Source organism: Clostridium arbusti SL206 (assembly GCF_000246895.1).
In the GTDB taxonomy this organism is placed as follows: Bacteria; Bacillota; Clostridia; order Clostridiales; family Clostridiaceae; genus Clostridium_I; species Clostridium_I arbusti.
The window spans coordinates 1-57,671 of sequence record NZ_BAEV01000003.1; the positions used below are offsets into that span (position 1 = coordinate 1).

Consider the following 57,671-nt stretch of genomic DNA (forward strand, 5'->3'; position numbering starts at 1 on the left):
ACACGTAGTATACCTATGGTGGAACAAACTATTAAATCTTGAAACCTCAATAGATGCCACTAATTTAATAGAAAATTTACTTACTTATGTTAGTAAGTATCTTCTAAATAAAACTAATAAATACTCTATAATTGCTGAACAAATTAAAAAATATATTAAAAAAGATTATTTAAATAGTATAAGCATAAATAGTATTGCGGATAATCTTAGTTATACTCCAAATTATATAAGCTATGTTTTTAAACAAAATTTTGGACAAAATATTTCTGACTATATTATGGAATTAAAAATATCAAAAGCAAAAGAACTGCTTATGGATATAAACAATAAAATATATAACATATCTGAAATCCTAGGTTTCAGTAATACTTCCTATTTTTGCAGTGTATTTAAAAAACATACTTCATTAACTCCTAAAGAATATAGAGCAAAGAATATACTTAAAGATATATAGTTATTATCACCAATTCAGATATAAAAAAATTAGTCTCAGCATACATACTTGAAATACTGAGACTAATTTTTATTCATAATTAATGAATTCTACTTAAAGATATTTTATATTTCTATTAAACCTATATTACTAGCATTAATTCTTTGAACCAGTACTTGCTATTCCCTGTATAAATTGTTTCTGGAATATTATAAATAATATAAGCATTGGCCATATAGCTATCATTGAACCAGCCATTAGCTGAGGAAAGTTTGTTGAATATTGACCTTGAAGCGATGCAAGACCTGATGCTAAAGGCATCTTATCTATTGATGTATTTACTATTAAAGGCCACATTAAGTCTTTCCAAGAAAATAATGCAGTAAATATTCCAATTGCAACTAAACCTGACTTTGTTAATGGCAACATTATTTTATAAAATATCTGCCATCTGCTGCATCCATCTAGTACTGCTGCTTCTTCTAATTCAACGGGGATCCCTATAAAAAACTGTCTTAGTAGGAATGTACCAAAAGCACTTACAACTCCAGGTACTACCAATGCTCCTACAGAGTTTAATAAACCGAGTTTTGAAACTATAAGATACTGTGGAATAATGAATATTTGTCCTGGAATCATCATCTGTATAAGTATTATCATAAAGAAAATATTCTTTCCCGGAAACTCTATTCTGGCAAAGGCATAAGCTGCCATAGCACTAAAAAAAACTGAGAATATAATTCTAAAAAGCATCATAAGGAACGTATTTGCATAAAAAGCTGCAAAAGGCAACTGATGCCAAACATCACTATAGTTACTGACGTTAAAAATTTTAGGAATAAGTGTAGGTGGAATCTGTGTTGATTCCGTAAGAGTTTTCAATGAAGTTATTAACATCCATAAAAATGGAAGTAGCATTGCAAAAGCTCCTATTATTAATACAATGTGAACAATAATATTTGATTTTGAGTTATTATTTCCCATAGTTTACACCTCCATAAGATTAATCATAGTGAACCCATTTTTTCTGCAATTTAAGTTGTAATACAGTTACTACCAATATTATTGCCAATAAAAGTGTTACTATAGTTGAACCATATCCTTTGTCATTCATAACAAAAGAATATTTATAGAAAAGATATACCAGCGATTGTGTAGATTGTAATGCTGCATTTGTTCTGTCAACCATCATGAATATCAAATCGAATATCTGAAGTCCTCCGATTATAGATGTAACAACTACAAAGAACATAGTTGGTGATACCAGTGGAAATGTAATGCTGAAGAATCTTCTGATTGGACCTGCACCATCTATTTCAGCTGCTTCATAAAAAGTCTTAGGAATCTCCTGTAAACCTGCAAGTAAAATTATCATATTATATCCCAAAACGCTCCATATCCCAACTATAATTATTGATAAAAGAGAGAGTTTAGGATCAGAAAGCCATCTTGGTCCTTGTATACCTACCAGAGATAATAAATAATTAAACAGTCCATATTCTGAGTTGTAAAGCCATTTCCAAACCATAGCTATAGCAGCTGGAGCTGAAACTACCGGTAGAAAATAAATTACACGATATATAGTTTTCCCCTTAATGTTTGCATTTAAAAGTACAGCAATAACTAAAGAAAGAATAACACCAATCGGAACAGAAACTATAGTATATTTAAGTGTATTCAAGGTCGCCTGCCATACTTCAGGATCATCAAATAATTTTTTATAATTGCTTAATCCACTCCACTGCATCTGACTAAAACCATCTACTGTATTGAAGCTCAAAATAATAGTCTGAATCAGTGGCCATATATTTAAAACAATAAGTCCTATTATTGTAGGTGCTATCATGATATAAGCCCATTTATAGTCCTGAAACTTTCTTGAAGTCTGCTTTTTTTCCGAAACTTTGCCCACAGCTTTCATTTTTACTCCTCCTTCTATCATAACTGATAAGTTTATTAGTATTTTAGTTGTAGTAATTGGTGCAAAATACATCAATTACTACATTAATTAATTATTTCTTTTCTGCAGCTAAGAGATCATTCATCTGTTTAGAAATCTGACTAGTTCCTTGATCTACAGAAAGCTGTCCACTAAATACTCTTGTCATTGTTTCATTTTGAATTGGATACCATTTTGCCTTTGATTCTGAATTAGGGAATACAACACCATATTCAAGCATTTCCGGATATACTTTTACATTGAAATTGCTGAAAGCATTTACCCATGAATCTTCTGTACCCTTATAAGCTGGTATTGCTGCACCTTTTTCTCCGTGAATAGTATTGGCTTCTTTACTTCCTAAGTACTCCAAGAACTTCCATGCTTCTTCTGGATGTTTAGTCTTTGCAGAAACAGAATTTGCTAGTCCATTATAGATAGTTGCTCTTACTTTTCCCTTAGGCATAACGGCTACGTTACAATTTTTTGCAACGTAATCATTTGAGTTGAATTCACTTACCATCCATGACCCAAATAACCCCATAGCAGCTTTTCCTGATTCAAAATATTGAGTAAATGTTGTGTCTGCAATTTGCTGTTGAGTTGGAGAAACTTTATATTTCCTACTTAAATCAACATCCCATTGTATAGCTTCTTTTGTTGCTGGTAAATCGAAACCTGATTTTGTTTTATCTGGTGAAAGTATATATCCTTGATTTTGATAAACAAAATTGTAATATCCTTGTTCGTCATCTGCAGGAGCTACAAATCCATATACTCCCTTTGAAGAATCAGTTAATTTCTGTGCAACCTCTAAAAGTTTATTCCAGTCCCAAGTATCATCTGGATAAGCTATGCCCTTTGCATCAAACATAGCTTTGTTATACCATAATCCTATAGTTCCATAATCTTTTGGCATTGCATAATATTTTCCTTTAACAGTATAAGTATCTACAAGACCTTCTGGAAAATTACTCATTGATGCTTCTTTGCTACTCTTTATTTTATCAGTTATATCCATTAACATATTGCCATTTGCATATTTCAGATATTGATTTGAATGCATCCAAAATACATCTGGCATTGTTCCACTAGAAGCCCCTGCATCTAATTTTGTCCAATACTGATCCCATGGTGTTACCTCTACTTTTACAGTAATATTAGGATTTTTCTTGTGGAAGGCATCTGCTATAGCCTGCATTCCTGCTTGCTGATTTTTATCCCAAATTGAATAAGTAAGCGTTACATTTCCTCCTGAAGAACTACTAGATCCTCCACAGCCTGCAAAAACAGACATCGTTATTACAAGACCCAGTGCAATAGCAGCAATCTTTTTAAATTTTTTTCTCATTTTAAATCCCCTCTCTTATTCAAAATTAATTTAAAATTATAGATATCTTTTACTTAATACTTTTATGAACCCCCTCATAAATTCTAATCATTTAGTGCGTAATTAAAGTAAAGTATAAACATGTTTTACTTATATTTTACTTATGTTTACGTTTACATTATATCAGAAAACGTTTTCCAATTACATATTAAATTTCTACTATTAATTATAACTTTCTACGAAAAATCTGTATGCGTATATATACTAATCCCCTTCATATCAAGTTCTAGTGTAAATAATTCTCTAATAATTAAATATTTTTTCAGTTCATATACAAGTTGCAATATGGGAGGTAAAGCTTTACTAAATGTATATATATAATAAATGTATTTAGTATTATAATTTCTCTCTCAGATTTAGTTATATTTACTAAACATATATGTATAATAAATATTATAATTAATAACTTTTCAATTTTACTTTAAATCATATAGCAAATATGTTAAAATTACTATAAAAAACCTTTTCTTACATTAAATTAGAGTAATACAATTTATATGTTCAAATTTAATCATTATCTACTTGTTGTCAACAATTACACATGAATAGATTTAGGCAATTAAAAATTGAAATTTTATCTCAGTTAATTCTAGTAAAATTTCAGTAATTATCTTTGCTGAAAGCTATATATAGCTTTACTGTTAATTCACCTTACTTAAGATTAAAATATTATTAATGATAAATTATTAAAGGGGCATTGCACTATGATTTACGAAAATACTTTTAAAAACATGAATTCAATTACATTAGAAAATGATGAATTGAAAGTAATTGTTATTCCAGATTTAGGAGGTAAACTTATTTCTCTTTATAATAAATTAACCAAATTTGAATTGTTATTTCAAAATAAAAAAAGTGAATACAAAAAACCAGAATTAAATTCTGATTTTGCTTCTTTTGATGCATCAGGTTTTGATGATGCTTTTCCAACTATAGACTCCTCTAAAGTACAATACCAAGGTAAAGAAGTTTTATATCCAGATCACGGTGAAATATGGAGTTCTTCTTTTGATTATAGATTTATAGATGAATACCTTGAATTAACCTTTTCAAGCTCTATTCTACCCTACACTTATAAAAAACTAATTCACCTTGAAAATAATGTTGTTAAAATAAAATATAACATAGTGAACACAGGTAACTCACCCTTCCCTTGCATTTGGGCCATGCATTGCTTAGTGAATTGCAGTGAAGATGTTGAATTATCATTTCCTAAAGATACAACTGAAATTATAAATGTTCATGAAAGTAGTATACTAGGCAAAAAAAACTCAATACACAAATATCCTGTAACTAAAACTTTAGCTAATAAAGATTATAAATTGAATAGAATTGGTAGTAGTTCTTTAAACAAAACTGAAAAATATTATGTAAACGGTATAATTAACGAAGGTGAGTGTTCTATATATTATCCTAGTAACTCTTCACTCTTTACCATAAATTTTGATAAAAACAAACTGCCCTATCTTGGTTTTTGGGTTACTGAAGGCGGTTTTAGAGGTGATTACAATTGTGCTCTTGAACCTACAAATGGCTTTTATGATGATATAGATACTGCCAAAAGTAACAATAACTTATATTATTTAAAACCAAAAGAGCCACTTAATTTTGAAATTTCACTGGAGTTAAAAAAAGTAGATGAATGAATGAAATATACAAAGTTAGCCCTTATTTAATACATCTTCCACATATTTTTTAAATTCATCATAATATATTATTGTATTATATTATGGTGAATTCATTTTTGTAAATTTGTCTTTTTACAACAAAAAAGCAAAAGCAACCCCTTATGTATTAAGATTTTGCTCTTATTTAATTAATTCCACATAACTGCTATTCTATTAAATACCCAATTTTCTAAAATCACAGATCTAAGATCCAATTCTCTCAAAATGACTTTCTCTATAAGCTTTTGGTGATATTCCCATGGCTTTTTTAAATATTTTTGAAAACCCCAGAGGATCATTATACCCTACAGAACGGGATATATCACTTATTGTAAGTGTAGAATTCTTCATGAGTTCACAAGCCTTGTTCATCCTAAACTGTATCAAATATTGTTGTGGCGAAATTCCTATATTCTCTTTGAAAAAATTACTAAAATAATTTTTATTAAGTCCTATATTTTTTGCCATTTCAGGTACAGTTATATTCCTTGAAAAGTTAGTCTCAATAAAATCCAAAGTTTTTTTAATATATAATTCCTTATAATTGCTATCTATAATTCTGCTGTCAGGAGATTTTTCAATTAATTCAGATAGAAAAATTGACAACAGTCCCTGCAACCTCAATTCTTTTCCATTCTTTAAAACTGATGCTTTTCTCATACCCTCAAAACAATTTTTAACTAAGTCTTCTTCTTCACATTGAAATATTGGATTATCTTCATCTAAATTAGCTAATTTAAGATAATTTTTAGCCTTAATTCCCTTAAAACCAACCCAAGTATATACCCACGGTTCATTTTTATCAGCTTCATAATAAGTGATAGTGTCTGGACATATGAGAAATCCTTGATTTCTTTCTAATCTATATTCTTTATCCTTAACACGAAAAGTACCTTTTCCCTCTAATATAAAATGTATTAAATAATGATCTCTTACTGCCGGGCCAAAAAAATAGGAAGGCTTACATTTTTCCATACCACATTGATACACTATAAGATCAAATCCTTCTTTATTAACTGTTGAAAAGAATGTTATTTCTCTTTTAAATTCCATATAAAAGTCTCCTGTCAATAGAATAAATAAAATTTATATCTTAGATTATACCATATTTATCTTATATTTATCCATTTCATTTATTTATAATAAATTTATAATTATTAGTATAGCAAACGTTTTCTTTTATTTGAATTTAATTATGAACTGAGTAATCCAAATAATTATTCAGTTACATATCATATGGAGGTATTATAAATTATGAGTATTGTTTATGATGAAAATACAAGATCATTTCACCTTAAGGCTGGAAACAGCAGTTATATACTACAAATACATGATGAAAATTATTTAGCTCATCTTTACTGGGGAAGAAAGCTAAAAAAATTTAATACTGAATTGCTATCACTTAAACGAAGAGGATCTTTTTCACCAAATCCTGATCCTAATAATGAATTACTATCACTTGACACATTACCTCAGGAATATCCCTCTTATGGAACTAGTGATTTCAGAGTACCTGCATATTCAGTTCAGCTGGAAAATGGCTCTACTATAACTGATTTAAGATATGATTCTCATAAAATTATAAAAGGCAAGCCAAAGCTTGAGAACCTACCTGCTACCTATGTAGAAAATGATGATGAAGCTGATACTTTAGAAATAGTATTATATGATTCATTAATAGGTCTCAAAGCAATTTTATCTTATACAGCTTATGAAAAATATGATGCTATTACAAGAAATGTACGTTTTATAAATAGCGGTAATACAAAATTAAAGTTACTCAGTGCTTTAAGTACAAGTGTTGATTTTGACAATTGTACTTATGATTTTATGCATCTTCATGGATCTTGGGCAAGAGAAAGACAAATTGAAAGAACTCCTCTTATAAATGGTAATCAATCTGTTGAAAGCAGACGTGGTGCAAGTAGTCATCAACATAACCCATTTATTGCACTTCTAAGTAAGGATGCTACAGAAGAGCATGGTGATGTATATGGTTTCAATTTAGTTTATAGCGGAAATTTTATAGCTCAGGCAGAAGTTGATCAATATAAAACTACCAGAGTATCTATTGGTATAAATCCTTTCGACTTCTCTTGGGTTTTAGAACCTAATGAGACTTTCCAAACTCCAGAAACTGTAATGGTTTATTCCTCAAATGGTATAGGTGAAATGTCCAGAACTTATCATAAACTCTATCGTAGTAGATTATGTAGAGGAAATTTCAGAGATACGACAAGACCTGTTCTTGTTAACAATTGGGAAGCAACTTACTTTGACTTCAATGCAGAAAAAATAGAAAACATTGCTAGCGTTGCTAAAGAACTTGGTATTGAGCTCTTTGTACTGGATGATGGTTGGTTTGGAAAAAGAGACAACGATGATTGTTCCCTAGGAGATTGGATAGCTGATTCAAAAAAACTTCCTGAAGGTTTAGATGATTTAGCAAATAGGATAAATAAATTAGATTTAAAGTTCGGCTTGTGGTTTGAACCTGAAATGGTATCTCCTGACAGTGATTTATATAGGTCTCACCCAGATTGGTGTCTTCATGTACCAGACCGAAGACGTACACAGGCAAGACAACAGCTTATATTAGATCTTTCAAGAGAAGATGTGTGTGAATACATTATAAGATCAGTATCAGACATTTTAAGTACTGTTAATGTAGAATATGTTAAATGGGATATGAACAGAAATATGACAGAAATCGGTTCAGAGTATTTACCTCCTGAAAGACAAAGAGAAACAGCTCACAGATATATCCTTGGACTTTATAAAATTTACGAAAAGCTCACTACAAATTTTCCAAATATACTTTTTGAAGGCTGCTCTGGCGGCGGCGGCCGTTTTGATGCAGGCATACTCTATTATATGCCTCAGATTTGGACTAGTGATGATACAGATGCAGTAGAGAGATTAAAAATTCAGTATGGTACAAGTATAGTTTATCCTATCAGTACTATGGGCTCTCACGTTTCAGCAGTTCCAAATCATCAGGTTCATAGAAACACTCCTCTGAAAATGAGGGGAGATGTAGCTATGTCTGGCAACTTTGGATACGAACTTGATCTTACAAAATTTTCTGAGGAAGAAAAGGAAATTGTAAAAAATCAAGTTGAAGAATATAAATCTCTTAGAGAACTAATCCAATTTGGTGATATGTATAGACTTATAAGTCCTTTTGAAAATGATGAGGCTGCTTGGATGGTTGTTTCAGAGGACAAAACACAAGCTTTCGTTGCATATTTTAGAGTATTAGGGACTCCAAATGAACCTATAAGTAAAATATATTTTAGAGGTTTAGATCCTAATAAAGATTACTCCATTGAAGGAAAAGAAGGTGTTTTTTCTGGAGATGAATTAATGTATGCAGGACTTACTATTCCAGATTTAGAAGGTGACTATCAAAGTATTACTTGGGTATTAAAGAGCACTATTTAATTATAAAAAGACATATAGATTTAATTTACAAAATCTATATGTCTTTTTATTGTCTGGATAACTAATAAGAACTTTAGCGACATCAAAAATACCATCACTTTTCAAGTAATAAAACACAAAAATAGAAATACCCCTAATATGCTCCATCAAACAGCATATCAGGGATATTTCTATTTTCTAGCTACCATTCTGCTATAGTGCCATCATAATTTTTCCACTTAGGATTTGTCCATACTAATCCTTCTAAAGCAATCTTTTCTACAAATTCTTCATCAATTTCTAGTCCAAGTCCTGGCTTTTTAGGTATGTCTACATAGCCATCCTTGTATTGAAATATTTCTTTATTTTTTACGAAATCTAGCAAGTCAAAACCTTTATTGTAGTGTATTCCAAGACTCTGCTCCTGTATAAATACATTAGGAGTACATACATCCATTTGTAGTGTTGCTGCAAGTGCTATTGGTCCATAAGGTGCATGTGGTGCTACTGCTATGTCAAAGGCTTCTGCCATAGCTGCTATCTTCCTTGCCTCAAGTATCCCCCCTGTTAATGCTAAATCGGGCTGAATAATATCTATGACTCCATTCTTGAGAATATTTTTAAATTCCCATCTTGTACATAATCTTTCACCTGTAGCTAAAGGAGTTGACGTATATTTTGCTACTTCTGCAAAAGCCTCCTCATTTTCTGGCAGTACAACTTCTTCAAGAAACATAAGTTTATATGGGTCTAATTCCTTTGCTAAAACCTTTGCCATTGGCTTGTGTACTCTTCCATGAAAATCTACGCCTATGTTAAGATCATAACCTACTTCTTCCCTTATGGATGCAACTCTATCCACTACTGCCTGCACCTTTTTAAAGGAATCTATATAATGTAATTCTTCTGTGGCATTCATTTTTACAGCCTGAAAGCCTCTATTTTTTCTATCAAGAGCTTCTTTAACAACCTCTGCTGGTCTGTCTCCACCTATCCATGAATATACCATTAATCTATCTCTTGCTGCTCCCCCTAGGAATTCATATACAGGCATATTGTAAAATTTACCCTTTATATCCCATAGTGCCATTTCTATTCCTGATATTACAGTCATATTAATTGGCCCGCCTCTAAAGAAAGAACGGTACAATTCCTGCCATAATCTCTCTATCTCAAAAGGATTCTTACCTATAAGATATTCTCCCATTTCTTTAGCTCCAGCTACTACTGTTTCTGTTTTAGTTCCTGAAATCAATTCTCCCCATCCATCAATTCCCTCATCTGTACTTATCTTTATAAATATCCATCTTGGTTTTATTTTGTATACTTTTACTCCTGTTACTTTCATATATATATCCCTCCAGAACTATTATCAATTTAGATACAGCCTATTCTAAAACCGGACTTTTCTCTTCACTTTGTAACACTTTTTGTGCATCTTTTTTCTTCTTGATTACCTCAATATAAAACCATATAGCTACAAATGCTGCAATGAAAATAGGTACTGTTATTACTACATTTCCCGTAAACACTTCAAATACTATAAAACTTACTGTTAAACTTGTTGCTGCAAAAGAAGATATGAGCGCACCACCTGCCATAGATAAATCTATACCTGTAGACTTTGCAAGTTCTGTCATTACTGGCGCAGTCTTAGTTCCTGCTAATAATATTGCACCTGTACATGCTAAGCCCATAATAATATTCTTTATTAAATTACCTCTGGTTAGGGCTACTACCAAAGCTACTCTAAATGGAACTACAGCTAAATCTGCAAAGGGTAGTACTCTGTTACCTGGCAAAACTACTGCTAACGCTATAGTTAGTGGTATTACTATAAGAGATGTAGTTATAACTTCTGTATTTCCAACTACTACAGCTGCATCTAAACCTATTAGGAATTTTCTTCCTTTGAATTTTTCTTTAGTAAATTTCTTTGCTGCTTCAGAGATTGGCATTAAGCCTTCCATAAATAAAGAAGTCATCTTAGGAATAAGCACCATTACCGCTGCCATATTAACAGCTATACCAAGTATTTTAGTTATGTCATACTTTGCAAGTGCGCCTATAACGCCTCCTAGGATAAGTCCCATAATCATTGGTTCTCCAAAGAAACCTAAATACTTTTTAGCATCTTTTATATCAAATTTAACCTTATTTATTCCTGGAATTCTATCTAAAAGCATATTTAATGGTACTGCTATAACTAATGAAGATAAAGCCGATACCGTTGGTAGAGATACTCCCGGAAGTCCAAAGTAATCCTTTACAAGATGTTCCGTCCAATCTGACATTTTAAATGTAATTACTGCCATTGCTACAGTTGCTGACACACCTAGAACAACATTCTTTGTAACAAAATAAGTCATTATTCCAACTATGGCCATATGATGGTAATTCCATATATCAACATCTAATGTATTTGTTTTCTTGAGTATGAGTAAGACTATATTGCTAAGTAATATAACAAATATTAAAATAGCAATTATTGGTGAAGACCAGGTCACTGCTGCTATGGCGCCCCATCCTACATCTAATACATCCAGTTTTATTCCAAAGTTCTTTACCATATCCTGCGCTGCTGGTCCAAGGTTTGTTGCAAGAAGATTTATTACAAGCTTAATTCCTGCGAAACCTATTCCTACTATTAAACCAGACCTAAATGCTTTTGCTGGTTTTACTCTAAATATAAGTCCTATAACAAATATGATCAATGGAAGCATGACAGTAGGCCCTGCATCCAGTAGAACATTAAATACTTTTAATATCATTTATAAACCCCCCCATACTATGAATGTATCTTATTTTAGTGCATTCACAATTTCATCAATGGTTTCTTCTTCTCCAACTCCCGTTAATAACGATATTGCTCCTATTACTGGAACGTTTACAGCCTCACCCTCAAATTTTCCTGTAGTTACTAATAAATCATAATCTGAAACCTTTGATTCTACTTCTAAAAGTTTACACTGAGTTACTGCTATATCTACATGTTGATCTTCACAAGCCTCTTTAATTTTAGTTGCCACCACTGTTGATGTTGCTATTCCATTTCCACATGCTACTAATACTCTTTTCATTTTAAAATCCCCCTTATATTTTTTCATTAATTTTTACTAATTTAATAATATTTCTTATTTTAAAGTTTTATTGCTGAGATTAAAATATTTCTTATTAATTAATTTGCCATAAGATATGGAGTCAATTCATTAATAATTTCTTCATCTGAAGAAGCCTTTACAATTTGTTTTAGTAAATCTGGATTCTGTATAAGTTTAACTATTCTCTGAAGCATTTCAATATGACCATGAGGTTCGCTTAGTGCAAGCATAATTATAATACTTACATTTAGACTTTTATCTGGATCATCCATAGCTCTAAATTTCACTGGATTCTTTAATACTCCCACAGCTAAGCTTGCCTTATTTACTAATTTATGGTCTGCATGAGGTATTGCTATTTTCACATCTACAGAAGGTAGCGCCGTTGGATACTCCTTTTCTCTGTCTAAAATGGCCTTCTCATATCCTTTTTTCACATAACCCTTTTCCAAGAGCTTTGTAGCCAAAAACTTTAAAGCTTCTATATTATCGTTAAACTCTAAATTTTTGAATACTAAATCCTTTGAAAAGTAAACTTCACCACTCATTTTCACACCTTCTAACCTATCTTTTTTTCAAATTCTTTTAAAGATTCTATCAAACCTTCTATATTTTCATTTAATACATCATCTTTATTAAATACACCAGAACCTATTCCTAAAAAATCTGCTCCCTTACTGAAAAATTCCTTTGAATTATCCTTATTAATACCACCCACAGCCATTAGAGGTAATTCCCCTAGTGGTGCTTTAACATCCTTAAAAAATCTACTTCCACATTCTACTGCTGGAAATACCTTAACTATATCTGCCCCATCTTCAAAAGATTTATATATTTCTGTTGGACTCATAGCCCCAGGCACTGTTATTACTGAGTTTTCCTTACAAAGATCTATTATTTCCTTAGATAATAGAACTGGTGAAAGAATAAATTCAGCTCCTGCATTAATTGCTTTTTTTGCATTTTCTAAAGTAGTAACAGTACCAGCTCCTATATGAATTTTATCTCCATATTTTTTATGAAAATCATGAATCATATCTATGGAACCTTCAGTATTCATTGTAATCTCAACTGAATTTATATTACTTTTCAGCAATGCTTTAATAACTGTTTCTGCCTGAGTGTAAGTACATCCTCTTAAGATAATAGTGACTCTTGGAAAGTTTTTTATATTCATTTATTTCACCTCCTTGATTACACTATTATATAGAGCAACTATGATGCCAACTATCTGGTCAATATTGTGGTTTTAAATAAAATATCCATTATTTCTTTTTTATCTTTAGCCGATCTTATTTTTAAAAGTGCCTCATTACTTGATATTATCCTATATAATTGTTCAAAGTAATCCTTTGAATCTTCTTTTAACGCAATCATAAAAATTAAATCCACATTATTTACACCATCCCAATTTATAGGTTTGGCTAATTTAGTAACTGCTATGGTTGGTTTTGTAACAAATTTACTATCACCATGTGGAATGGCTATTCCACCCTTTAAATACGTGGCTCCCAATGCCTCTCTCTTGTATAAACTCAATAAAAAACCATCTTCTACATAATCGGCCTCAACTAACCTCTTAGTCATATTATCTAATAGTTCATCCTTATATTTGTAATCTTCCTGTGGGAAAATAAAATCAGTTGGTATTATATTTGATAGCTTATTTTTTAATATATTTTCCTTATTAATTAACTTTTTTAGAGTACCTAAAGCTGTACCCGTTACTACATTTTCTACAGATATAAAAGGTATACCCTTAATTTCTGGATTTATAGTACCAACTATAGCTAAAATCTCTTTATTTTTATGTATCCTATCTATGATTGAATTAACATTCTCACCATTCATATATCCTAAAGGTATTATTTCAATATCTTTAACACTATCCTCCAAATAATTTTGAATATACTCTTTTACCTTTTCAGCCGAACCTTCCCCTGTTATGCATAAGGTTATTATTGCTTTAGCTTTATTAGTGTCATCTATACTACAGCCCCTACTAATATAATTTTTATTATCTATTTCATCAGCTATACTATCCAGTGTATCTTCAGGTAACAGAGCTCTTCTTACACACTCCAGTACCATCAAAGTATCAACTCTGCCTATTACTCTAGTTGGGATTCCTGTTTTTGCAGTTATTATATCTCCAAAGGTTGTTAGAGAACCCATGTCCACTAATAAAATACACCCCTTGCCCTCATCAACCTTTTTCACAAGTTTTATAGTTTTTTCAAGCATTATATTTGGCGAATCACTGAGTTCCATTTCTAGACCAACAGCATGTTTCACGCCTAATAACCTATTGGCAACCTCCGCCATGCCAGAAGCTACTCTTCCATGAGACAATACTATTATTCCCACTCTACCTTCTTCAATCTTATTTTTATGTTGAAAATGTTTTAGATAGAGGGCAATAAAGGCTATTTCATCTTCTGGAAAATTTATATTAAATTTTTGCTCTACTAATTCAGCGATTTTCTTAGAAACTCTATACTCCTTTTTATACTCTTTTTTAACCATATCTAAATTTGGATTAACTATATTATGTCTGTTTAACAATCTATCATGAGCTGATTTTAGATGAATTGCCAGAGGATATATTACCTTTCTCTGAATTTCAGGTATATTTTCTTTAATTAAACTATAAATATCTTCTATTACCTCCAGTATATCTTCACCAATAATATCAACTAACTCTCTTATATTTGTAGAAGATAAATTTACTGCTGTAGCAAATCTCATGAGTTCATCTTCTACCTGACTGCCTATTATCTTATTAATATCTCTATCACTATGGCCCTCATTTTTTAATTTCTTATAGCTTTCTTCAATAAATAAGTAAATATTATCTGTATTTACATCATTGTATAAATCCTTACGCAATACCTCTATCCCCTTTGAGGAAACTATTATATCCTCATAAGTATATTTCTCTAGTTCATCATCCTTTATATTAGAACTCAATACCTGTTCTTTAACATAATCCGGTACATCCTTAAAGATAACTCTTACATTTTCTTTATTATTAAGAGTTGAATTCAAGAATCCTTTTGCACAGCATACCTGAATATCACTTTTCAGCTGACCTATATTACCAGGACAATCATGTATCATAAAGGATTTTATAACGTCTCTTGACACAAATATATCCTTACCTAACCTTACACTTTCATTTAGAAAGAAATTTTTTATTATTTCAAATCTCTCCTTATAAGATCTATCATTAATAGAAGGTATTTGAATTATCATAGGTATCCTTCTTCTAAAGGTCAAAAGTAAAGAGCCTTCTGGACTTTCAGTAGTTGCTGCAATAATCATTAATTTACTTTCTCTAGTAAGCTCCGTTTCTCCTAGTCTTCTGAATTTACCCCTATCTATTAAGTAAAAAAGTATTTCCTGACCTTCAGAAGGTAGTCTATGAATTTCATCTAGGAATAATATGCCGCCGTCACAAAGTTCTACCATTCCCTTTTTACCATCTCCGGCACCAGTAAAGGCACCTTTTGCATGTCCAAATAACTGCGATAATAATAATTGAGGATTATCTGCATAATCAGCACAGTTAAATACCATAAAAGGTGCATTAGTAGAAAAGTTTTTGGTAGTCTTTGCAAAATTATACATCACCTCAGCCATATAGCTTTTCCCAACTCCTGATGGACCAAGTAGTAATGTATGAAGTCCATTTGGAGGATATAAAATTGCCGCCTTAGCTTGATTTATCTGAAGCTTTAAACTACCATCATTTCCTATAATAGAATTAAATGGGTCATACTCTTTTTCTGTAGTTCCTTTCTCATAGATAACGTTTTCTTTAAGTTCAACTTTATTAGTTTCAACCATATTAATATCACTATCTTCTAAAAGTTTAGCAGCTTCTTTTTTTATTTCAACTGCTGTGTATCTTGATAATTTGTATCCTATATCATTTAAACCTCTTGTAAATGCTCTATCTGATATATTTCTATCTTTTTTTATAATTTCTAATGCATCTTTTAATATTATTTCTTTCCTTCTCTGTCTGGAATCTGGAATTCTATTAAGTTTTCTACATTGAGTTACTATCTCTCTAGATATCCCCACCTGTTTTGCTATTTCTTCATCAGTATATGGATTTCTCTTATCTTCCGAGTCTATTATTTTTTTAATTTTAGCATCCAAATTTATCACCTTCATGCTTTATTTAAAATTAGATTCCTTTAAACATTAACTTAATACCACTATAAAGCATATAATAATTTCTTTTAATAATGCAAGAAATATAAAAATATTTTTATGTGAAAATTTTTACAGATAAATGTAATTATATCAATACGTGAAATAATTCCTTATAAAATTTAGATTTAGGCATATGAAAATAAATAGTAAGTCAAAGATGCGACGTATATTTTCAATCCTACAAGGAAATAGGTTCTTCAGATAGTGAGCTATCTGAAGGTTCTGTTGACGTAGTGGGATTCAAAATAGACTAGCATACTGACTAGTTATTTATTTGAATGTGCCTTATATTAACTTTCAATATCATAAAGAGAGCTGTCTCCAATAATATCTATACCTAACGAGACAGCTTTTTAGTCATTTTACTACTAAAGATAATTATTATAAAACTTTTTCAATTCTATCAAAGGCTTCCTTAAGCTTTTCCACTCCAACAATACATGCAATTCTCACATATCCTTCTCCACTATCTCCAAAAGCAGTTCCAGGTATAAGGATAACTTTAGTTTTTTCAGCAATCATTTTTGAAAATTCTACTGAACTCATACCTGTACCTTTAATGTTAATAAAGTGATATATGCTACCTTTAGGTGGAAGAACACTTAGTCCCTTAATCTTATTTATCCTCTCATAGGAATAAAATATTCTTTTTTTAACCTCATTTATTATTCTAGGCTGCACCTTTTCTCTTAGCCGCAGTGCATGTAAGGCCGCTCTTTGTGAGATAGAGGGTGCTGAATAACACATATTTTCATTAATATTTTTTATGCACTCTATTATATAATCTGTGGCAATTACATAACCTATTCTCCACCCCGTCATAGCGTACCCTTTAGAAAAGCTTCCAATTGTTATTGTTCTTTCCTTCATTCCAGGTATAGACGCAATAGGTAAAAATTTTTCTTTATAAGTGAAACTATCATATACTTCATCAGATATTATTATCAAATCATTTTCTATAGCTACCTTTGCTATTTCATTTAACAATTCTTTATCAAAGAAGGCGCCTGTTGGATTGTTGGGTGAGTTCAAAATTATAGCCTTAGTTTTTTTAGTTATTAATGCTTTCAATTTATCTATATTAATACTAAAATTATCCTCTTCTACTGTCTTTAAAATTACCGTTTTACCACCAACCAATTTTATTTGTTCTTTATAAGGTGTAAAATAAGGCTCATGAATTATTACCTCATCTCCCTCATCAATAATTGCCTCCAGCACTAAATACATTCCATGACAAGCACCTACTACTGCCATCACCTCTTTTTCTGTAAAATTATAATTATATTCATGGTCATAAAACTTTATTATTTCTCTAATAAACTCAGGATCACCTTTAGGCTCTGTATATTTAGTATGACCATTCATTGCATCCTGCATAGCTCTTTCAATTATCACCTTAGGAGTTATAAAATCTGGAACACCTATACTTAAATCTATTATATTCTTATCTTGTTTTAAATCTGCTGGCAACTCAAACATAACTGTATCTATATTTTGAGAATGTTTTTTTGAAATAAATCTATGCTCCATAACATATCACCTATCCATATAATATTTTTTAGAATTTTTCTTTAATTACAATACCTTCCTCTGTTCTTTTAATATCTCCATCATTTTTCATATCTTAATTATTTAAAAATTTATATACTGTTAATAAAATTAATTTTGGAAGCGTATCAAAAGAGTAGGGTTTATATACTCTCTCTGTCCACTTATGTGCATCTTTACCGTAGCATCCATAATTAATTGCTGGAATATTCAAACTATTTATCCCGTGAATAGGTATATTATATAAATGTGACCAATCCGGAAAATTATCTATTAAACGTTGTATAGAATTATAATCATCATCAATTTTTATATAACTGCTATCTGATAAACTAGGAAAAAATCGAAGCATTTTAAATTTCTCATTGCTTTCTTTCTCAATATCTTTCATGCATTCCTTAACTTTTTCTATAACACTATTTTCAGATTCACTTTCACTTTTTAAAGTATTATGTGGGCAATAAGGTGGTGCAAAAAATAAAACAACCGCAGGCTTTTTATCCCCTTTGATTTTCCAAAGTTTTTCTACTACCTTAAGACAAATTTCTCTTATATCAGTATTTTTATCTGATAATGACTTAGTTAAATTACTTATTATATTATCTAATTTATCACCATATTTACCTTTTACTTTTTCATACAACTCTGAATAGGTAATCACATTAACCTTCCAATTAAAAGCCTTATATTGTTGAGTTGACAATATACAAAACCTTTCATAGCTTTTATTAACATTAGAAATTACATTATTAAAAGATTTTTCTGCTATACTCTTTAAGGTATCTGTAATTTCATTAATAGAAGCATTATGAACAAAATAGTTAAAGTAAAGGAAAGATGCAAAAGGTGTTTGTACATTGTAACTTTCCTTTAAATCCTCATATTTTAGAATTGTTGGTGGAAGAGTATATTCTCCTTTATACCCATCACATAAATTTGTATTTAAATCTATATTTTTTATTATCTCTGCTGCTATCAAATTAGGATTTAACCCCTCAAAACATTGTCCAACATGAGTTTCTTGACCTACAATATAAAAACAAGAAAGAATCTTACCTACCACACCAGTATAAATGTACTTTGTGTTATCTCCCGAATATAATGGACAAATATAGTCATTATTTATTGCTAAAATATATTTTAGATTGTATTTATCTTTTAAATAGCTTAAAGTATCCAAGGCTTCTATTATACCTGTATGTTGATTTTCCTCTACAGGGTTTGACATAAACAAAATATTTCCACTAAAATCTTTTAAGTTTTTGGATAACTCTTTAAGTACTGCTAAATGAACAGCAACTCCACTTTTCATATCTGCGGATCCTCTTCCAAACATCCAATCGTCACTATTTAAATCATTCTTTATTTCCTCACTTAAATCTAATTCTTTTAACTTTTTCTTAAGAATTTCACTATCAAAAGCATAATCCGATAGATTTCCAAAATCATCTACTCCTACAGTATCCATATGTCCGTGTAAAATTATAGTTTCACTTGAAGGATTCTTCTCACCTATTAATAATGCAAAAACATTTGCTCTTCCATATGGATCTTTTTTAAGAGGAACCTTAAAAATATATTGTTTATGTGTCTTAAAATATTCAATATTTTCTATATATTGAACTATCTTATTGCTTATTTTTCTTTCACCTTCAGTACCATTAATACTAGGTATATTAACTAATTCAAGTGTTAACTTCTCTATATCTCCAAACAAATTATTCAAATTAAGACCACCCTTCAAGGGATTTATACTTACATTCATTAATTTATAAATATTTTTAATTCATAAATTCTTTACTGTAAAATTATCCTTTTACTTCATCTTATTTATACTAGTTACCTATTGTTAATGTTTATTAAATTATATTTTTATCCTATGACTCCCTGTTCTAATACTTCCATGCACTCTGTGAAGGTGATTCACACAAAATCAAAGATTTTGCTTCCCTACTTTTCTTTAAGTCCGGAGTAAAAACGGGTACATCCTTGCTTAACTGTTTTATGAAATAAAAACTAACTAAATATACTACTAAAACCAATAAAAACACTATGAAAATCATATGATTAATTGATTTTCATAGTGTTTTTATTTCCCTATATTAAAAAAGTATATTGGATCTTTAAATTCTCAATATAAATATTCTTTCAGATCTCAAAAATTCATTTACGCTCTAATGGAAAGGTCATACAATGTGGTCCTCCTCCACTTTTTAGTGTTTCAGTTAAATCTAATTCTATAACTCTAATGCCATAAACCTTCAATTTTTTATTTACTTCTTCGTTTGATTTAAGAGATATTACTTTTCCGTTTCCTAAGGCTTGTAAATTGCAATAATGTTTAAAAACTCCTTCCTTTGGAATATCAATTAGAGAAAATTTCCTTTCCTCTAAGATACGTATAAAACTGTCAGGTAGAGACTGTTTACATACTACAGCTAACTTTTCATCCACAATATTAAAACACATATCTAAATGGAGATTTTCTTTGTGACATCTTACAGGTATTATATTATATCCAAAACTACTAATCTGTTCTTTTATATCTTGTATAGCCGATTCGTCAGTTCTTGCGACAACTCCTATAGCTAAAGTATCGTTATCTAAAAACCAAAAATCTCCACCTTCAAAAAAACCTTTTGTAACTTTAGCAACACAAGGAACACCTAATTCTTCAAGCTTTTTTCTATAGGCTTCTGTTTCTCCCTTTCTAATATCTTCCTTAAAATTTCCTAAAATATATCCTTCCTTTATACAAGCCCCAAAATCTCTTGCAAAAACCTCATTAGTCAATTTTTTATCAGGCTCCATTAAAACTACTTCCACTCCATTTTCTTCATAAGCTTTTATCAATTCTTTATGTTCTCTAATACATTTTTGTATATCTAATTCATTATTTTCTTTAATCCATTTTTCTGCTATAACATTAATTGCTTGGAGTTTCATATAATCGGGAGGACAAAGTAATACTTTTTTTAATACAGCAGTTGAGTTTTTAACAAAACATTTTTCCATTTCAATCTCCCTTTCAATATTAATTGAAATTTATTTTTGATTTTATACTTTTATACAATTTTTTATCACATTTATTAAATTACATTTTACATATATTTTGTATACAATTAATTAACTTAATAACCCCTTTGCAAATTCACTTTATTAATTAGGCATTGCTTCATTGTATATCTTGTCATATTTTCATAAACTAAATCATATATTTTTTCATGGTTTTTTTCCGAAATCCATGCATTATGAGGTGTTATAATAACATTATCAAAATTCCACAGAGAATTTTCTTTATCTAAAGGTTCATTTTCAAAAACATCTAGAGCAACCCCTCTAAATTTTTTATTTTTAATATATTGTATAAGATCCTTTTCATTAATCACTTCACCTCTACCTACACTAATAAACACAACTCCAGCCCTCATTACTTCAAAACAATGTTTATCAATAATATGATAGGTTTCTTTAGTACCAGGGAATAGATTTACCACCACATCACATTGTTTTAACATTTCCTTCATTTCACTTTTAGGATAGCATTTATCAAAATGTGTTGTCTTTGTGCCTCCAGTATTACATCCTAGCAAAGTAACATTAAATCCTTTTAATCTCTTTGCAGCTTCAACAGAAATACCACCAGTACCTAATATTCCAACTATCTTTTTATCAAGTTCCAGCAATGATTGATCTTCCTTCCAAAGTTTTTTTCTCATATTTTTATAGAAACTGTAACTATTTTTATATATCTCTAATATTTTTAGAACTATCCACTCTGCCACAGGTATACTATAACTATTTTTATTATTAGTTACCAGTATATTATTTTCTTCAATATATTTGTTTGGTAATTGATCAATACCATTACTTAATAGCTGAATCCATTTTAATTTTTTCATATTAGATATATTTAAAGTTGAAAATGGATTATAAGTAATTAATATCTCTACGTCTTTTAAATCATCTTTATAAATTAAATTTTTTTCATCTTTTATCATTATCTTATAACCTAGTGAACTTAACTTATCCATTTTTTCTCTTCCATAATCGTAAGTACATAAAACATCTGTAATCATTAAATATCACCTTTCTTTTAATTTTAATAAGAAAAATATGTACTGTTAAATTCACCATCAGTAAGATACACTATTTATCAGATGACTATCCATTGTAATACTCCCTGGTTCTAAAGTGAAAGCGAACAAATACAAAATAAATTTTGTTTATTAATACTATATGTTTACTTCACAAATAGGTTATATGTTATTTTATAAAAATTCATGATAATATTAATTAAATATTTTTGCATATAAAAAAAACTTTCTGAAACCTCAGAAAGCCCTATAAATTTTTAAATATATCTTATTATATTCGTAAGAAATATCATTTAGCCTTAGGCATGTTCAAATAAATAACTAGTCAGTATACTAGTCTATTATGAATCATACTACGTTAACAGAACCCTCTGATAGCACCACTATCATCAGAACCTGTTTCCTTGTATGATTCATAATATGCGTCGTATCTTTGACTTGTTATTTATTTTCATATGCCTTATGCCCTAACGTAATTAATTTTTCAACTTCACCTTCTGGACATGTAAAAGATCCTATTGGATGTGGTGAATTTGAATAATATCCATGAAAATCCGTTCCTCCAGTCATAATTAAATTATATCTTTCAGCAATATCCTTTATTTGTTTTTTAACTTCTTCTGAATTCCTAGGATGATTGTATTCTGCACCTTGTACCAATCCTTTTCTAGCTAATTCTTCTAATAATTCAATAGAGTCAAATTGCCCAGGATGAGCCATAACTGCAATGCCCCCCACTTCTTTTATCATTTCTAATGCTTCGTATACACTAGGATAGGTAATTTGCACGTAATATTTTCCTTTTTTCGAAAGTAATTCTTTATATAGTTTACCAATGACAACATTTGTATATCCCAAATCTGCCACAGCTTGCATTATATGAGTCTCGTACATGGACTGGCTTTTACAACTATATCTTTCTATATGTTCCATAGTAATAGGGCATTCACTCATTAGCATCTTTGCCATCTGCCTTTTAGCATTTTCTCTATTAATTAAAATTTTATTTAAAAATCCCTGAAGCTTAAATATATCCTTAGGAAAATAACAAAGCATATGAACAGAACGATTAGTTTCATAATTAACTGTAGATATTTCAACACCTGGTATTATAGACATACCTATTTTCTCACCAAATGTATAGGCTGGAAGAACCCCTGCCATGGTGTCATGATCTGTAATAGCTATACAATTTAAGCCTACTTTTTTTGAGTAACCTATGATATCTTGTACACTCAAAACTCCATCGGATAAAAAACTATGATTATGCAAATCTGCTTTCATTTTTCCTCCTATCTGCGTAATTTAGTACGCATATAAGTTAAATTTCACTTTTATATTAACAACATATCACGAAAATTATTTTTTTTCAAGCAATGTCTATGAAATTAAATTACTTAAAAATAATACCTAAATTTTCTTTTCAACTAACTATTCTATCTGCAAACTTCTCATGAATCTTCCATGAAATAAAATTTTATACAAATTGTGTTGACAAAATTATAACTTCATAATATAGTAAAGGTAGAAGGAAAAGAGTAAATCATGTGTTCTATAAGAAAGCATACTTTATCCAATATCATTTTCCGAAAGGAATCAAATATATGAAAAATAGTAAAACAGTATTAGATGTGATTTTCTCTGGATATGATGATTTTTTCGAAGCAGAAAAGAAAATTGCAAATTATATTATAAATAATAAAGAAGAAGTTATAGAAATGACAATTGCAGAATTAGCGGCAGCAAGCGGCGCTAGTGAAGCAACTATTTCGAGATTTTGTAAGAAATGCAATATGAAAGGATTTCATCATCTTAAAATTAGTCTTGCAAAAGAGATTGTGGAATCAAATATGGATGCTATACCAGTATCTAATGACATTGATGAAAATAATATTCCTCAATCTTTACAGAATATCCTAGCAAATAAAATAGAGGAACTTAGACAGACAATCTCTATGATAAATGAAGAAAGTTTTAAAGAAATATTATATTTACTTAATAATGCAAAATCTGTTCAATTTGCCGCAGTTGGTAATACTATTCCAGTTGCCCTAGATGGAACTTATAAGTTTAATCAAATTGGAATTAAGGCAATATCTAATACCATTTGGGAAACACAATTGGCATATACTTATAATTTAACAAATGAAGATGTGTTAATTTCAATATCTAACTCTGGAGCTTCTAAAAGGTTATTAACTGTGATTGAGGCAGCTAATGAAAAAAAAGCCACCACCATTGCAATTACTAATAACGAATGGTCACCAATTGCAAAAGCTAGTAAATATCATATTACAACAGCAACAAGAGAAAAATTATTCATGGATGAGTATTATTTTTCTAGGGTATCTGCATCTATGGTAATTGAGATTTTATATTTATTCTTAACAGTAAAGAAGGAAGATGTATATAAAAACATTAGTAGACATGAACAGTCCATGGCTGATGACAAATTATAGCAAATCTATTATTTAATAATGTATTAATAAAGAATATAGTGGAGATAATACATACTTCATTATTAATAAATCATTAGCAATATGAAAAAGAGAGTTACACTTAAAATAAAATAGAAAGAGGGAATTTAAAATGAAAAAATATAATTGGGGTATTTTAGGAACTGGTAATATTGGTGGAGAAATGGCAGCCGCATTAAATGAAGTAAATGGCGAAATCTATGCAGTATGTGATCTTAATTTAGAAAAAGCACAAGACTTTGCAAATAAATTCCATGTATCAAATGTTTATAATGATGCTGACAAAATGATTGCCAATCCAGAAATTGATATTATATATATTGCAACACCACACAACCTTCATTATCAATTTCTATTAAAAGCAGTTAAGAATGGAAAACATGTTTTCTGTGAAAAAGCAATTACAGTAAATTCAAAACAATTAGATGAGGTAGTTACAATTGCTAAAGAGAAAAACTTAGTTGTAACAGAAGGAATGACAATGTACCACATGCCTTTATATAAAAAATTAAAGGAAATTGTTGATTCAGGGGCTATAGGTAAAGTAAAAATGGTTCAGGTTAACTTTGGAAGCTGTAAAGAGTACGATGTGAAAAATCGTTTCTTTAGTAAAGATTTAGCTGGTGGAGCACTTCTAGATATAGGTGTTTATGCAACTTCCTTTGCAAGATATTTTATGGAGAGTAAACCAAATGTAATTCTTACTACAGCAAAATATTTTGAAACTGGAGTAGATGAACAATCCGGTATTATTATGAAAAATGATCGCGATCAGATGGCAGTTATGGCTTTAACTATGAGAGCAAAACAACCAAAACGTGGTGTTGTCGCAGGAGAACTTGGATATATTGAGGTAAGCAATTATCCAAGAGCTGATAAAGCAACAATCACTTACACAGAAGACGGAAGAACAGAAGAGCTTCAATTAGGAGAAACAGCAAAGGCTCTAAACTATGAAGTAGAAGATATGCAAGAATATATTACAAATAAAACTGGTGATGAACAACTTCAATTGTCAGTTGACGTTTCTCACTTATTAAGTGAAGTAAGAAATCAATGGGGATTTGTATATCCTTTTGAATAAAATAATATTAGTAATGATTTAGAGAAGGTACATAGATTTGATTTACACAAATCTATGTACCTTCTCTATTATATATATTTCTTGCATAAATTAAGAAGCAAATGGTATAAAACTAATGCATTTGCTTACTTATTCATTTTCCTATATATTTTATTTTGATCATCATACTTATAAAAATAATTATGGCCATTACGTTCTTGAATTCTTTCACTTTTACCAAGCACTAAAAATCCGTTATTATCCAAAGAATTATAAAAGTTTTTTAAAACCTTCTCCTTCAAACTGTCATTAAAATAAATAAAAACATTTCTACAAAGTATTAGATTAAACTCGTTTAATGTTCCACTACTTAGTAAGCTATGCTGAAAAAATAATATATTTTTTTTCAATTCATTCTTAACTTTAATATAGTTCTTATTAACATCAAAATACTGAATAAAACTTTTTTCTCCTTGAGCATTTCTGTAATTATCTATATCCTTGTCCAATGTAGTAATTGAATATAGACCATTTTTTGCTTCTTCAATAGCATAGGGATTGATATCCGTAGCATAAATTTGAGTTTTGCCAAGCATATTTGCTTCTTTTAGTATTATAGCTAATGAATATACCTCTTTACCTATTGAACAACCTGCGCACCAAATTTTAATATGATTATAGGAATTTAAATATGGCAATATTTTATTTTTAATCATATTAAATACTTCATGATTTCTAAAAAACTCTGTAGTATTTATAGAGAGATCTAAAAATAAATCATAGAAAATTTCTCGATTATTTAGTACTTGTTCTCTAAATACACTAAAATCGTGAATTCTCTCTCTGATCATGGCTATGTTTATTCTCCTCATAATACTATCTATTTGATACTCTGTATAATCATAGCCATAAATATTGTTTAAATCTTTTAAAAAAATATAAATTTCTTCATGACTAGGTTTTTCTTTTTCATAAGATAAATTGTCCTTAAGCTTTCTAAAAGTTAAATCTTCAGTTATATAACTACATTTTATCCCCAAATATTGCAAATATGAGAACAAGTATCTTTTTAAAACAAAAATATTACATTTTTTATGCTCTTGCAGGATAAAAAGCTTTTCTATAATGCTTCTATGGATTATATTAGCTCCTAGAAAAGTCACATTAAAATTTTTATTTTCTGATATACTTAAAAGTTTCGCTAATTCACCTATTTGATTAGAGTCTTCTAATTCACCAATTACTGTTATATATATTTCATTCTGTTTGCAAATAGTTTTAATAGTCAAATTATCCTCCAAAATTAATTAAGCTTTATTAATCCAAGCTTTTATTAATGTTATTAGTACATCATAATCAATAGGCTTGGAAATATAATCATTGGCACCAGCTGACATACACTTTTCTCTATCACCTTTTAGTGACTTTGCTGTTGTAGCTATAATTGGTATATTTTTAATTTTATCTGAGTTTCGTATTTTTTTAATTGCTTCATATCCATTCATAACAGGCATCATTATATCCATTAAAATTAAATCTATAGCCTGAGTTTCAAGTTTTGTTAATGCTACTTCTCCATCTTCAGCTTCAATAATTTCTGCACCGTACTCTTCTAATGCAGCAGCAAGTACAAATATATTTCGTGGATCATCATCTGCAATGAGTATTTTTTTATTAGCTAGATTTAGTGCTGTATCTTTATTAATTTTAGAAGTCATAATACTTTTGTATTCTTCTTCATTATTAACCTTATGAAGTATTAAAGTCAGTTCGTCTAGCAACCTTTCATCTGAATTTGAAGTTTTAATAATTATTCTATCTGAATATAATTTTATCTCTTTTTCTTGTTCAGAAGATATGTCCATTCCTGTATAAATAATAACAGGAACATATGTATCTTTTAGTTTTAATGTTTCATTAATTTCTTTTAGCAAAGCAATTCCATTTATGTCTGGCAGTCCTAAATCTAATAAAACACCATTAATTTCATGTTCTTTTATAAGTTTTAGTGCTTCTGCTCCACTATTGGATGTTAATGCAGTAAAACCTATACCTTCAGAGACAGCCTTTATTGACTGTATCAAGTTTTTATCATCTTCAACTATTAGTAGATTTTTTTGTTTTATATTTTTTATTTCTTCTATATATACTTCTTTTTTATTTTTAGGCTCTGGAGTCATAGTAACAGCAGCCTCTTGCTTTGTAGAAGACTCTTCTTCTGAAAGAGTCAAAGGCAAATACAGATAAAAAGTGCTCCCTACTCCAGTTTCACTGCTTACTTCTATTTTACCATTCATAAGTTCACAAAGCTTGCTGCTAATAGATAATCCAAGGCCTGTACCCCCATATTTTCTTGAAATAGAGCCATCGCCTTGGTGAAATTCTTGAAAAACTATATCTAATTTTTCTTTAGCAATACCTATTCCTGTATCAGATACAGAAAATACTAGATTATTTTTATAATGATGATCTTCTGCTATTTTTAATTTTACAGTTCCCATATCTGTAAATTTAAATGCATTAGATAAAAAATTCCTAATTACTTGTGAAATTCTATCTCTATCACCATAAAAATCATTTTTAAATTGATCTTCCAGTATAAACTGAATATTTTTTTCCTTTGCTATCCCATCAAAAATATCCCTAAGTTCTTTTATAAGATCCTTTGTATTAAAATAATTATAGTTAATATCTATTTTTCCAGCCTCGATTTTTGATAGATCTAAAATATTGTTTATCAAACGAAGGAGATGCTGCCCTGAGTCATATATAACTTTAAATTTTTCTCTTGTACCACTTTCGAACTTATTTTTTTCATTTCTAATTAAAAGATTCGATAATAATATAATTGAATTAAGAGGTGTTCTAAGTTCGTGAGAAATATTTGCCAAAAATTCGGATTTATATTTATTTGCAGTTTCTAACTCTTTTGAACGTACCAAAATTTCTTCTTTAGATTTTTCTAATTCCCCATTCTTAATATTCATAATCCTTGACTGCTCTTCTATTTGTAGTTGATGTTCTTCAAGCTGAGTATTAGTTTGCTGTAGTTCTTCACTCTGTTGTTGAAGTATTTGTTGTTGTTCTTCAAGTTGAGAATTAGTTTGTTGAAGTTCCTCAGCTTGAACTTGAAGCTGCCTTTGTTGTTCTTCTAATTCTTCATTTGCATTTTTAAGCTCACTTGATATTTCATGTGCTTCTTTAGTTGATTCTTCACTTTTAACTAATAGGTCTTTAATCCTTTCATTTTGGAATACAGAGTAAAGGTTTATGGCAATTGCATTGCATACTTCTCCTATGAATTTCTTTTTTAAGTCATCAAAATACTCAAAAGAGGATAATTCAATAACTCCGTAGAGATCATTCTCATAAATTAAAGGAAAAGTATAAATATTAAGTGGTGGAGCAAGTGTAGTTGAGGTACAAATTGCTGATTCGGACTCTCTTACCTTTTTTAGATGTATGGGTTTTCTCTCTAAAGCCACTTGTCCTACAATTCCTTCCCCAAGCTCATATATATTAGATAATTTCTCTCTTTCTGTAAAGGCAAAGGATGAATTTAAAATAAGTCTATTCTCTGAATGTTTGTATATATAAAAGGTTCCGTTACCAGCATCTAAAGTTCTTGATAAAAAATCGATAGTCTTTTGTGTTAATTCTTTTACAGAAAGGCTATTAGCCATTACATCATTTAGCGCATTTTGAGCATTATTTATCCATAACTTAGTTTTTAACTTACCTATTAGTAGATTATAATTTTTAGCCATTTCCGATATTTCATCTTTTTCATTAATTTCATATTCTTCAAAATTGCCTGAGTTTGAAATTTTAATCATATGATCTTTTAATTTGTTAATAGGAACTACAATACTTTTTATTATTGATATAAACAGTACTAAAAGTATACTTGTTAAAATTGTTAAAGTTAAAATTAAAGTTATTCTCTCTGAAGACTGCAGCTCATTTGATTCTTGAATTAAGCTTGTTTGATTAGTTGAAGAATTTGAATATATGTTATCAAGATCAAGTTCAAGCTCACTTACAAAATCTGAACTTATCCCCTTAGATATATTTATTGCATCATCTTTTTTACCTTCTTGCATATCTTTAATAATTTTATCCCTTTGTGTTTTCCACCATTTAGAGAGAATATCATTAGCATCTTTTAAATTTCTTTTAGTATCAAAATCAACAGAATTTTCTCCTATAGTATCTAAGTTTTTTTGGAAATCACTTTCATATCGGTCAACTTTATTTATATTCTCTTGAATTTCATCACTACCTGTTGATAAAATCACATCATTCATAGAGCTATTGATTTTAACCAAATTTACTTTTGCATTCACTGTAGCATCGGAAACCTTCGATGATTGATTATATAGTCTATTAGTTACTTCTGCTAAATTATTAATTTCTATTAAAGCAAAAATGCCAAATCCAATAAATGTTGTAATACAAATAAAAAACAATATCAAAAATCTCTTTTTTATATTAAAATTTTTAAAAATATTCATAAATTCCTCCTTAAAAATGGATCTCACAAACTTTTATTTATTTTTCCATTTAGCTATATATTGGTCTACATTTTCTGGAGTAACTAATTCATTCTGTAAATTTATTGTTCTTTGCACACTTTCACCTTTAGCTGCTTTAACTGAAGTTTCTATACTGCTCTTACCTAGCTTTGTTGCATCCTGAAATACTGTAACAGCTAATTCTCCATTTTTTAAATAATCAAGAGCTTCAGGGGTAGCATCTATACCACCTACAGTTATCTTTCCAAGTTTTCCCGCTGCTTCTATAGCTTTTAATGCTCCTATTGCCATTTCATCATTATTGCTAGCTACTACATCAATTTCTTTGCCAGATTCAATCCAAGTTTCCATTAGAGCCATACCTCTAGCTCTATCCCAGTCAGCTGATTGCTCCGCAACAATTTTCATATTAGGATATTTAGCTATTACTTCATGATAAGCTTCAGTTCTTAACCTCTCTGATTCACCACCCAGCTGCCCCATCATAATTGCAACGTTTCCTTTATAATTCAATTTTTTTGCAAGATATTCCATTTCTACTGTACCAGCCTGTTTTGAATCTGAAGTTATATAACTTGCTGCATTATTTTGATTTTCAACGGGATCCATAAGACTGATAATTGGAATATTGGCCGCTTTAGCTTTATCAGTTATTTCCTTTGATGAATATGTATAAACTGTGTTAATGACTATTGCATCTACTCCCTGAGATATAAAGTTTTCAACCTGTGACAATTGTGTATTAGAATTCTGTTTTGAATCAACATATGTAACTTCAACATCATTTAAGGTTTTTGAGTAATTCTTCATTTCATTAAGTAAATAAGATCGGTATTTATCATTATAATTAGATATGCAAACACCTATCTTAATTTTGTTTCTATCTTTTACTGTATTATTATCTATTTTTACACATCCAATAAATAAACATATTGTCATAACAGTAAGTATCATTAATAAAAATTTTTTCATTGATTTTATCTCCCTTGTATATTTTTATCCAACTAACAACACTAGATACACATTCACCTTTATATATATTTTCTTACTGTTTAATGAAAATTTTAACTAAATCAAAAGTATATATCAGAAAACTCTATGTCAATTTTTTTAATTACAGCACTGCTATTATTTATTAAGTGCTCTTGGATAGTTTTTTCACCAGCTCCTTCTCTGATAGGAATTTTGACAATAAATTCACTTCCTTTTTGTGATTCGCTTTTAACACTTATGGTTCCTCCGTGCATTTCAACTAAAGACTTCACAAGACTAAGACCTATGCCGCTGCCCTCACAGCTTCTTGTAAGGAGGTTGTCTACTTGTTTGAATCTTTGAAAAATCATTTGCTGTTTGTCTTTAGGAATTCCTATACCAGAATCCTTTACACTAATTTCAATGAATTTATCTAAAACATTTACATTAACAAAAATATTTCCGCCTTTAGGAGTAAATTTTATTGCATTTGATAGAAGATTTAGTACAATTCGTTCAATAGTATCTAAATCACAATAAAAATTTAGTTCTTCCACATTAGTATCAAATATCACTTCTATATTTTTTGAGGCCGCAAATTCTACAACAGATAGTACAACTGATTCCACTACCTCAATAATATTACATGTTGAAAAATTAAGAGTAAAATTACCCGAATCCATTTTTGTAATATCTAATAAATTGTTAACTAACCTTACGAGCCTATAACAATTTTGGATTTGAATTTTTACATTTGACTTCATCTTTTCTTTATTTAAAACCTTATCATTTTCTAGGTAATGTCTTATAATTTGTGATGATCCTAAGAGAATATTTAAAGGAGTTCTAAATTCATGGGAGATATTTGCAAAAAAACTATTTTTAGCTTCATTAGCTTCCTCAGCCATTTCCTTTGCTCTTGTTAATTCTTTTGTTTGTTCTTGCAACAATATATTTGTTTTTCTTTCTTTTTCTATTAGCTTTAGATATACATTTATTCTATTTATAAGTAAAAAATCATCAATGGGCTTAGTTAAATAGTCCACAGCGCCTATTTCAAACCCTCTTTTTTTGAAATCATCTCCAATATAAGCTCCTGTTAAAAATACAATGGGAATATGTTCTGTCTTCTTTCTTCCCTTTATAATTTGCGCCAGTTCAAAACCATCCATTTCTCTCTTCATTTGTACATCTAAAATAATTAAATCTACGGGATTTTTTATAAGCTCTTGCAATGCCTTTTTCGGAGTATCTGCAGTCAATACGTTAGCATCAATGTATTCCTTTATAAGAGTTTTTACAGTAAATAAATTGTTTTGATCATCATCAACTACTAAAATTGTATATAAATTTGTTATGTTCATTTTATAAAACCTTCCCTTATACTATTTAAAAGCAATATTTGTCAAGTATTCCCGATTTTTTACTTTACTTCTGAATTATAGCATAGGATTCTTTTATTATACAATATATTATGTAAAAATAAGTCAATAATTTTTTAACCACTTTACTTTATATTAAGTTTAAAATATATTATCTAAATATAATGCATATACTTAAATTTTACTTTTAAAAATTAATATATATAGAATCTCTAAGGCGTTTTATATCACTTATAGGAGGTAATCCAAACATCCGTGCATACTCGCGACTAAATTGGGAAGGGCTCTCATAACCTACCTTAAAACCTGCATCTGCAGCGTCTAATGTTTCTGAAAGTAATAGGCGCCTTGCTTCTTGTAATCTAACTTGTTTTTGATATTGTAATGGGCTCATTGCAGTAACTTTTTTAAAGTGATGGTGTAATGAGGATGGACTCATGTTTATTTTCTTTGCTAGTTCATCGATACGCAAGGGTTTTGCAAAATCACTGTTAATAACATTAATAGCTTTTGAGATAGATTGAGCATGGCTACCTATAACAGCAAATTGCTTTACTATGTATCCATGCTCATCTTGTAAAACTCTATAAAGAATTTCACGAATAAATAGAGGTGCAAGGATTGGGATATCATTTGGAGTTTCTAAAAGGCTAACAAGCCTTAGCAAAGTATCAAGAAGTGTTAAATTAGTTTTGGTTACAATTAACCCTCTTTTTAAGTCAGATTTTTTGCTAGAAACTTGTTGTGATTCTTTGATAATATCAAGAATTTGATCAGAACTAAAACTTAGTTTTATAGATAAATATGGCATATCAGGAGTAGCTTCAATGATTTTGCCTATAATAGGCAAATGAACAGAAGCCACCAAGTATGAGTTTGTGTCATATTTATAACTTTCTTTTCCAAGAATAACCATTTTAGCGCCTTGTACTATTATGCATAAGGATGGTGCATAAAGTGAATGCAATGGCTCTAATATGCTAGAGGCACGTATAAAATCCAATGATGGTATAGCCGTTGATTGCAATCCATCTCTATCAGTAAAACGCTCAACTAGCAAAGCTAACTGTTTTCTCTGATTTATTAAGTTATGCTTGTCAAAATTAAAAATTCTATTTTTCATATTAGATCATCTCCTGTTCATATAAAGATTATAATCAAATTTGCAGGATCAGGCAATGATTAAGGATGAATAGGCTACCATATTGGGCTATCTTAGATATATAATTATCCCATAATCATATACAAGTTATTTAATAAAATTAAAAAGGAGGTAGAAATTGAGTTTTAGTATGAATGATAATATGGCATACATTAGTAACAATGCACAAAATCAATGAGAATACAAAGTCGCCTGTGTGCCGAGGAAATTATGGAGGATTTTATTATGAGTACAATTAATAAACAAAGATTTTCAATTGTCATAGGAGGATATCATGAGTGATTTTATGGAACTTTGTTTGCGCCGACAGAGCTGCAGAAACTTTGCCGATCGGCCGGTAGAACATGAAAAACTGGTACGCTGTGTTGAAGCGGCCCGTCTTGCCCCATCGGGCTGCAACGGGCAACCTTGGAGTTTTGTAGTTGCACAAAACCCAGATATTGTAAGTGAATTAGCAAAATGTGCGCAGCAGCTTGGACTGAATTCCTATATATCCGGCGCAAATGCATTTTTTGTTATACTCGAGGAACATGCTAATCTGATGCCTCAATTAAAATGTATTGTTGACAGTCAGTATTTCGCCCCTGGTGATATCGGAGCAGCCGCAGCTTATCTCTGCCTTGAAGCTGAGTCACAAGGGATCGGCACCTGTGTGCTGGGGGTATATAACAGGGAAAAAATTAGTTCCTTGTTAGACATTCCGCAAGAGAAGAAAATTCGTTTTCTAATCGCTGCCGGATATCCAGCAGACATAGCTGTACGCCAGAAAGCCCGCAAACCGTTAGAGGACATTATCCTATTTATTCCTTAACAACTCGGAATAAATAGGCCGCACACAGGAGATACTACAAATATAAACAGATAGCCGGAACAGAATTCCCTTATCTGTCAAATAAACGGATTAGCCAGTGTGAAAGCTTCTAAACCAGAAACAATCATAAGTCATTGTTTCCAAAATTTTTATTAAAATAAAAGAATCATTAAGGAGGTATTTTATGACTAACAACACAAATTTGCGCGTTGCCCTAATCACCGGCGCTTCGGGCGGCATTGGCCGCGTTGTTGCCGAGCGTCTTGCCAAAGACGGCATCGCCATAGGCGTACATTACGCCAACAATAAGTCCAAGGCGGATAAAATCGTTTCTACAATTACCGCTGCAGGCGGCAAGGCAATCGCAGTAGGAGGCGACGTAGCAGACGAAACTGCCATGTCCGCAGCATTTGATTCTGTGGAAAAGGAATTCGGTGGAATTGATATTGTTGTAAACACAGCCGGCATTATGCTGCTGTCTCCGATTGCAACACTTAATCTCGATGACCTTGATCGGATGCACCGTACTAACATCCGCGGCACCTTTGTTGTCTCCCAGCAGTCCGCAAGACGCGTGAGGAGCGGCGGCGCAATCATCAACTTTTCCACTTCCGTTACCCGCCTCCAATTCCCGAACTATGGAGCATATGCAGCAAGTAAAGGTGCAGTTGAAGCTATGACCCTGATACTGGCCCGCGAACTTCGAGGCAAAGATATAACTGTGAATGCAGTAGCCCCTGGCCCAACCGCAACACCTCTGTTCCTCGATGGCAAAGATGAGGCCACAATTGAGCATCTTTCTAAGGCCGCACCGCTTGAGCGTCTCGGTACTCCTGAGGATATTACCGAGGTTATTGCTTTCCTTGCCGGTCCTGCACGCTGGATTAACGGACAAGTACTCTTCGCTAATGGCGGACTGGCCTGAGCAATCGGATTAACCCCTTGGTTTTGGACAAAACCAAGGGGTTAATCCGATTCTTTAAATATGCGGATGATCCATTAGACACCCGCTTTGAAAAATATGAAATCAGAAAAGAAAAGGATTGCATCCTTTTCTTTTTTATCTAACTCTTCTATAAAAAGTATGGAAAAATAAAAAAATAAGCAAACTTACATTTCTGTAAACCCACTTATTTGAATGTTTTGGCAGGGGTAGTAGGATTTGAACCTACAGCCAATGGTTTTGGAGACCACTACTCTACCGTTGAGCCATACCCCTATATTTTGTTTATAATTGATATCATTTAATTATTTTACTATAAAGGTTACCAACACAAAATATTATAATATAGAAAAGATTTAAAGTCAAGAAAATAAAGTTAATTTATCTTAATCGCTTAACTTTGTACCACAATGTGGACAAAAGTCAAAGTTTTCATCCACTTCTTTTCCACAGTTATCACATATAAGTTTTCCACATTGTGATCTATTATCTTCTAATATAGTTATATTTAAATTAGATAGAACAGAATCTTCACCCCTTTCTAAATCTTCACCTTGTTCTTTAGACAATCCAAATATACTTCCACAGCATTTTGAAATTAAATAGTATTCCTCTCTCCATTTAAATATTGGAATAAAAAATATTTGAAAATAATTATACATTTTTATTAACTTATATGCAGTCATCCTTTCACAGGATTTACAAACCATATTATTTATAATTCTTATTTCTTCATGTCTCTTTCCTGCTCCAAATATACCTATGAAAAACACTATAAAACCCCCATTAAAATTATAATCTTAAGTTTAAATATTATAATGAGTAAGAATAAAATCAAAATTTTTTCATTATTTAAATCTACCCATCAATAAATAGCTTTTCTCTTACTTAATAACATTTTTTATACTTTCCATATTACCTTTTAATATATCAATATAACTCATATCTCCATTATAAACTGTTAATTTTATTGTTTGTATATTATATCTATCTATTATGTCTTTATTTTGATTTAAATCATTATCATCATCATATATAAAACATAATTTCTTTTCATTATCTTTCTCTACAGATATTCTTTGATTATCTTCTGGAGAAATGTTTCCCTGATCATTTCTATAAAACTTTATATTATTTAAATTTTGGCTCTTTAAGAAATAATCAAATTTATCTGTATCCGTAACAATTGTATAGCCTGACATCTTACTACTTATATCTTTCATAGATTCTTTGTACCCATCTATATCCTTAATAGCATTTCTAAAATTTGTTTCATATAAATTTCTATTTTTAGGATCCTTTTCTTCTATAGCATTTTTAATATTAAGTAGCATTGTTCTATAATTATCTATATCCATCCAGTAATATGGATTTTTTTGACCATAGTTTTTTTGCACTTTTGTTATTATAGTTTAAAATACTAACGCCTCTAGAGGAATTTATTATAGAAACTTTACTTTTATCAACTTTATTTAAAAAATCATCTATCCAATTTTCAAAACCAGCACCAGTATATATAAATAAATCTTGCTTACCTATATTTGAAGTACCGTCATCAGTATATGTAAAATCTTCATTTTCATTTTCATTCTTTAACATAAACTCTAAATTGTTATCATCGCCAGCAATATCCTTTACTATATTATAAAGATCTTTGTTAGTAACCATTATATCTAAATTCTTTATCACCTTTTTCTTGTTTCCAGTATTTGAATCAATGCTTATGTTCTTATCACAGGCACACTGTAATATAATTATTATGGACAAAAAAAATATACATATTATCTTTTTCAATTTTTCCACCTCTGTTTTATGCTCTCACTTCTAAATATATATATTATTATACAGTAATTTACTATATTATTTCTACATTACATAAAGATTTTTTATTAATCTAATATTAAATAATTTACAATAAAATTAAATATGGTAAAATAATATTACATAATAATTCAAATGGTAAATTTAGGTGGTATAATACTATGAAAATAAGCTTAGATAAAACAATAAGAGCTATGGCTATAGCCTTGGATTTAGCTGAAATAAGTTCAGTAAAAGATTCGACTATAATTGAAGATATATCCAATATAAATTTTTCAAATCATAATTATTTAAACCACTCCAAAAGAACTACATATATCTCATTAAAATTAGGAGAACAATTAAATTTCTCTGAAATTTTCATGAAGGAATTATACATATCCAGCCTTTTACATGATATTGGTGCTTCTAATTTTTTAAAGGAAAGCCACACTTCAAATACATTTATTTTGGATCATTGCAAAAATGGTTCACGTATAATAGAAAATCTTCCTCTATTCACTAATATAAGTCCTATAATACTCTATCATCATGAAAATTTTGATGGCAGTGGAGCTATGGGGTTAAAGGGAGATGAAATTCCTATAGCCAGTCAAATTATCAGACTAGCTGATTTAGTAGAACTTCTTTATGATGAAAACTTTACATCACATAAACAGAGAAGCAAAATTATATCTTGGGTTAAGATAAATTCCAACTTTATTTTTTCTGAAAATTTAGTTAATACGTTTTTATGTATCGCTGAAAAGGATATATTTTGGTTCGATATAGAAAATATATCCTTTATGGACTTTATTTTAGATAATATATCACCATCACTAGACATATACCTTGATTTATATGAGTTTGAAAAAATAGCTTATATATTAGCTAGTATAATTGACAATAAGAGCTCTTTTACTGCTAAACATTCAAAAGGTATTGCTGATTTAGCCTGTATGGTATCTCATCATATGGGTTACCCAGAAGAAAAATGTTTAGAAATTAAAATAGCTGGGTTACTGCATGATATTGGTAAATTAGCTATTCCCAATAGTATATTAGATAAAAATGGACAACTTACAAAAGATGAATTCTCCGTTATTAAATCTCACGTATATTATACAAAGATAATATTAGATAGAATAGAAGATATAAAAGATATTAGTGAATGGGCCTCAAATCATCATGAAAAATTAAACGCCACTGGTTATCCTCGAAAACTAGACAGATTTACTATTTCAGAAGAATCAAGAATTTTATGTGTTTGTGATATATATCAGGCACTTACAGAGGATAGACCCTATAGAAATGGATTGAATAGTGAAAGAGCCTTTGCCATTCTTAATGGTATGATAGATGAAGGATTAATATGCGAACATTCAGTAAAAGAACTAAAGGATACTTTAAAAGAAAATACTTATTAAACTTAGTGATTTATTAAGAAGAAGTAAAGGCACTGCCTTTTCTTTTTTTTATTTTTAATATAAAATATTTAAGAGGTGAATTCTTATGGAATTTATAGTTAATAATGAAAATATGACTATGGAACTTGGTAAAAAACTAGGTTCTGTTTTAAATCCAGGTGATATAATATGCTTGAATGGCGATCTTGGTACTGGTAAAACTCATTTTACAAAGGGGATTGCAAAAGGTCTTTTAATAGATGAGTATATAACAAGCCCTACATTTAATATAGTAAATGAATACAATGGAAGATTAAAATTATACCATTTTGATGTCTACAGGGTTAATGATCCTGACGAAATATATGCTATAGGTTTTGATGAATATATTTTTAGTGATGCTGTAAGCATCATAGAATGGTCAACTTATATTGAAGAACTTATCCCTTTGGAACGCATTTCTATTACCATAGAAAAACTTCCTGAAAAAGGTGATAATTATAGAAAAATAGTACTAAATTATTCTGGAGATAGATACAATTATGTAAAGGGGATTAAACTATGAGAGTTTTAAGTATAGACTCAGCTACAGAAGCTGCAACTTGTGCGGTTATTGAAGATGAAAGACTGCTTGGAGAAATTACCTTCAACTATAAAAAACAACATTCTGTTATTTTAATGACTATAATTGATAACCTGCTTAAAAATATAAATGCAGATATAAATACTATAGATGGCTTTGTGGTTTCAAAGGGTCCTGGATCCTTCACAGGTCTTAGAATCGGTATGTCTACTATTAAAGGCTTAAGTCAAGGCTCAACTAAACCCTTTATAAGTATTTCAAGCCTTGATGCTTTAGCTTATAATATGGCTTATACCTCTGGCATTATATGCCCTATATTAAATGCTCTAAGGGGTAATGTATACACTGCTCTATATAAATTTGAAGGAAATAATTTAAAAAGACTTACAGATTACAAAATTATATCCATAGAAGAACTTTTAGCTCTTGTTAAAAATCAGGACAGTTCAGCTACATTTATTGGAGATGGAATAGCTTTATTTAAAAATCAAATACAGGAATATCTACCAGAAGTAAGATTTGCTCCTACTCATTTGAATTTAGTTAAAGCATCTTCCTTAGGCGAACTTGGTCTTAAAAAATTAACTCAAGGTGAAAGTGATGATTTATATAATTCAGCTCCTATATATATAAGAAAATCTCAAGCTGAAAGAGAGTATGAAAAAAGGACTGGTAAAAGTATAGATGAATAATTTAGTAGTTTGTCCTTTCGAAGAAGAATATATAGATGCTATTTTATCTATAGAAGAACTAAGTTTTAAAGATCCCTGGAGCAGAGATTCCATGGAAAGAGAACTTAATAATAGCTTTGCAAGATACTTAGTTGTAAAATATAATGATAAAGTTATAGGTTACGGTGGAATGTGGCTAATCTTAGACGAAGGACATATTACAAACATTGCAGTTGCCCCAAAGTATAGATGTATGGGTGCAGGAAATGTCATACTGAAATCTCTTATAGATATTTGTGAAAAAGAGCAAATTAATTCTCTTACTTTAGAAGTTAGAATGACAAATACAATTGCACAAAAGCTTTATAATAAATTTGGATTTGTCTCAGAAGGAATAAGGAAAAATTATTATGCTGATAATAATGAAGATGCATTAATAATGTGGAAGAGAAACATACAAACAACCATATAGTACAAGTAAAAGAGAGTGTTTAAAATAATTTTAAACACTCTCTTTTACTTGTACACTTTATGCTTTACTTTGGGCTGTTTCTATTTTTTGTGCTTCTTTATGAATTAATGGTGATACAGCCTTATAAACTGCCATTGTTATCACTGAAGCTATTACACCTTTTATTAAATTAAAAGGAAGTATTGCAAATACTATAAATGTATTTAAATTTTTTATATTTGGATTAAGTTTTGATCCCATACCAACTACTGCATTAATTGGAAAATGAAGTACAGTTTCATAAAGTGGAAGTATTACAAAGTAATTGAGAACACTAGCAGCAATTGACATTACAATAGTTCCTGCTGCAAGCCCAATTAAAGCATTAGTTCTTGTTTTCCTTCTCTTATATATTATACCTGCTACAGCAACAAAAATTCCACCCACTAAGAAGTTTGCTAACTCACCTATAAAAGCAGTTTGACTTCCAAATAAACCATGTAGTATATTCTTTAATAATTCTATTATGATTCCTGCAACTGGACCTAAAGCGAAAGCACCTATAAGTGCTGGTAAATCACTAAAATCAATTTTTAAAAATGATGGGAATATTGGTATAGGTACTTCAATAAACATAATCAAAAAACCTATAACACTTAGTATTGCTGTTTTAGTCATAACATTTAATTTTGAATTTTTCATAATTTTACCTCCAATTTTGATTTATCTTCAAGAGGCAGTAATCAAAAAGCCCTGATTATATAATCAGGGCAATAAATGCATTTACATATTCTCTCTTCTTTCATCCAGACTTTACTGTCGGCTTCGGAATTTAACCGAATCATACCAAAAATTGGTTCGCGGGCTATACCGCCGGTAGGGAATTTCACCCTGCCCTGAAGATTATCTTTATTTAATTTATACTCATATTATAATACATATTTTTTAAAAATTCAATACTTACTCAGTACTACTTTAGTTTAAATTTTCACCATCAAATTTTCAATAAAAATCTATATTATTTTTTCATAGTAAGTGATATTCTGTTTCTCTTTTCATCAATTTCCAAAACTCTTACTTCCACTATATCTCCAACTTTCACTATATCTAAAGGATGTTTTACAAATTTATCTGAAAGCTGACTAATATGTACAAGTCCATCTTGATGCACTCCAATATCAACAAAGGCACCAAAGTCTGCCACATTTCTCACTGTACCTGTAAGTATCATATCTGGTTTAAGCTGTGTAATATCAATTATTCCAGTTTTAAGTACTGGTTTTGGCATTTCTTCTCTTGGATCTCTTCCAGGTTTTTTTACTTCTTTAACTATATCTAAAAGAGTTGGAACTCCTATTTCTAATTTTTCTGCAAGCTTATCTACTCCTATAAACTTAAGTTTACTGTCCATATCCACAAGCTTTCCCTCTTTAATATCCTTTTCTGTATAGCCTAATATATCTAAAAGTTCCTTTGCCGCTTTATATGATTCTGGATGTACAGAAGTATTATCCAATGCCTCCTTACTTTCCATAACTCTTAAAAAACCTGCACACTGTTCATAGGCTTTAGGACCTAATCTTTTTACTTTTAAAAGTTCTTTTCTACTCTTAAATTTTCCTTTTTCCTCTCTATAGTCAACTATATTTTTAGCTATATTACTGTTAACTCCTGATACATAGGAAAGTAGTGATGGTGTTGCTATATTTAAGTCTACGCCAACACTATTAACACAATCTTCAACTACACCTTTTAAAGATTCATCCATTTTCTTAGGTGTAACATCATGTTGATACTGTCCTACTCCTATAGATTTAGGATCTATCTTTACAAGTTCAGCTAATGGATCTTGGAGCCTTCTACCAATAGATATAGCCCCTCTTATAGAAACATTTATATCTGGATATTCTTTACTTGCTAGCTCCGAAGCCGAATAGACAGAGGCTCCCGCTTCTGAAACTATTACATAATACAAATCCATATTCTTTTCATCTTTAACTTCTTTTATAAGTCTAGCTACTACTTCTTCAGATTCTCTACTTGCCGTTCCATTTCCAAGAGAAATCATACCTACATTATACTTATATATAAGTTGTTTTAATACTCTTATAGATCCCTCTACATCATTTTGAGGTGCAGTTGCATAAACTGTTGCTATATCCAATAGTTTACCTGTTTCATCTAATACAGCTATTTTACAACCAGTTCTAAAACCAGGGTCATACCCTAAAACTGCCTTTCCCTTTATAGGAGACTGCATTAATAGTGCCTTTAGATTAGACTTAAATATCTCTATAGCACCATCTTCTCCAACTTCAAATAATTCTGATCTTATTTCTCTTTCTATAGAAGGATATATAAGCCTTTTTAAAGAGTCTTTTACACTGTTCTCTACGTACTTATCAGTTTTTTCATTTCCCTTTAAACATTTATTGTTTAAATAATCTATTATTCTACCTCCATCACAAGTTACCTTTACTGATAAAACTTTTTCTTTTTCCCCTCTGTTTATAGCAAGAATTCTATGTGGAGGAATCTTATCTACAGCTTCTTTGTAGTCATAATACATTTCATAAGGTGTAGGCTCATCGCTGCTTCCACTAGTTTCAATAATACCTTCTTTTTGAACTAGATTTCTTATCCACTTTCTATATTCTGCTTCATCAGAAATCATTTCACTTATAATATCTCCTGCGCCATTTATTGCTTCCTGTACTTTAGTTACTCCCTTTTCTTCATTAATGAACTGTTTAGCATATCCTTCAGCATCTTCTTGTAATTCACCACTAAAAATAACTTCTGCTAAAGGTTTCAATCCTTTTTCTACAGCTATAGTAGCCCTTGTTCTCTTCTTTTGTTTATATGGTCTATATAAATCTTCTACTTCTGTTAAAGTATCTGAATTCATAACACTTTGTTTTAATTCGTCCGTTAATTTTCCCTGTTCTTCAATAGATTTTATCACTGTTTCTTTTCTATCTTCTAAGTTTTTTAAATATGTAAGCCTGTCATTTAAATTTCTAAGTAAAGTGTCGTCAAGACCACCAGTTCTCTCTTTTCTATATCTTGCTATAAAAGGTACCGTACTCCCCTCATCTAACATTTCTATAACACTATCTACTTGTTTTATAGTTATTTTAAACTCTTCAGCCAATCTTTCATTAATGTTTATCATTCTTTTGTACCCTCCTAATAATATGCATAACTTTATTATACCATTAATTATTATAGTGTACTTTATTGATGAATTTCAAGCATCTATTACTTTCTTATAAAATCCATAGAAAAAACTGTTACGATATTATTCCATTTATTTTTATGTAGCAATCATCAGATAAAATCTATTAGGCATGTGAAAATAAATAGTAAGTCAAAGATGCCACGAATATTTTGAATTGATCAAGGAAGCAGGTGACCAGGATAGTGGGCTATCTGAGGGTTCTGCTGATGTAGTAGGATTCAAAATAGGCTAGCATACTGACTAATTATTTATTTGAATATGCCTTAATTGTAATACACAGATAGACTTGTACATAATATGTATAAAAGCATACAGAAATTAACAGGGAGATATATATGAAAAAGAAAATAGCATCCATTTTTTTAATAGTATTTATATTAATATCTATATTTAGTTTTCATGAAATTACTTCTATTCATAAATTTGACTCTAACGCAGTAAAAGAAAATATTAATTATCTATCCTCAGATACATTTAAGGGAAGACTGGCAGGTACCTTTGAAAATGAACAAGCCTCTGCATACATTAAATCCGAATTTAAAAAAAATGGAATAAAACCACTTAATAAAGATTATTATGAAAACTTTAAAGTAATTTATCCAGAAAAAATATCTGGAGCTCCTTATTTAAGAGTTATAAATAAGCAGGGACAAACTATTAAGGTATTTAATTATGGTACGGATTTCAAAGAAGATATGATATCTTTCAAGCAAAATCGTACTTCTTTCTCTAAAGGATCTTCAGTAACAGTTAAAGATACTTTTATAAGAGTATCTTCTGGGAAAGGCAACTATGTATTCTATACACCTGATGATAATAATCTTGATTTTAGAAGTTCTTTCGATAGCAGTAGTAAATTTTCTCTTTTAATTATGGTGAAAAAAGACACACTTAAGGCTATGGAAAACTATCTAAATGACAACAATACCATAGACTGCTTTATTCCCTATAAAGAAACAGAAACAAGCGTTAATAATGTAGTTGGATACATAAAAGGTAAAAATTCATCTCTTCCACCAATAGTTATCTCTGGTCATTTTGATCACTTAGGTGAGGATCTTTTAAACACCACCTATCCTGGGGCTTTAGATAATGCTTCTGGAATAAGTTTTGTTATGGAAATGAGTAAATATATTAAATCTCTAGGCACTCCAGATAGGGATATAATATTTGCAGCATTCAATGGTGAAGAATATGGTCTTAGAGGATCAGAAGTATTTGCAAATGAGTACCTAACTAGGCTTGAAGGTGGAAAAGTATTTAATTTTGATATGATTGGTAGTGATAATTCTGTACCTCTAGGTATTATGGGAGCCAAGGATGATAGTGATAAAACTCCACTTATTTACGTTATTTCAAAAATATGTACTGACAATAACATACATTACAATAATCTTTTTGAAGACAACAGTGATCACAGTCCTTTTAGAAAACTTGGAATTGATGCTATTACCTTTTGTGATAATGATACGAAAAGAATTCACACTCCTAATGATAAAGCAGAATTTATAAGCACTGCTTCCATAGACAGAGCTTATAATGTGTCTTCAAAAGAAATACTGCATCTTAGCTTTGGAAGAAACCCAATAGTAATGTATAGTAGATATGTAGCTACCCTTTCCCTTACATGTACAGTTATATGCACATTTTATTTGATAGTTATATATAAGAAGGATGTATAAATTTAAAGTCTGTATTTAAATATAAACACTATCAAATTCCATTTAAACTATGTGAATTGATAGTGTTTCCTCCTCTTATTACTGTTGTCTAGATAATACTTTAATTAAAACTTTACTTATTCTTTTCTTATCACATTTTAATATAACAAACTCATAGTTTTCATAAATAACTTTTTGATTAACCTTAGGATATGAGTCTAACTGTGAGTAAACCCATCCCCCTATAGTGTCAATATTTTCTTCATCAATATCTGTATCTAAAAGCTCATTAATATCTTCAATAATAACTTTTCCATCTACAATATAGTTTCCATTTTCACTTTTATTAATTTCTTTTCCCTCTTCATCAAACTCATCTTGGATTTCTCCTACAATTTCTTCTAATATATCTTCAGTGGTTACTAGACCTGATGTTCCTCCGTATTCATCTATTATTATAGCTATTTGTGCTTTTTCCATCTTAAACACCTTAAACAGCTCGCTTATTGACAAAGATTCAGGTACAAACTTTATCTCGCGAATAATCTCCTCTATATTTTGGTTATCATCATGAATTTTCTGTTTATATAAATCTTTAATGTGTATAAAACCAATAATATTATCCTTACCATCTCTATAAACTGGATACCTAGTAAACTGTTCTTCTAATGTGGTCTCTACTATTTCATTAAATGCATTATCAATAGAAATGCATTCCATATCCGTACGTGGTACCATTATCTCTTTCACAGTTTTTTCAGAAAAATCAAATATATTATCCACAAAGGTTAATTCTGTCTTATCTATTAATCCATGATTATAGCTATCTTCAACTAATAATTTTATTTCTTCATCCGTATGAGCTGCTTCATGTTCCTCTATTTGTGAAATACCAAATAGTCTTAGAACTAGACTAGTACTATGGTTAAATGCCCACATTATAGGATAAGTTAATTTATAGAACATAATAAGTGGCACTGCCGTATATATAGCTATTTTTTCTGCACTTATAATAGCTATTGATTTAGGGGCTAATTCACCAAGCACTATATGAAAAGCTGTTATTATTGCAAATCCAAGTACAAATGAAATAGAATGAATAGTATTTTCCGGTATATGTATTATATGAAACAAAGGCATAAGCATATCAGCTACAGCTGGTTCTCCTATCCAACCTAAACCTAAAGATGCTAAAGTTATTCCCAATTGACAGGCAGACAGATATGAATTTAAATTATTTACCACTTTTGATGTATATTTTGCACTTCTATTTCCCTCATGTACTAAGGTATCTATTCTAGATTTCCTTACCTTTACCATTGCAAATTCTGTGGCAACAAAAAAACCATTCATAAATACAAGTAAAATTACAATAATAATATTTATTAAAATAATCATATAATGATGATTTCCTCCCTAATAAATTTTAATCTTTCAATGCTGATTTTTCTAGCTTTCTTTGTATATAATTTATCAGGTATCTTTTCATGTTGCCTATCTACATCCATTTATCTTTTCTCCTAAATTTTATTATATTGGTATAATTATCATATCAAGCATATATTACTAAGTCAAATAATCTAATCAACATTCATTCTAATTAATTTTCATTTGCCCTTAGATTTTATCACTAATTAAACTGTCTTTTGTATTCTTTCCCCCAATCACACATGGATTTTAAAAGAGGTCTTATACTCTCTCCAAGCTCAGTAAGCCCATATTCAACTCTAAGTGGAACTTCTGCATAAGCTTTCCTATAGATTATCTTGTCCCTTTCTAATTCTCTTAGCTGCATAGTCAAAGTTTTATGAGTAATATCAGGTAATAATCTTTTTAGTTCATTAAACCTAATAATTTCCTTCGATAAATGCCAAAGAATTGCTACCTTCCATTTTCCGCTTAAAATATTTATAGTTATATTAATAGGACAACTTGGTGTTAAATTTTCTACCTTTGACATATTTATTCTCCCACCCATTTAAATTATCTGAATATTTTATTTTATTAACATATATAATATCATTTTTGATACCAGGTTTCAAATTTGTGCCTACTTTTATTTTAATTTTTTTAATGATACTATAATGTTAATCAATTAATGAAAGGAAGATTTTTATGAATGAAGTTTTAAAAACTCTCAAAAATAGAAGAAGTGTAAGATCCTATTTATCAGAACAAATACCAGAAGAAGACTTACAGGCAATACTTGAGGCCGGCATTTATGCACCTACTGCTCATAATGACCAACCATGGCATTTTACAGTTATACAAAGTAAAGAAAAAATTCAATATATTAGTGACAAGTCTAAAGAACTAATGGCAAAATCCAACACTGAATGGATTAAAAAGATGGGATTGAATCCTAAAATAAATTTAATGTATGGCGCACCAACACTTATTATCGTATCTGGTAGAAAAGATGCTGTTGCACCTAAAGTAGATTGTTCTGCAGCAATTGAAAATATGCTTATTGCCGCAGAAAGTTTAAATATAGGTTCTGTTTGGCTTGGGCTGGTAACTTTTTTCTTTCAATTAGAAGATGAAGTAAAAAAACTAGGTATTCCTGAAGGTTATGAACCCTACTATGGCGTGGCCTTTGGCCATAAAACTACTGAAAAAAAAATGATTGCACCAAAACGAAATTTAGATGTAGTTAACTATATAAAATAATGTTTATAGCTTACTTAATGCGTATCCTAAAGACTTCTTTACTTTCGTCAGTAGAAAAGCTATATAAAGTTAAACTAACAAGTCAAAATACTAAATTTACTATATAATTTAGTATTTTGACTTGTTAGTTATTTTCACCATTTTGTTGTCTCAATTTTTCAGCTGCAATTTCAGGGAAAACTGTATTTATCATAATTCCTGTACTGATTTCAAAGCCTGCTCCCTTAACAGTTCTAGGACATATTTCAATATAAAAATGATAATATGAATTATCTTCTTTAACAAAATTATAGTATATATTATATGATATATCTCCTAGGACATTATAGATCATACCTGTAACATTTTTCATAACATTACTTAAATCCATTATTTCCACTTCATTTAGATTAAGTATAGTACTTGAATGTTTCCTTTTGATAATTTGAACTTCATATTTAAAAGTAGATGCATAGGGACAGAGAGCCACAAATTCCTTGCCTTCATACACAATTCTTTTCTTATCCTTAATTTCTTCTTTTAAAATGTCACATAAAATACAAGTATTTTTATCCTTGTAATACTTCTTACAATTTTCTATTTCTCTCTCAATTTTTTGAGGTAATATATTAATACCAATAATTTGAGAGTGACAATGTTGTAACGATGCACCTGCCTCTCTTCCATTATTTTTAAATATCTGTACATACTTAATAAAGGAAGATTTATATATATTTGTTGAAATATTTATATATGCTTTTATTATCTCAGATATATGTTCTTTAGTAAGTTCAAAAAATCTTGTATTATGATCTCTACCTTCAATGACCACATAATGGAATCCATATATATTACTATTAGCTTCCTCTTTCTTAAATACGGCTGGATATTTATTTTCAACTACCTTAACAAAATTAGAGCCTTGATTCTCATAGATTTTTTTAGACGTCATATGTTGATTCTCTTGGCAAAAGGGACAATCTTTTTTAAAAGTTATCCTTTCAATCTTCTGTTTATCTGCAGGAAAATCACTTGGCCTTTTTGACCTATTTTCTGACATTATTACAACTTCATTAGAAATAGGATTTATTCTCATGTGCGGCATGTTATTCCCTCCTCATATATTGGTTAGAGTCTATTACTCATACTAATATTAAACAGTTTACTGTAATTGGAGTAATTGTAGCCATTAGTCCTCAGACAATTCTTTAAATGCATTTCTAATACTTTTTATAGTTTTTTCAATATCCTCTTCACTATGAGCGTTTGATACAAAGAAAGTTTCAAACTGAGATGGTGGTAAATATATTCCACTCATAAGCATACTTTTAAAATATTTTGCAAATGATTTTATATTACATTTCTTAGCATCATCATAACTCATTATCTTTTTATTTGAAAAGAATACGGTCATCATAGATCCAACTCTGTTTACATTAGCTTCTATCTTAAAATCTGATATAGCTTTCTCTATTCCAGTTTGAAGCATTTTACCTTTATTTTCAAGATCTACATATACCTTTGGATTATCCTTTAAATATGCTAGAGTTGTTATTCCAGCTGTCATGGAAAGTGGATTACCAGATAGGGTACCCGCTTGATAAACAGGCCCTAATGGGGCTACACACTGCATTATTTCTTTTTTTCCTCCATAAGCTCCTACGGGAAGTCCTCCACCTATTATCTTACCAAAACAAGTCAAATCAGGTTCCACATTGTAAAGGCTCTGAGCTCCTCCAATGGCAACTCTAAATCCAGTCATTACTTCATCTATAATTAAAAGGCTATTATATTGTCTTGTTATTTTTCTTACATAATCTATAAACTCTTGAGTTGCAGGAACTACTCCCATATTTCCCGAAATAGGTTCCATAATAACTGCTGCGATTTCTTTACCATGTTCTTTAAATATATCAGAAACAGATTCAATACTATTATATTCTGCAACTATAGTATTGTTAGTAATACTCTCTGGTACTCCACTGCTACTTGGTACTCCATGAGTCAATGCCCCTGACCCAGCCTGAACTAAAAGACAATCTCCATGTCCATGGTAGTTACCTGCGAATTTTACTATTTTATTTCTTCCAGTATATCCTCGTGCCACTCTTAAAGCACTCATAGTAGCTTCTGTGCCAGAATTGACCATTCTTATCATCTCTATAGATGGTACAATTTCTCTTATTAATTCTGCAATTTCTACTTCAAGTCTAGTAGGAGCTCCAAAACTTAAAGATTTATTAATTTGTTCCTTTAATTTATGATTTACTATAGACGGATTATGGCCTAAAATCATTGGTCCATAAGAACCTATATAATCTATGTATTCATTGTTATCCTCATCATAAATTTTACTTCCATCTGCTCTCACTATGAATGGTGGAGTCATGTCTACATCTTTAAAAGCTCTTACTGGGCTATTAACTCCTCCGGGTATGATTTCCATTGCTCTCTTAAAAAGTTCAACTGACTTTGTATTATTTGCTCTGTTTTTCATTATAATTCACCTCGTATAATTACATTAGTGTTCATTTTAGAAAATGTCCAAAGACCTTTTCTTAGTTGAAAGTTGATAGTGTACAGTGGAAAGTTTAAAATCAGTTAGGCATGTGAAAATAAATAGTAAGTCAAATATGCGACGAATATTTTGAATTGAGCAAGGAAGCAGGTGACCAGGATAGTGGGCTATCTGAGGGTTCTGCTGACGCAGTAGGATTCAAAATAGGCTAGCATACTGACTAGTTATTTATTTGAATATGCCTTAAAAGTTATAAATTAAGAATTAATTATTTTAATAAATCAACAATACCATCCACAGTATGAGTCTTTGCGCATTTATAATTATTTATATTAAATGCCTTAAGAGCATTTCCTGTAATAGGCCCTATGCATATTATTTCTTTATTATCTAGTATTCCAAAGCTATCATTATCCATCTTTAAAGTTTCCATAAATCCCTTTACACAAGATGGACTAGTAAATGTAATAACATCAACATCCCTTAGTGCACTTGTTAACTCTCCCACTTTATAATTTGGAGTAACTACATTGTATATGTATACAGTTTCAAGTTTAGCACCTATTTGCTCCAGAGTCTTTGATATAGAATTGTGAGCAATATTGGAAGTAGGCAACAAAACCTTTTCTCCTAATTTAACCTTATTCTTTAATTCTTGTGACAATTTTTCTGATTCAAATTCCTTTGGAGTAATTTCAGCTTTCAAGTAGTAATTTTTCAATGTTTTCTCTGTAGAACTACCGATTACAGCTATTTTTGCTTTACCTATAGCCCTTACATCACCTTTATATTTCATCAATCCTTTAATGAATATATTTACGGCATTTTCACTGGTAAAAACTATCCAATCATATTGCTCTATATCTTCATATATATACTCTACAGAATCAATATTATCCTTTATTTCTATCATAGGAAAATTTATAGGATCTGCGCCTATACTTTTAATCTTTGAACATATCTTTTCTGATTGTTCCTTTGATCTAGTTACAAGTACCTTTTTATTGGAATTAATATTATCTTCAAACCAATTTAGGTATTTTCTAAGTGAAACTACCTCCCCTACTACAATCAATGCTGGAGATTCCATTTCTGATTTGAAATTTTTAATATTTTCTAGAGTTCCACATACTGTTTTTTGATTTTCACCAGTACCATGAGATATTACTGCAACCGGAGTTTCCTTTTTCTTTCCGTACTTCATAAGATTTTCACATATAGATTCTAGATTGCCAAGTCCCATAAAGAAAATCAAAGTTCCAGAGAGCTTTGCAATAACACTATAATCTATAGCCTCATCTTGCTTAGATGGATTCTCATGACCTGTTATTACATGAAATGAACTACTTATATTTCTATGAGTTATAGGAATCCCTGCATACGCAGTAACTGCATTCACTGCTGAAATTCCAGGAACAATTTCAAATTTTATTCCCTCATTAAAAAGATGAATAGCTTCTTCTCCGCCTCTTCCAAATACAAAAGGATCTCCACCTTTTAATCTTACAACACGTTTTCCCTCTTTTGCTTCACTTGCAAGTAGCTTGTTTATGTCCTGCTGAGGTATTGTGTGATTACCAGCTTTCTTTCCCGCATCTATTTTTTCTGATGTTTTTCTAGCATAGGACAAAAAATTTGTATTTATAAGTCTATCGTAGACTATCACATCAGCATTTTTTATACATTCCAATGCCCTTAAAGTTATAAGCTTTTCATTTCCTGAACCCGCGCCAATAATATACACTATGCCTTCTTTCACAATTATTTACCTCCCTCTAAAAGACCTTTAAGTTTTCTAGCAAGCTCTATACCTATATTCTCATAGTCATTTATACTTCCTGTAGTCTCACTCTTAAAAATAGTAGTATTATTATCATCACATACAAAACCTTCTAATTCAATTTTATCGTTAGATACAGTTGCATGAGCCCCGATAGCAATACTACACCCTCCGTTCATCTCCCTTAAAAAGGCCCTTTCTGAAAGTATACACTTAAATTCTATTTCATCTACAAGAGTATTAACAATAGATTTTACATCCATATCTCCTCTTCTAAACTCTACACACAGTGCTCCTTGGCCTACAGAAGGTATACACTTATGGATATCAATGTATTGTGATATATTCTTTTCCCATCCCATTCTTTTAAGCCCTGCTGCTGCAAGTATTATAGCATCCGCTTCTCCATTTAACATTTTTTTTATTCTAGTATCTATATTTCCTCTCAGAAGCTTAAACTCTAAATCAGGACGAAGTTTTCCTATCTGAACCATCCTCCTCAAGCTGCTAGTTCCTATAACTGCGCCTTTAGGAAGTTTTTCAATAGTTAATTCATTTTTAGATATAAGTGCATCTCTTGGGTCTTCTCTTTTTAATACTGATAAAATTTCAAATTCCTTTAAAACAACATTTTGTACATCCTTCATGCTATGTACAGCTAAATCTATATTGTTATTTTTTAAATTATCTTCAATTTCAGCTATAAATAGGCCTTTGCCTCCAATTTTACTCAAACTTTTATCTAATATTTTATCACCTGTAGTTTTGATTATCTTTACCTCTATTTCCAGGCTCGGATACTTACTTCTTAATTCATCAATAACCATATTAGTTTGAGTAATCGCAAGCTTACTTCCACGAGTACCTATTATAATCTTAGATTTCATATAAAAACCTCTTTCAAAGTTTATTCAATAATTATCCGCATGGATGAAAATCTATAAATTTCTATAGAATAAAAAATATGATTTTTAAATCATACACTGTTATAATGCAATATTTTTTTCAACTTGAAGTTTAGACGTATCATTTACATTACATCCATAAACATCTATACTTTCATCTTTAATCCAATCTAAGTATTTATATACATCTTCTCTGACTAATACCATACCCCTATCGAATTCTTTAATACGCTTATTTTCATTTTCTTTTGCTATTTTTTCAATATCATCTATAACATACAGACTAACTCCATCAATATATCCAATTTTTGGGTCTACATCCCTTGGCACAGATAAATCAAGTATACAAATAGATTTTTCACTATAGTTCTTTAGAAATTCCTCTTTATGTACAACAAAATGTGGTGCACTTGTACAGCTTATTATAACATCTACATCTTTAATAACATCATACTTATTATCAAAATCTATGCCTTCAATATTATCTGAAATAACTTCTAAATCTGTAACTTTATTTTTAGTTCTATTAGTAATATATATTTTTTCTACACCTTCTGATAGCAAATACTTTATAGCTATTTTACTCATTTTACCAAGACCTACTACAAGAACTTTTTTCCCTCTAAGACTTCCCAAATGTCTATTTATAAGTTTTATACCTATAGCACTTACAGATGTGGATGCATGAGATATATTAGTAATAGTCTTAACCTTTTTAGCATTAGTAATAGAGTTCAAAAATAGTCTGTTTAAGATCTTTCCACTACCTTTATTCTTAAGTGCTTCATTATAGGCAGTTTTTACTTGCCCCAATATTTGATCTTCTCCTAATACCATGGATTTAAATCCATTGGTTACTTGAAAAAGATGGTCAATTACATCGAAGCCTGACCTGCACGCTACATTATCATTAATTTCTTCTATATCTATATTAAAAAATGAAGAATAAAAATTGCGCAAGTATCCTTCTCCATTTTCTTCTTCCAAAATTCCATATACTTCACTTCTATTACAAGTAGATAAAATTACAGCCTCTTTTAAAACACCCTCATCTTTTATTTTTTCAAATGCTCTTTTTATAGCACTAGAGGTAAAGTTCACTTTTTCACGGGTTTCTAAATTACTATATTTATAATCAATTCCAGCCATAACTAAATAATACATTAAATATTCACCTTCTAAAATTATTAGACATTTAAAAAGAAATATCAAGCTAAAGATACTTTTTATTTCAAGAAAAATGTCTTAGGATAAGACATTTTAACGTCTTATCCTCCAACACTATAATATTAATAATAAGACATCTAAAAAGAAATAACAAGTTAAATGTGATGAATAGACTTACTCATTATTCCTTTAAAGATGCCTAAAATCTCTGTATTCAATAAATAAATTTTATAGATTTAATAAATCAATAATTGATTCAGCTTTCTTATCAGAATTAAACTCTGATTCATTTATATTCAATGATATTACAGGATATTCTGATTTTTCATAATCAAATATGTTATCACAGTCTTCACTGAAAGCATTTGGATTTCTCTTCTTGCATATTTCATTAGAAGCCTCTACTAATACTTCTACATAATTATCTTTTCCAATTACATTTCTAGCATATTCTCTAGCTTCCTTAAATCTGCTTACAGAAGTTACTATAGTTATAGTTCCACTATCTGCAAATAAACTTGAAACTTCTGATATTCTTCTAGTTTGCTCATAAGAATCTTTAGGCGAAAATGCTAAATCACTACTTAATCCAAATCTTACATGAGCTGAATCTATGTAATATACTTTCTTTCCAAGCTCAAAAAGTTTCTTTTCAAGTTTAACTGCAATTTCATTTTTTCCACATCCAGGAAGTCCTGTAAGCCATATTACTTTGCCCTTCTGTCCTAATACTTTTTCTCTATCTTTTTTTGATACAAGTCTCTTTCGTATAGTTATGTTTTTACTCTTTACATTTACTATTTCTCTGTTTAAAGAGTCATCTACATTTGATATTATTCCGCCACCAGCAGTATCATAATTATCTATTATTACAAATCTACCCAATGCCTGTATATTACCAAAAGCATCAAAACAAATAGGTGTCTTTGTCTTTATAGTAACTTCTGCAACGTCATTTTTCTTTATATAGTTTAATTCTGTATTAGTTTTCAATGAAGCTGCATCTATTATCTTATTAATTGAGAAAACTTCAAACTCTACTTCCTGTGTGGCAATTTTAAGTTTATATTTTTTACCTCTCTCTAGATTGTTTTTACCCATCCAGAATACATTGGCATTAAAAATATTAGCTGTAGCAACGTGATCTTCTTTATGGCAAATAACTTCGCCTCTTTTATTAAAGAATTCATCTTCAACAGTAATTCCTACAGACATTCCTGCTGAAACTATATCAGTTTTGTCTTTATTTTGCCAAGCTTCAATGGATTTAACTCTAGTAGTTTTACCACTTGGATATATTACAATTTCATCACCGGCTTTTAATGTACCTGCTTCTATTCTTCCAGCTATTATTCTTCTATCATCAAATTTGTAAACATCTTGTATTGGAAATCTTAATGGCTTTTCCTCTATACCCTTTGCCTTTTCTATTTTATCCATGCACTGTAGTACATAATCTCCCTTATACCAAGGCATAGCATCTGGTTTTGCTGTTATATTTTGTCCGTTAAAAGCTGATATTGGTATATACTTTTCAGGATAGACATTTAAATTGTTTAAAAACTCATTAAATTGTTCTTGTATTTCATTAAATCTCTCTTCTGAATAATCTACAAGATCCATTTTATTTACAAGTACATATACTTTCTTTATACCAAGTAGTGAAAGTATGTACCCGTGTCTTTTAGATTGTTCTTGAATACCTTCCTTTGCATCTATTAAAAGGAAGGCTGCTTCTGCACTAGCGGCCCCTGAAATCATATTTTTCAAAAATTCTTTATGACCTGGAGCATCAATTATTACATAGTCTCTTTTCTTTGTAAAGAATTGAATCATAGTTATATCTATAGTTATACCCTGTTTTTGCTCTTCTTCAAATGCATCTAAAAGGTATGCATATTCAAAGGATTTACCCTTTTCTTCTGATATTTTCTTTACCTTTTCTATAGCTCCAGCAGGAAGTGAATTTGTATCATATAATAATCTTCCTATAAGAGTTGATTTACCGTGATCTACGTGCCCAACTACAACAATATTTAAATTTTCTCTTTCGCTCTTCATTTTTGCCACCCCCAACTACATGTATCCATGTTTTCTAAGTTTTTCTAATGCATGAGCATCTTCTTGATCCTGTGCTCTTCCTGATCTTTCTGTTTCTTTAGTATTTTTTAATTCGTCTATTATTTCATCCAAAGTTGAAGCATTTGAGTCTATAGGCTTAGTGCAAGGAGCACAACCTAAACTTCTATATCTCTTTCCGTTTTTAGCAAAATATAAATCAATAATTGGAATATTTTCTCTCTTTATATATTCCCATATATCTATTTCTCTCCATCCTAGAAGTGGATGTATTCTTATATGATTTCCTTTTTTAAAGTCTGTCTTAAATTGATCCCAAAGCTCTGGTGGTTGATCTGTATAATCCCATTCTGATTCGGCATTTCTTTCACTAAATACTCTCTCTTTAGATCTTGATCCCTCTTCATCTCTTCTTACTCCAACAATAAGTCCTTCGAATTCGTATTTACTAACTACTTCTTGAAGTCCATCAGTTTTTAATGCCTTACAGCAGACTAGTCTTCCTTTTTGAGGTCCCATTCCCTCTTCTAATGCTTTCCAGTTCGTATTTACTATTAGATTCAAATTATATTCTTTAGCAATTTTGTCTCTAAATTTTATCATCTCTGGTATCTTAAAAGTAGTATCCACGTGAATTAATGGAAATGGGCAATTACCGAAAAATGCCTTCTGTGCAAGCCATAGCATTACTGTTGAATCCTTACCTATTGACCAAAGCATACCAAGTTTTCCAAAGTGTTTATATGCTTCTCTCAATATATATATACTTTCTGCTTCTAATCTGTCTAAATGATCCATAACAATTCCTCCTATTTTCCTAATACAAATCAATTTATCTTGTAGATTATTTTAAAATTAGATGTTTGTTATTTTAATAAATATCTAATTTTAAATATTTCTATCCAATCCTCTTTTATATCTCATATTTTTTTCTAAACTTCCAAATATCAATTTATCAATCACAAGACCAAGAACTATAATTATCACCATAACAGCCATAACCTGACTTATATCTGCAAGATCTCTACCAACCATAAGTATTTGTCCAAGTCCCTTAGTGGCTGATAGCATTTCACCTGCAATTAATGCTCTCCATGCAAAAGACCACCCTTGTTTCATGCCACTAATTATAGCAGGAAGTGCAGAAGGTATTACTACATTCCAATAAAGTTTTATTCCTCTTGCTCCCATAACTTTTCCAGCCTTCACATATAGTTGATTAACATTTTTTATTCCTGCCTCTGTAGCCATGCAAACAGCAAATATTGAACCAATAGTAATAACAAATATTATAGACTTTTCATTGAGCCCATACCAGAGTATTGCAAAAGGTAACCAACATACACTTGGAAGTGTTTGAAGTCCTAATATCAATGAACTGAAATTCTCATCTAGATATTTGTATCTCACGATAAGAAGTCCTAAACTTAAGCCTATGGCTAGTGAAATTAAATAGCCTATTGCAAGTCTTCTCAAACTTACTGCAATTGCAATAAACAATGAGCCATCTTTTACAAGTGAAATTAGTGTTTTAATTACATCAATTGGTGATGGAAAAGTATAGGGCTTCCATACTCCTAAGGCATCTAC

48 protein-coding genes, 1 tRNA gene and 1 riboswitch (1 of these 50 running past the window's edge) are annotated in these 57,671 nt (G+C 30.2%); of the genes, 13 read left to right on the forward strand and 36 right to left on the reverse strand.

Translation table 11 applies throughout. From position 1 onward, the window contains the following. A partial coding sequence (locus tag RH99_RS01015) for a helix-turn-helix transcriptional regulator (RefSeq protein ID WP_010233183.1) occupies window positions 1-454 on the forward strand: 454 nt, incomplete at its 5' end. 135 nt (window positions 455-589) lie between these two features. Here RH99_RS01015 and RH99_RS01020 read toward each other — a convergent pair. From RH99_RS01020 to RH99_RS01030, 3 genes are all read right to left on the reverse strand, one after another. Further along, window positions 590-1,417, reverse strand: coding sequence for a carbohydrate ABC transporter permease (locus tag RH99_RS01020; RefSeq protein ID WP_010233185.1), 828 nt, complete (start codon window positions 1,415-1,417; stop codon window positions 590-592). Window positions 1,418-1,436: 19 nt separating this feature from the next. After that, on the reverse strand, window positions 1,437-2,354 hold the full coding sequence (locus RH99_RS01025) for a carbohydrate ABC transporter permease (protein WP_010233187.1): 918 nt from the start codon (window positions 2,352-2,354) through the stop codon (window positions 1,437-1,439). 91 nt (window positions 2,355-2,445) lie between these two features. Further along, window positions 2,446-3,723: an ABC transporter substrate-binding protein gene (locus RH99_RS01030; protein WP_010233189.1), complete on the reverse strand. Its 1,278-nt coding sequence runs from the start codon at window positions 3,721-3,723 to the stop codon at window positions 2,446-2,448. A gap of 743 nt (window positions 3,724-4,466) precedes the next feature. Here RH99_RS01030 and RH99_RS01035 point away from each other — a divergent pair. After that, a complete protein-coding gene (locus RH99_RS01035; RefSeq protein ID WP_010233192.1) occupies window positions 4,467-5,408 on the forward strand; it encodes a DUF5107 domain-containing protein in 942 nt (313 codons plus the stop codon). A 225-nt stretch (window positions 5,409-5,633) separates the two neighbouring features. Here the strand turns inward: RH99_RS01035 and RH99_RS01040 are convergent, their stop codons facing one another. Next, window positions 5,634-6,482, reverse strand: coding sequence for an AraC family transcriptional regulator (locus tag RH99_RS01040; protein WP_010233195.1), 849 nt, complete (start codon window positions 6,480-6,482; stop codon window positions 5,634-5,636). Between the two features lie 201 nt (window positions 6,483-6,683). On the opposite strand from RH99_RS01040, the gene RH99_RS01045 reads away from it, so the two are divergent. Further along, entirely contained in the window at window positions 6,684-8,873 is a 2,190-nt protein-coding gene (locus RH99_RS01045; protein ID WP_010233201.1) for an alpha-galactosidase, read from the forward strand. A gap of 181 nt (window positions 8,874-9,054) precedes the next feature. Here RH99_RS01045 and dgoD read toward each other — a convergent pair whose 3' ends face one another. The 11 genes from dgoD to RH99_RS01100 form a co-directional block, all read right to left on the reverse strand. Next, window positions 9,055-10,200 (reverse strand): galactonate dehydratase, encoded by a 1,146-nt coding sequence (gene dgoD, locus RH99_RS01050; protein WP_010233203.1) that lies wholly within the window; start codon window positions 10,198-10,200, stop codon window positions 9,055-9,057. 40 nt (window positions 10,201-10,240) lie between these two features. Beyond that, the gene (locus tag RH99_RS01055; protein ID WP_010233205.1) at window positions 10,241-11,623 is read right to left on the reverse strand and encodes a PTS galactitol transporter subunit IIC; all 1,383 of its coding nucleotides are present in this window, start codon (window positions 11,621-11,623) and stop codon (window positions 10,241-10,243) included. Between the two features lie 30 nt (window positions 11,624-11,653). After that, window positions 11,654-11,932, reverse strand: a complete 279-nt coding sequence (locus RH99_RS01060) for a PTS sugar transporter subunit IIB (RefSeq protein ID WP_010233208.1) — start codon at window positions 11,930-11,932, stop codon at window positions 11,654-11,656. A 98-nt stretch (window positions 11,933-12,030) separates the two neighbouring features. Beyond that, window positions 12,031-12,501, reverse strand: coding sequence for a PTS sugar transporter subunit IIA (locus tag RH99_RS01065; protein WP_010233210.1), 471 nt, complete (start codon window positions 12,499-12,501; stop codon window positions 12,031-12,033). Window positions 12,502-12,512: 11 nt separating this feature from the next. Beyond that, window positions 12,513-13,130, reverse strand: a complete 618-nt coding sequence (locus RH99_RS01070; protein ID WP_010233212.1) for a bifunctional 4-hydroxy-2-oxoglutarate aldolase/2-dehydro-3-deoxy-phosphogluconate aldolase — start codon at window positions 13,128-13,130, stop codon at window positions 12,513-12,515. A 50-nt stretch (window positions 13,131-13,180) separates the two neighbouring features. Further along, window positions 13,181-16,135 carry a sigma 54-interacting transcriptional regulator gene (locus RH99_RS01075; RefSeq protein WP_035776112.1) on the reverse strand — a complete coding sequence of 985 codons (2,955 nt, stop codon included), beginning with the start codon at window positions 16,133-16,135 and terminating at the stop codon, window positions 13,181-13,183. Between the two features lie 423 nt (window positions 16,136-16,558). After that, on the reverse strand, window positions 16,559-17,710 hold the full coding sequence (locus RH99_RS01080; protein WP_010233218.1) for a pyridoxal phosphate-dependent aminotransferase: 1,152 nt from the start codon (window positions 17,708-17,710) through the stop codon (window positions 16,559-16,561). Window positions 17,711-17,804: 94 nt separating this feature from the next. Beyond that, window positions 17,805-19,454 carry a M20/M25/M40 family metallo-hydrolase gene (locus tag RH99_RS01085; protein ID WP_010233220.1) on the reverse strand — a complete coding sequence of 550 codons (1,650 nt, stop codon included), beginning with the start codon at window positions 19,452-19,454 and terminating at the stop codon, window positions 17,805-17,807. A gap of 437 nt (window positions 19,455-19,891) precedes the next feature. Continuing rightward, complete coding sequence (locus RH99_RS01090; RefSeq protein WP_010233222.1) at window positions 19,892-20,743, reverse strand: dimethylarginine dimethylaminohydrolase family protein; 852 nt, start codon at window positions 20,741-20,743, stop codon at window positions 19,892-19,894. Window positions 20,744-20,859: 116 nt separating this feature from the next. After that, window positions 20,860-21,807 (reverse strand): phosphoglycerate dehydrogenase, encoded by a 948-nt coding sequence (locus RH99_RS01095; protein ID WP_010233224.1) that lies wholly within the window; start codon window positions 21,805-21,807, stop codon window positions 20,860-20,862. 459 nt (window positions 21,808-22,266) lie between these two features. Beyond that, window positions 22,267-23,109: a PHP domain-containing protein gene (locus RH99_RS01100; protein WP_010233226.1), complete on the reverse strand. Its 843-nt coding sequence runs from the start codon at window positions 23,107-23,109 to the stop codon at window positions 22,267-22,269. Window positions 23,110-23,429: 320 nt separating this feature from the next. Here RH99_RS01100 and RH99_RS01105 point away from each other — a divergent pair, with 320 nt between their 5' ends. Further along, entirely contained in the window at window positions 23,430-24,284 is an 855-nt protein-coding gene (locus RH99_RS01105) for a MurR/RpiR family transcriptional regulator (RefSeq protein WP_010233228.1), read from the forward strand. 130 nt (window positions 24,285-24,414) lie between these two features. Next, a complete protein-coding gene (locus RH99_RS01110) occupies window positions 24,415-25,386 on the forward strand; it encodes a Gfo/Idh/MocA family protein (RefSeq protein WP_010233230.1) in 972 nt (323 codons plus the stop codon). Between the two features lie 125 nt (window positions 25,387-25,511). On the opposite strand, the gene RH99_RS01115 is transcribed toward RH99_RS01110, so the two are convergent. From RH99_RS01115 to RH99_RS01135, 5 genes are all read right to left on the reverse strand, one after another. Next, window positions 25,512-26,654: a CheR family methyltransferase gene (locus RH99_RS01115; protein WP_010233232.1), complete on the reverse strand. Its 1,143-nt coding sequence runs from the start codon at window positions 26,652-26,654 to the stop codon at window positions 25,512-25,514. Between the two features lie 18 nt (window positions 26,655-26,672). Further along, the gene (locus tag RH99_RS01120) at window positions 26,673-29,879 is read right to left on the reverse strand and encodes a response regulator (protein WP_010233234.1); all 3,207 of its coding nucleotides are present in this window, start codon (window positions 29,877-29,879) and stop codon (window positions 26,673-26,675) included. A 33-nt stretch (window positions 29,880-29,912) separates the two neighbouring features. After that, the gene (locus RH99_RS01125; protein ID WP_010233236.1) at window positions 29,913-30,872 is read right to left on the reverse strand and encodes a sugar ABC transporter substrate-binding protein; all 960 of its coding nucleotides are present in this window, start codon (window positions 30,870-30,872) and stop codon (window positions 29,913-29,915) included. 101 nt (window positions 30,873-30,973) lie between these two features. Continuing rightward, window positions 30,974-32,236, reverse strand: coding sequence for a hybrid sensor histidine kinase/response regulator (locus tag RH99_RS01130; protein WP_010233239.1), 1,263 nt, complete (start codon window positions 32,234-32,236; stop codon window positions 30,974-30,976). 205 nt (window positions 32,237-32,441) lie between these two features. Beyond that, window positions 32,442-33,377, reverse strand: coding sequence for an AraC family transcriptional regulator (locus tag RH99_RS01135; RefSeq protein ID WP_010233242.1), 936 nt, complete (start codon window positions 33,375-33,377; stop codon window positions 32,442-32,444). A 313-nt stretch (window positions 33,378-33,690) separates the two neighbouring features. Here RH99_RS01135 and RH99_RS01140 point away from each other — a divergent pair, with 313 nt between their 5' ends. Together RH99_RS01140 and RH99_RS01145 are read left to right on the forward strand one after the other, a co-directional pair. After that, window positions 33,691-34,227 carry a nitroreductase family protein gene (locus tag RH99_RS01140; protein WP_010233245.1) on the forward strand — a complete coding sequence of 179 codons (537 nt, stop codon included), beginning with the start codon at window positions 33,691-33,693 and terminating at the stop codon, window positions 34,225-34,227. A 184-nt stretch (window positions 34,228-34,411) separates the two neighbouring features. Then, window positions 34,412-35,152 (forward strand): SDR family oxidoreductase, encoded by a 741-nt coding sequence (locus RH99_RS01145; RefSeq protein WP_010233248.1) that lies wholly within the window; start codon window positions 34,412-34,414, stop codon window positions 35,150-35,152. Between the two features lie 219 nt (window positions 35,153-35,371). Here RH99_RS01145 and RH99_RS01150 read toward each other — a convergent pair. From RH99_RS01150 to RH99_RS19860, 4 genes are all read right to left on the reverse strand, one after another. Beyond that, window positions 35,372-35,446, reverse strand: a tRNA-Trp gene (locus RH99_RS01150). A gap of 110 nt (window positions 35,447-35,556) precedes the next feature. Then, window positions 35,557-35,943, reverse strand: coding sequence for a zinc ribbon domain-containing protein (locus RH99_RS01155; RefSeq protein WP_010233251.1), 387 nt, complete (start codon window positions 35,941-35,943; stop codon window positions 35,557-35,559). 111 nt (window positions 35,944-36,054) lie between these two features. After that, window positions 36,055-36,504: a metal ABC transporter solute-binding protein, Zn/Mn family gene (locus RH99_RS19855; protein WP_279372964.1), complete on the reverse strand. Its 450-nt coding sequence runs from the start codon at window positions 36,502-36,504 to the stop codon at window positions 36,055-36,057. Window positions 36,505-36,514: 10 nt separating this feature from the next. Further along, a complete protein-coding gene (locus RH99_RS19860; RefSeq protein WP_279372966.1) occupies window positions 36,515-36,964 on the reverse strand; it encodes a metal ABC transporter solute-binding protein, Zn/Mn family in 450 nt (149 codons plus the stop codon). Between the two features lie 188 nt (window positions 36,965-37,152). Between RH99_RS19860 and RH99_RS01165 the strand changes: the two genes are divergently transcribed. The 4 genes from RH99_RS01165 to rimI all read left to right on the forward strand — a co-directional run bounded on the left by RH99_RS01165 (window position 37,153) and on the right by rimI (window position 40,102). Beyond that, window positions 37,153-38,397, forward strand: a complete 1,245-nt coding sequence (locus tag RH99_RS01165) for an HD-GYP domain-containing protein (protein ID WP_010233254.1) — start codon at window positions 37,153-37,155, stop codon at window positions 38,395-38,397. A gap of 85 nt (window positions 38,398-38,482) precedes the next feature. Further along, window positions 38,483-38,941, forward strand: a complete 459-nt coding sequence (tsaE, locus tag RH99_RS01170; RefSeq protein ID WP_010233259.1) for a tRNA (adenosine(37)-N6)-threonylcarbamoyltransferase complex ATPase subunit type 1 TsaE — start codon at window positions 38,483-38,485, stop codon at window positions 38,939-38,941. Then, the gene (tsaB, locus tag RH99_RS01175) at window positions 38,938-39,651 is read left to right on the forward strand and encodes a tRNA (adenosine(37)-N6)-threonylcarbamoyltransferase complex dimerization subunit type 1 TsaB (RefSeq protein ID WP_010233262.1); all 714 of its coding nucleotides are present in this window, start codon (window positions 38,938-38,940) and stop codon (window positions 39,649-39,651) included. Before tsaE ends, tsaB begins: the two co-directional genes overlap by 4 nt. Beyond that, window positions 39,644-40,102 carry a ribosomal protein S18-alanine N-acetyltransferase gene (gene rimI / locus RH99_RS01180; protein ID WP_010233265.1) on the forward strand — a complete coding sequence of 153 codons (459 nt, stop codon included), beginning with the start codon at window positions 39,644-39,646 and terminating at the stop codon, window positions 40,100-40,102. Before tsaB ends, rimI begins: the two co-directional genes overlap by 8 nt. A 57-nt stretch (window positions 40,103-40,159) precedes the next feature. Here rimI and RH99_RS01185 read toward each other — a convergent pair whose 3' ends face one another. Further along, entirely contained in the window at window positions 40,160-40,783 is a 624-nt protein-coding gene (locus RH99_RS01185) for an ECF transporter S component (RefSeq protein WP_010233269.1), read from the reverse strand. An 88-nt stretch (window positions 40,784-40,871) separates the two neighbouring features. Then, a riboswitch (FMN riboswitch) is annotated at window positions 40,872-40,989 on the reverse strand. Window positions 40,990-41,099: 110 nt separating this feature from the next. Next, window positions 41,100-43,256 (reverse strand): Tex family protein, encoded by a 2,157-nt coding sequence (locus tag RH99_RS01190; RefSeq protein WP_010233271.1) that lies wholly within the window; start codon window positions 43,254-43,256, stop codon window positions 41,100-41,102. Between the two features lie 401 nt (window positions 43,257-43,657). On the opposite strand from RH99_RS01190, the gene RH99_RS01195 reads away from it, so the two are divergent. After that, window positions 43,658-45,004, forward strand: a complete 1,347-nt coding sequence (locus RH99_RS01195; RefSeq protein WP_010233273.1) for a M28 family metallopeptidase — start codon at window positions 43,658-43,660, stop codon at window positions 45,002-45,004. Window positions 45,005-45,082: 78 nt separating this feature from the next. Here RH99_RS01195 and RH99_RS01200 read toward each other — a convergent pair whose 3' ends face one another. Together RH99_RS01200 and RH99_RS01205 are read right to left on the reverse strand one after the other, a co-directional pair. Further along, window positions 45,083-46,381: a hemolysin family protein gene (locus tag RH99_RS01200; RefSeq protein WP_010233275.1), complete on the reverse strand. Its 1,299-nt coding sequence runs from the start codon at window positions 46,379-46,381 to the stop codon at window positions 45,083-45,085. A 232-nt stretch (window positions 46,382-46,613) separates the two neighbouring features. Continuing rightward, window positions 46,614-46,943 carry a winged helix-turn-helix transcriptional regulator gene (locus RH99_RS01205; RefSeq protein WP_010233277.1) on the reverse strand — a complete coding sequence of 110 codons (330 nt, stop codon included), beginning with the start codon at window positions 46,941-46,943 and terminating at the stop codon, window positions 46,614-46,616. Window positions 46,944-47,098: 155 nt separating this feature from the next. Between RH99_RS01205 and RH99_RS01210 the strand changes: the two genes are divergently transcribed. Next, a complete protein-coding gene (locus RH99_RS01210) occupies window positions 47,099-47,653 on the forward strand; it encodes a nitroreductase family protein (protein WP_010233279.1) in 555 nt (184 codons plus the stop codon). A gap of 124 nt (window positions 47,654-47,777) precedes the next feature. Here RH99_RS01210 and galT read toward each other — a convergent pair whose 3' ends face one another. From galT to RH99_RS01250, 8 genes are all read right to left on the reverse strand, one after another. Then, window positions 47,778-48,737: a galactose-1-phosphate uridylyltransferase gene (gene galT, locus RH99_RS01215; RefSeq protein WP_010233281.1), complete on the reverse strand. Its 960-nt coding sequence runs from the start codon at window positions 48,735-48,737 to the stop codon at window positions 47,778-47,780. 84 nt (window positions 48,738-48,821) lie between these two features. Then, window positions 48,822-50,129: a glutamate-1-semialdehyde 2,1-aminomutase gene (hemL, locus tag RH99_RS01220; protein WP_010233284.1), complete on the reverse strand. Its 1,308-nt coding sequence runs from the start codon at window positions 50,127-50,129 to the stop codon at window positions 48,822-48,824. 289 nt (window positions 50,130-50,418) lie between these two features. Continuing rightward, window positions 50,419-51,909, reverse strand: a complete 1,491-nt coding sequence (cobA, locus tag RH99_RS01225; RefSeq protein ID WP_010233288.1) for a uroporphyrinogen-III C-methyltransferase — start codon at window positions 51,907-51,909, stop codon at window positions 50,419-50,421. A 2-nt stretch (window positions 51,910-51,911) separates the two neighbouring features. Next, window positions 51,912-52,817: a hydroxymethylbilane synthase gene (gene hemC / locus RH99_RS01230; RefSeq protein ID WP_010233291.1), complete on the reverse strand. Its 906-nt coding sequence runs from the start codon at window positions 52,815-52,817 to the stop codon at window positions 51,912-51,914. A 99-nt stretch (window positions 52,818-52,916) separates the two neighbouring features. Next, the gene (gene hemA / locus RH99_RS01235; protein WP_010233294.1) at window positions 52,917-53,999 is read right to left on the reverse strand and encodes a glutamyl-tRNA reductase; all 1,083 of its coding nucleotides are present in this window, start codon (window positions 53,997-53,999) and stop codon (window positions 52,917-52,919) included. Between the two features lie 231 nt (window positions 54,000-54,230). Further along, the gene (locus tag RH99_RS01240; protein ID WP_010233297.1) at window positions 54,231-56,063 is read right to left on the reverse strand and encodes a GTP-binding protein; all 1,833 of its coding nucleotides are present in this window, start codon (window positions 56,061-56,063) and stop codon (window positions 54,231-54,233) included. Window positions 56,064-56,078: 15 nt separating this feature from the next. After that, window positions 56,079-56,879, reverse strand: coding sequence for a sulfate adenylyltransferase subunit CysD (cysD, locus tag RH99_RS01245; protein ID WP_010233300.1), 801 nt, complete (start codon window positions 56,877-56,879; stop codon window positions 56,079-56,081). A gap of 90 nt (window positions 56,880-56,969) precedes the next feature. Continuing rightward, window positions 56,970-57,671 carry the 3' portion of an ABC transporter permease gene (locus RH99_RS01250; RefSeq protein WP_010233303.1) on the reverse strand. It continues 51 nt past the right edge of the window, so 702 of the gene's 753 nt are visible here — the last part of the coding sequence; the start codon falls outside the window, past its right edge; its stop codon occupies window positions 56,970-56,972.

Excerpts from the sequence above, each read along its gene's own strand:
- RH99_RS01065 (WP_010233210.1), bottom strand. The coding sequence starts at position 12,501 with ATGAGTGGTGAAGTTTACTTTTCAAAGGATTTAGTATTCAAAAATTTA.
- rimI (WP_010233265.1), top strand. The coding sequence starts at position 39,644 with ATGAATAATTTAGTAGTTTGTCCTTTCGAAGAAGAATATATAGATGCT.
- RH99_RS19855 (WP_279372964.1), bottom strand. The coding sequence starts at position 36,504 with ATGCTACTTAATATTAAAAATGCTATAGAAGAAAAGGATCCTAAAAAT.
- RH99_RS01105 (WP_010233228.1), top strand. The coding sequence starts at position 23,430 with ATGAAAAATAGTAAAACAGTATTAGATGTGATTTTCTCTGGATATGAT.
- hemA (WP_010233294.1), bottom strand. The coding sequence starts at position 53,999 with ATGTATTATTTAGTTATGGCTGGAATTGATTATAAATATAGTAATTTA.
- RH99_RS01075 (WP_035776112.1), bottom strand. The coding sequence starts at position 16,135 with ATGAAGGTGATAAATTTGGATGCTAAAATTAAAAAAATAATAGACTCG.
- RH99_RS01240 (WP_010233297.1), bottom strand. The coding sequence starts at position 56,063 with ATGAAGAGCGAAAGAGAAAATTTAAATATTGTTGTAGTTGGGCACGTA.
- RH99_RS01205 (WP_010233277.1), bottom strand. The coding sequence starts at position 46,943 with ATGTCAAAGGTAGAAAATTTAACACCAAGTTGTCCTATTAATATAACT.
- hemC (WP_010233291.1), bottom strand. The coding sequence starts at position 52,817 with ATGAAATCTAAGATTATAATAGGTACTCGTGGAAGTAAGCTTGCGATT.
- RH99_RS01080 (WP_010233218.1), bottom strand. The coding sequence starts at position 17,710 with ATGGAGCATAGATTTATTTCAAAAAAACATTCTCAAAATATAGATACA.
- RH99_RS01135 (WP_010233242.1), bottom strand. The coding sequence starts at position 33,377 with ATGAAAAATAGAATTTTTAATTTTGACAAGCATAACTTAATAAATCAG.
- cysD (WP_010233300.1), bottom strand. The coding sequence starts at position 56,879 with ATGGATCATTTAGACAGATTAGAAGCAGAAAGTATATATATATTGAGA.
- RH99_RS01130 (WP_010233239.1), bottom strand. The coding sequence starts at position 32,236 with ATGAACATAACAAATTTATATACAATTTTAGTAGTTGATGATGATCAA.
- RH99_RS01025 (WP_010233187.1), bottom strand. The coding sequence starts at position 2,354 with ATGAAAGCTGTGGGCAAAGTTTCGGAAAAAAAGCAGACTTCAAGAAAG.
- RH99_RS01190 (WP_010233271.1), bottom strand. The coding sequence starts at position 43,256 with ATGATAAACATTAATGAAAGATTGGCTGAAGAGTTTAAAATAACTATA.
- RH99_RS01070 (WP_010233212.1), bottom strand. The coding sequence starts at position 13,130 with ATGAATATAAAAAACTTTCCAAGAGTCACTATTATCTTAAGAGGATGT.
- RH99_RS01165 (WP_010233254.1), top strand. The coding sequence starts at position 37,153 with ATGAAAATAAGCTTAGATAAAACAATAAGAGCTATGGCTATAGCCTTG.
- RH99_RS01210 (WP_010233279.1), top strand. The coding sequence starts at position 47,099 with ATGAATGAAGTTTTAAAAACTCTCAAAAATAGAAGAAGTGTAAGATCC.
- RH99_RS01125 (WP_010233236.1), bottom strand. The coding sequence starts at position 30,872 with ATGAAAAAATTTTTATTAATGATACTTACTGTTATGACAATATGTTTA.
- RH99_RS01030 (WP_010233189.1), bottom strand. The coding sequence starts at position 3,723 with ATGAGAAAAAAATTTAAAAAGATTGCTGCTATTGCACTGGGTCTTGTA.
- RH99_RS01045 (WP_010233201.1), top strand. The coding sequence starts at position 6,684 with ATGAGTATTGTTTATGATGAAAATACAAGATCATTTCACCTTAAGGCT.
- tsaB (WP_010233262.1), top strand. The coding sequence starts at position 38,938 with ATGAGAGTTTTAAGTATAGACTCAGCTACAGAAGCTGCAACTTGTGCG.
- RH99_RS01145 (WP_010233248.1), top strand. The coding sequence starts at position 34,412 with ATGACTAACAACACAAATTTGCGCGTTGCCCTAATCACCGGCGCTTCG.
- RH99_RS01055 (WP_010233205.1), bottom strand. The coding sequence starts at position 11,623 with ATGATATTAAAAGTATTTAATGTTCTACTGGATGCAGGGCCTACTGTC.
- RH99_RS01140 (WP_010233245.1), top strand. The coding sequence starts at position 33,691 with ATGAGTGATTTTATGGAACTTTGTTTGCGCCGACAGAGCTGCAGAAAC.
- RH99_RS01120 (WP_010233234.1), bottom strand. The coding sequence starts at position 29,879 with ATGAATATTTTTAAAAATTTTAATATAAAAAAGAGATTTTTGATATTG.
- RH99_RS01020 (WP_010233185.1), bottom strand. The coding sequence starts at position 1,417 with ATGGGAAATAATAACTCAAAATCAAATATTATTGTTCACATTGTATTA.
- galT (WP_010233281.1), bottom strand. The coding sequence starts at position 48,737 with ATGCCGCACATGAGAATAAATCCTATTTCTAATGAAGTTGTAATAATG.
- hemL (WP_010233284.1), bottom strand. The coding sequence starts at position 50,129 with ATGAAAAACAGAGCAAATAATACAAAGTCAGTTGAACTTTTTAAGAGA.
- RH99_RS01195 (WP_010233273.1), top strand. The coding sequence starts at position 43,658 with ATGAAAAAGAAAATAGCATCCATTTTTTTAATAGTATTTATATTAATA.
- RH99_RS01110 (WP_010233230.1), top strand. The coding sequence starts at position 24,415 with ATGAAAAAATATAATTGGGGTATTTTAGGAACTGGTAATATTGGTGGA.
- tsaE (WP_010233259.1), top strand. The coding sequence starts at position 38,483 with ATGGAATTTATAGTTAATAATGAAAATATGACTATGGAACTTGGTAAA.
- RH99_RS01090 (WP_010233222.1), bottom strand. The coding sequence starts at position 20,743 with ATGGAAAAATGTTTTGTTAAAAACTCAACTGCTGTATTAAAAAAAGTA.
- RH99_RS01200 (WP_010233275.1), bottom strand. The coding sequence starts at position 46,381 with ATGATTATTTTAATAAATATTATTATTGTAATTTTACTTGTATTTATG.
- dgoD (WP_010233203.1), bottom strand. The coding sequence starts at position 10,200 with ATGAAAGTAACAGGAGTAAAAGTATACAAAATAAAACCAAGATGGATA.
- RH99_RS01040 (WP_010233195.1), bottom strand. The coding sequence starts at position 6,482 with ATGGAATTTAAAAGAGAAATAACATTCTTTTCAACAGTTAATAAAGAA.
- RH99_RS01060 (WP_010233208.1), bottom strand. The coding sequence starts at position 11,932 with ATGAAAAGAGTATTAGTAGCATGTGGAAATGGAATAGCAACATCAACA.
- RH99_RS01035 (WP_010233192.1), top strand. The coding sequence starts at position 4,467 with ATGATTTACGAAAATACTTTTAAAAACATGAATTCAATTACATTAGAA.
- RH99_RS01185 (WP_010233269.1), bottom strand. The coding sequence starts at position 40,783 with ATGAAAAATTCAAAATTAAATGTTATGACTAAAACAGCAATACTAAGT.
- RH99_RS01095 (WP_010233224.1), bottom strand. The coding sequence starts at position 21,807 with ATGATTACAGATGTTTTATGTACTTACGATTATGGAAGAGAAAAAATG.
- RH99_RS01100 (WP_010233226.1), bottom strand. The coding sequence starts at position 23,109 with ATGAAAGCAGATTTGCATAATCATAGTTTTTTATCCGATGGAGTTTTG.